The 55,918-nt window shown below is 72.3% G+C and carries 52 protein-coding genes (1 of these 52 only partly in view); 27 read left to right on the top strand and 25 right to left on the bottom strand.

Annotation, left to right across the window (positions count from 1 at the left end):
- Positions 1–341: 341 nt before the first annotated feature.
- Positions 342–1,454 (top strand): methyltransferase, encoded by a 1,113-nt coding sequence (locus tag MQE23_RS25275; RefSeq protein WP_243380372.1) that lies wholly within the window; start codon positions 342–344, stop codon positions 1,452–1,454.
- A gap of 140 nt (positions 1,455–1,594) precedes the next feature.
- Positions 1,595–2,110, top strand: a complete 516-nt coding sequence (locus tag MQE23_RS25280; protein ID WP_243382746.1) for a hypothetical protein — start codon at positions 1,595–1,597, stop codon at positions 2,108–2,110.
- A 23-nt stretch (positions 2,111–2,133) separates the two neighbouring features.
- Here the strand turns inward: MQE23_RS25280 and MQE23_RS25285 are convergent, their stop codons facing one another.
- The 3 genes from MQE23_RS25285 to MQE23_RS25295 form a co-directional block, all read right to left on the bottom strand.
- On the bottom strand, positions 2,134–2,757 hold the full coding sequence (locus tag MQE23_RS25285) for a flavin reductase family protein (protein WP_243380373.1): 624 nt from the start codon (positions 2,755–2,757) through the stop codon (positions 2,134–2,136).
- Between the two features lie 63 nt (positions 2,758–2,820).
- The gene (locus MQE23_RS25290) at positions 2,821–3,636 is read right to left on the bottom strand and encodes an enoyl-CoA hydratase-related protein (RefSeq protein ID WP_020272167.1); all 816 of its coding nucleotides are present in this window, start codon (positions 3,634–3,636) and stop codon (positions 2,821–2,823) included.
- Positions 3,633–5,861, bottom strand: coding sequence for an acetate--CoA ligase family protein (locus tag MQE23_RS25295; RefSeq protein ID WP_243380375.1), 2,229 nt, complete (start codon positions 5,859–5,861; stop codon positions 3,633–3,635). The genes MQE23_RS25290 and MQE23_RS25295 overlap by 4 nt, the downstream gene beginning before the upstream one ends.
- Before the next feature lie 284 nt (positions 5,862–6,145).
- Here MQE23_RS25295 and MQE23_RS25300 point away from each other — a divergent pair, with 284 nt between their 5' ends.
- A complete protein-coding gene (locus tag MQE23_RS25300) occupies positions 6,146–6,454 on the top strand; it encodes a hypothetical protein (protein ID WP_020272164.1) in 309 nt (102 codons plus the stop codon).
- A gap of 59 nt (positions 6,455–6,513) precedes the next feature.
- Here MQE23_RS25300 and MQE23_RS25305 read toward each other — a convergent pair whose 3' ends face one another.
- Positions 6,514–7,713, bottom strand: a complete 1,200-nt coding sequence (locus MQE23_RS25305) for an NAD(P)/FAD-dependent oxidoreductase (RefSeq protein WP_243380376.1) — start codon at positions 7,711–7,713, stop codon at positions 6,514–6,516.
- 250 nt (positions 7,714–7,963) lie between these two features.
- Here MQE23_RS25305 and MQE23_RS25310 point away from each other — a divergent pair, with 250 nt between their 5' ends.
- Complete coding sequence (locus MQE23_RS25310) at positions 7,964–8,389, top strand: pyridoxamine 5'-phosphate oxidase family protein (RefSeq protein ID WP_020272162.1); 426 nt, start codon at positions 7,964–7,966, stop codon at positions 8,387–8,389.
- A gap of 27 nt (positions 8,390–8,416) precedes the next feature.
- The gene (locus tag MQE23_RS25315) at positions 8,417–9,082 is read left to right on the top strand and encodes a pyridoxal 5'-phosphate synthase (RefSeq protein WP_243380377.1); all 666 of its coding nucleotides are present in this window, start codon (positions 8,417–8,419) and stop codon (positions 9,080–9,082) included.
- A 26-nt stretch (positions 9,083–9,108) separates the two neighbouring features.
- On the opposite strand, the gene MQE23_RS25320 is transcribed toward MQE23_RS25315, so the two are convergent.
- The 8 genes from MQE23_RS25320 to MQE23_RS25355 all read right to left on the bottom strand — a co-directional run bounded on the left by MQE23_RS25320 (position 9,109) and on the right by MQE23_RS25355 (position 16,142).
- Positions 9,109–10,113 (bottom strand): MerR family transcriptional regulator, encoded by a 1,005-nt coding sequence (locus MQE23_RS25320; protein ID WP_243380378.1) that lies wholly within the window; start codon positions 10,111–10,113, stop codon positions 9,109–9,111.
- 6 nt (positions 10,114–10,119) lie between these two features.
- On the bottom strand, positions 10,120–10,761 hold the full coding sequence (locus tag MQE23_RS25325) for a HEAT repeat domain-containing protein (RefSeq protein ID WP_243380380.1): 642 nt from the start codon (positions 10,759–10,761) through the stop codon (positions 10,120–10,122).
- Positions 10,762–10,807: 46 nt separating this feature from the next.
- Positions 10,808–11,683, bottom strand: coding sequence for a GNAT family N-acetyltransferase (locus MQE23_RS25330; RefSeq protein ID WP_243380381.1), 876 nt, complete (start codon positions 11,681–11,683; stop codon positions 10,808–10,810).
- 71 nt (positions 11,684–11,754) lie between these two features.
- Positions 11,755–12,396: a GNAT family N-acetyltransferase gene (locus MQE23_RS25335; protein WP_243380382.1), complete on the bottom strand. Its 642-nt coding sequence runs from the start codon at positions 12,394–12,396 to the stop codon at positions 11,755–11,757.
- Positions 12,397–12,427: 31 nt separating this feature from the next.
- Positions 12,428–12,859 carry an OB-fold domain-containing protein gene (locus MQE23_RS25340; RefSeq protein ID WP_243380384.1) on the bottom strand — a complete coding sequence of 144 codons (432 nt, stop codon included), beginning with the start codon at positions 12,857–12,859 and terminating at the stop codon, positions 12,428–12,430.
- The gene (locus tag MQE23_RS25345) at positions 12,859–13,308 is read right to left on the bottom strand and encodes a DoxX family membrane protein (protein ID WP_243380386.1); all 450 of its coding nucleotides are present in this window, start codon (positions 13,306–13,308) and stop codon (positions 12,859–12,861) included. The genes MQE23_RS25340 and MQE23_RS25345 overlap by 1 nt, the downstream gene beginning before the upstream one ends.
- A gap of 173 nt (positions 13,309–13,481) precedes the next feature.
- Positions 13,482–14,858, bottom strand: a complete 1,377-nt coding sequence (locus MQE23_RS25350; protein ID WP_020272155.1) for a pyridoxal-dependent decarboxylase — start codon at positions 14,856–14,858, stop codon at positions 13,482–13,484.
- Between the two features lie 114 nt (positions 14,859–14,972).
- The gene (locus tag MQE23_RS25355) at positions 14,973–16,142 is read right to left on the bottom strand and encodes an acetyl-CoA acetyltransferase (RefSeq protein ID WP_243380387.1); all 1,170 of its coding nucleotides are present in this window, start codon (positions 16,140–16,142) and stop codon (positions 14,973–14,975) included.
- A gap of 110 nt (positions 16,143–16,252) precedes the next feature.
- On the opposite strand from MQE23_RS25355, the gene MQE23_RS25360 reads away from it, so the two are divergent.
- On the top strand, positions 16,253–17,443 hold the full coding sequence (locus MQE23_RS25360) for an acyl-CoA dehydrogenase family protein (RefSeq protein ID WP_243380389.1): 1,191 nt from the start codon (positions 16,253–16,255) through the stop codon (positions 17,441–17,443).
- A complete protein-coding gene (locus tag MQE23_RS25365) occupies positions 17,440–17,910 on the top strand; it encodes a nitroreductase family deazaflavin-dependent oxidoreductase (protein ID WP_037668766.1) in 471 nt (156 codons plus the stop codon). The genes MQE23_RS25360 and MQE23_RS25365 overlap by 4 nt, the downstream gene beginning before the upstream one ends.
- A gap of 113 nt (positions 17,911–18,023) precedes the next feature.
- On the opposite strand, the gene MQE23_RS25370 is transcribed toward MQE23_RS25365, so the two are convergent.
- A complete protein-coding gene (locus MQE23_RS25370; RefSeq protein WP_020272151.1) occupies positions 18,024–18,659 on the bottom strand; it encodes a TetR family transcriptional regulator in 636 nt (211 codons plus the stop codon).
- A gap of 134 nt (positions 18,660–18,793) precedes the next feature.
- Between MQE23_RS25370 and MQE23_RS25375 the strand changes: the two genes are divergently transcribed.
- From MQE23_RS25375 to MQE23_RS25385, 3 genes are all read left to right on the top strand, one after another.
- On the top strand, positions 18,794–19,516 hold the full coding sequence (locus MQE23_RS25375; RefSeq protein WP_243380391.1) for a VOC family protein: 723 nt from the start codon (positions 18,794–18,796) through the stop codon (positions 19,514–19,516).
- A gap of 213 nt (positions 19,517–19,729) precedes the next feature.
- On the top strand, positions 19,730–22,108 hold the full coding sequence (locus MQE23_RS25380; protein WP_243380392.1) for a PQQ-binding-like beta-propeller repeat protein: 2,379 nt from the start codon (positions 19,730–19,732) through the stop codon (positions 22,106–22,108).
- A gap of 57 nt (positions 22,109–22,165) precedes the next feature.
- A complete protein-coding gene (locus MQE23_RS25385; RefSeq protein ID WP_037671508.1) occupies positions 22,166–22,765 on the top strand; it encodes a hypothetical protein in 600 nt (199 codons plus the stop codon).
- 23 nt (positions 22,766–22,788) lie between these two features.
- Here MQE23_RS25385 and MQE23_RS25390 read toward each other — a convergent pair whose 3' ends face one another.
- From MQE23_RS25390 to MQE23_RS25405, 4 genes are all read right to left on the bottom strand, one after another.
- Positions 22,789–23,739 (bottom strand): alpha/beta hydrolase, encoded by a 951-nt coding sequence (locus tag MQE23_RS25390; protein ID WP_243382748.1) that lies wholly within the window; start codon positions 23,737–23,739, stop codon positions 22,789–22,791.
- Positions 23,740–23,822: 83 nt separating this feature from the next.
- Positions 23,823–24,596 carry an enoyl-CoA hydratase/isomerase family protein gene (locus MQE23_RS25395; RefSeq protein ID WP_243380393.1) on the bottom strand — a complete coding sequence of 258 codons (774 nt, stop codon included), beginning with the start codon at positions 24,594–24,596 and terminating at the stop codon, positions 23,823–23,825.
- Positions 24,593–25,006, bottom strand: coding sequence for an OB-fold domain-containing protein (locus tag MQE23_RS25400; RefSeq protein ID WP_020275112.1), 414 nt, complete (start codon positions 25,004–25,006; stop codon positions 24,593–24,595). Before MQE23_RS25400 ends, MQE23_RS25395 begins: the two co-directional genes overlap by 4 nt.
- 1 nt (position 25,007) lies before the next feature.
- Positions 25,008–26,168, bottom strand: coding sequence for a lipid-transfer protein (locus MQE23_RS25405; protein ID WP_020275113.1), 1,161 nt, complete (start codon positions 26,166–26,168; stop codon positions 25,008–25,010).
- A gap of 105 nt (positions 26,169–26,273) precedes the next feature.
- Between MQE23_RS25405 and MQE23_RS25410 the strand changes: the two genes are divergently transcribed.
- Complete coding sequence (locus MQE23_RS25410; protein WP_243380394.1) at positions 26,274–27,884, top strand: FadD3 family acyl-CoA ligase; 1,611 nt, start codon at positions 26,274–26,276, stop codon at positions 27,882–27,884.
- Here the strand turns inward: MQE23_RS25410 and MQE23_RS25415 are convergent.
- A complete protein-coding gene (locus tag MQE23_RS25415) occupies positions 27,874–28,800 on the bottom strand; it encodes an SMP-30/gluconolactonase/LRE family protein (protein ID WP_020275115.1) in 927 nt (308 codons plus the stop codon). The two genes, MQE23_RS25410 and MQE23_RS25415, sit on opposite strands and share 11 nt — an antisense overlap.
- A 329-nt stretch (positions 28,801–29,129) precedes the next feature.
- On the opposite strand from MQE23_RS25415, the gene MQE23_RS25420 reads away from it, so the two are divergent.
- The 5 genes from MQE23_RS25420 to MQE23_RS25440 all read left to right on the top strand — a co-directional run bounded on the left by MQE23_RS25420 (position 29,130) and on the right by MQE23_RS25440 (position 35,715).
- On the top strand, positions 29,130–32,141 hold the full coding sequence (locus MQE23_RS25420) for a BTAD domain-containing putative transcriptional regulator (RefSeq protein ID WP_020275116.1): 3,012 nt from the start codon (positions 29,130–29,132) through the stop codon (positions 32,139–32,141).
- Positions 32,142–32,357: 216 nt separating this feature from the next.
- On the top strand, positions 32,358–32,543 hold the full coding sequence (locus tag MQE23_RS25425) for a hypothetical protein (RefSeq protein ID WP_037671516.1): 186 nt from the start codon (positions 32,358–32,360) through the stop codon (positions 32,541–32,543).
- A gap of 275 nt (positions 32,544–32,818) precedes the next feature.
- A complete protein-coding gene (locus tag MQE23_RS25430; RefSeq protein WP_020275118.1) occupies positions 32,819–34,054 on the top strand; it encodes an amidohydrolase family protein in 1,236 nt (411 codons plus the stop codon).
- A gap of 2 nt (positions 34,055–34,056) precedes the next feature.
- Positions 34,057–34,974, top strand: a complete 918-nt coding sequence (locus tag MQE23_RS25435; RefSeq protein ID WP_037671527.1) for a TIGR03619 family F420-dependent LLM class oxidoreductase — start codon at positions 34,057–34,059, stop codon at positions 34,972–34,974.
- A 102-nt stretch (positions 34,975–35,076) separates the two neighbouring features.
- Positions 35,077–35,715, top strand: a complete 639-nt coding sequence (locus MQE23_RS25440) for a response regulator transcription factor (protein WP_020275120.1) — start codon at positions 35,077–35,079, stop codon at positions 35,713–35,715.
- A gap of 20 nt (positions 35,716–35,735) precedes the next feature.
- Here the strand turns inward: MQE23_RS25440 and MQE23_RS25445 are convergent, their stop codons facing one another.
- Positions 35,736–36,527, bottom strand: a complete 792-nt coding sequence (locus tag MQE23_RS25445) for a hypothetical protein (RefSeq protein ID WP_020275121.1) — start codon at positions 36,525–36,527, stop codon at positions 35,736–35,738.
- Between the two features lie 47 nt (positions 36,528–36,574).
- The gene (locus MQE23_RS25450) at positions 36,575–37,318 is read right to left on the bottom strand and encodes a hypothetical protein (RefSeq protein ID WP_243380395.1); all 744 of its coding nucleotides are present in this window, start codon (positions 37,316–37,318) and stop codon (positions 36,575–36,577) included.
- Between the two features lie 167 nt (positions 37,319–37,485).
- Here MQE23_RS25450 and MQE23_RS25455 point away from each other — a divergent pair, with 167 nt between their 5' ends.
- The 4 genes from MQE23_RS25455 (at position 37,486) to MQE23_RS25470 (ending at position 42,762) form a co-directional block, all read left to right on the top strand.
- Positions 37,486–38,256 carry a glucose 1-dehydrogenase gene (locus MQE23_RS25455; RefSeq protein WP_243380396.1) on the top strand — a complete coding sequence of 257 codons (771 nt, stop codon included), beginning with the start codon at positions 37,486–37,488 and terminating at the stop codon, positions 38,254–38,256.
- Between the two features lie 119 nt (positions 38,257–38,375).
- Positions 38,376–39,494, top strand: coding sequence for an LLM class flavin-dependent oxidoreductase (locus MQE23_RS25460; protein ID WP_020275124.1), 1,119 nt, complete (start codon positions 38,376–38,378; stop codon positions 39,492–39,494).
- An 89-nt stretch (positions 39,495–39,583) separates the two neighbouring features.
- Positions 39,584–41,314, top strand: coding sequence for a D-aminoacylase (locus tag MQE23_RS25465; RefSeq protein ID WP_020275125.1), 1,731 nt, complete (start codon positions 39,584–39,586; stop codon positions 41,312–41,314).
- The gene (locus MQE23_RS25470; RefSeq protein WP_243380397.1) at positions 41,311–42,762 is read left to right on the top strand and encodes an aldehyde dehydrogenase family protein; all 1,452 of its coding nucleotides are present in this window, start codon (positions 41,311–41,313) and stop codon (positions 42,760–42,762) included. Before MQE23_RS25465 ends, MQE23_RS25470 begins: the two co-directional genes overlap by 4 nt.
- A gap of 21 nt (positions 42,763–42,783) precedes the next feature.
- On the opposite strand, the gene MQE23_RS25475 is transcribed toward MQE23_RS25470, so the two are convergent.
- A complete protein-coding gene (locus MQE23_RS25475; protein ID WP_243380398.1) occupies positions 42,784–43,176 on the bottom strand; it encodes a nitroreductase/quinone reductase family protein in 393 nt (130 codons plus the stop codon).
- A 97-nt stretch (positions 43,177–43,273) separates the two neighbouring features.
- Here MQE23_RS25475 and MQE23_RS25480 point away from each other — a divergent pair, with 97 nt between their 5' ends.
- The gene (locus tag MQE23_RS25480) at positions 43,274–44,110 is read left to right on the top strand and encodes an endonuclease/exonuclease/phosphatase family protein (protein WP_020275128.1); all 837 of its coding nucleotides are present in this window, start codon (positions 43,274–43,276) and stop codon (positions 44,108–44,110) included.
- 9 nt (positions 44,111–44,119) lie between these two features.
- Here the strand turns inward: MQE23_RS25480 and MQE23_RS25485 are convergent, their stop codons facing one another.
- Positions 44,120–45,634, bottom strand: coding sequence for a CehA/McbA family metallohydrolase (locus MQE23_RS25485; protein ID WP_037671518.1), 1,515 nt, complete (start codon positions 45,632–45,634; stop codon positions 44,120–44,122).
- A 197-nt stretch (positions 45,635–45,831) separates the two neighbouring features.
- Between MQE23_RS25485 and MQE23_RS25490 the strand changes: the two genes are divergently transcribed.
- From MQE23_RS25490 to MQE23_RS25500, 3 genes are read left to right on the top strand one after another with little or no spacing between them, the layout of a single operon-like run.
- The gene (locus tag MQE23_RS25490) at positions 45,832–46,686 is read left to right on the top strand and encodes an LLM class F420-dependent oxidoreductase (RefSeq protein ID WP_020275130.1); all 855 of its coding nucleotides are present in this window, start codon (positions 45,832–45,834) and stop codon (positions 46,684–46,686) included.
- 47 nt (positions 46,687–46,733) lie between these two features.
- Positions 46,734–46,943 carry a hypothetical protein gene (locus MQE23_RS25495; protein ID WP_020275131.1) on the top strand — a complete coding sequence of 70 codons (210 nt, stop codon included), beginning with the start codon at positions 46,734–46,736 and terminating at the stop codon, positions 46,941–46,943.
- 43 nt (positions 46,944–46,986) lie between these two features.
- Entirely contained in the window at positions 46,987–49,572 is a 2,586-nt protein-coding gene (locus MQE23_RS25500) for a bifunctional FO biosynthesis protein CofGH (RefSeq protein ID WP_020275132.1), read from the top strand.
- Between the two features lie 18 nt (positions 49,573–49,590).
- On the opposite strand, the gene MQE23_RS25505 is transcribed toward MQE23_RS25500, so the two are convergent.
- Both MQE23_RS25505 and MQE23_RS25510 read right to left on the bottom strand, forming a co-directional pair.
- The gene (locus tag MQE23_RS25505; RefSeq protein ID WP_037671521.1) at positions 49,591–51,003 is read right to left on the bottom strand and encodes a hypothetical protein; all 1,413 of its coding nucleotides are present in this window, start codon (positions 51,001–51,003) and stop codon (positions 49,591–49,593) included.
- A 36-nt stretch (positions 51,004–51,039) separates the two neighbouring features.
- Positions 51,040–51,492, bottom strand: coding sequence for a GtrA family protein (locus tag MQE23_RS25510; RefSeq protein WP_020275134.1), 453 nt, complete (start codon positions 51,490–51,492; stop codon positions 51,040–51,042).
- A gap of 141 nt (positions 51,493–51,633) precedes the next feature.
- On the opposite strand from MQE23_RS25510, the gene MQE23_RS25515 reads away from it, so the two are divergent.
- A complete protein-coding gene (locus MQE23_RS25515; protein ID WP_020275135.1) occupies positions 51,634–52,632 on the top strand; it encodes a glycosyltransferase family 2 protein in 999 nt (332 codons plus the stop codon).
- An 83-nt stretch (positions 52,633–52,715) separates the two neighbouring features.
- Positions 52,716–53,276 carry a hypothetical protein gene (locus MQE23_RS25520; protein ID WP_082320008.1) on the top strand — a complete coding sequence of 187 codons (561 nt, stop codon included), beginning with the start codon at positions 52,716–52,718 and terminating at the stop codon, positions 53,274–53,276.
- Here MQE23_RS25520 and MQE23_RS25525 read toward each other — a convergent pair.
- On the bottom strand, positions 53,269–53,781 hold the full coding sequence (locus MQE23_RS25525; protein ID WP_037671534.1) for a DUF2165 domain-containing protein: 513 nt from the start codon (positions 53,779–53,781) through the stop codon (positions 53,269–53,271). The genes MQE23_RS25520 and MQE23_RS25525 overlap by 8 nt on opposite strands.
- An 83-nt stretch (positions 53,782–53,864) precedes the next feature.
- On the opposite strand from MQE23_RS25525, the gene MQE23_RS25530 reads away from it, so the two are divergent.
- A protein-coding gene (locus MQE23_RS25530; protein ID WP_243380400.1) for a tetratricopeptide repeat protein crosses the window boundary here: on the top strand, positions 53,865–55,918 show its 5' portion. It continues 454 nt past the right edge of the window; the window shows 2,054 of its 2,508 coding nt (coding positions 1–2,054); the start codon lies at positions 53,865–53,867; its stop codon lies off the right edge, out of view.

The raw sequence follows: 55,918 nt of genomic DNA on the forward strand, positions 1-55,918 counted from the left end.
GCCACCCTTGATCCAGGCCGTTCCAGCACGTGGAAGAAGCGAGCGGGCGGCCCGGAGAGGCGGGTGGCCAGGGGCCGTCGGGCCTCGTGGGTCGGCTGAGTGGTCGCTCGACGATGGGGTGTGCGCGGTTGCGTCTCGCATGCACGCCGGGTGGGTCAGGCGGCGATCGGTGGGTGGGCCGAGCGGTGGTATCGGTGGGTGGGTTCAGGGGCTGGGCCTATCCTGGGATCACCCGACTCGCCTCTCGGAAGGTCCGTTGATGACGCTCGGCATGGTTCTCGGTGACGTGGTCGTCGTGACGTCGCAGGTTCGTTCACGCTCGACCTTCCGAGGAGTTTGCCGTGTCCACGATCCGCTGGATCGAGGCTCAAGCCCGTTCCGCCCGCTGGCACTCTGAGTCCGGGCTGCCCCTGCCCCGTCGGGGCGTCGTCGCCGACGACCGGATGAGGGCCGCCGTCGCCTACCGTCTGGCCTGCGAGGGCACCGCGTTGTTGTGGCGCGGGGATTATTACAACGCGCGGCAGTTGTTGCGCGCGATGGACCGTCGGATCGGTCGTGCCGCGCCCGGTGCGGCAGGGACGCCGGCCGAGTCCTTTCGCCTGTACCGCCGGTTCCGCGCCCACCGCGCGCGCGTGCTCGGGAAGTTGCTCGTCCTGCTGGAGGAGGACCACACACTGGCGCTGCGCCGGGCGCCCGATGTGAGCCGGGCGTGTGTCGAGGCGTACGGGCCGTCCGATGGTCCGGTGGCCGTCGCCCTGACCGAGCTGTTGGGCGTGATCAGTGCCCGGGAGTGGCGGGAGAACGGCGTGCACGTACCGGCGCTTAACGCTCGGATCCACCCGCACTACGGGGTGTTCGCGCCGACGAGGAGTGAGTACGTCGACCTGGTCGCGCGGGCGCCGTTGCCCCCTGGCGTGCGTGCGGCGTTCGACCTGGGCACGGGCACCGGTGTGCTCGCCGCCGTCCTGGCCCGGCGGGGTGTCCGGCAGGTCGTGGCCACGGACGTCAGCGCGCGGGCGCGGGCGTGTGCCTGGGACAACGTACGGCGGTTGGGGTTCGGCGGGACGGTCCGCGTCGCCGGGCCAGGCCTGTACCCGGAAGGGCGCGCGCACCTCGTCGTCTGCAACCCGCCCTGGATTCCCGCGCGTCCCGCCTCCGACCTCGACCTCGGCGTCTACGACGCGGGCGGCGGCATGCTGCACGGCTTTCTCGACGGACTCGCCGGCCGGCTGGAACCGGGCGGTGAGGGCTGGCTCGTCCTGTCCGACCTGGCGGAGCGCCTCGGGCTGCGCACCCGGGCCGAGCTGCTGACCGCCATAGAGGCGGCGGGGCTACGGATCGTCGACCGTCTGGACACGCGCCCGCGCCACGCCCGCGTGCGTGACAGGCACGATCCGCTGCACGCCGCGCGGGCCGCCGAGGTCACGTCACTGTGGCGGCTGGCCGTCCCCTGATCCGTGCCGACCGGAAGCCCTTCTGGACGACGGAGCGGCTGTTGAAGGTGAGGTCCTCCCTCAGCGGGTGCCCCCTCATCCGCAGGGCGGATACGGTTCGCCGTAGCGGACGAAGCGTGGCCGCCATGTCCAGGGCCAGCATGTGGGTCATGACGACAGCGACCGCCCCTCTCCCCGCCGCCTCCGCACCTGCGCCTGTCTGGGCTCGCCGCGCCGCCCACGCCATCGCTCTGTGCGCGGTCCCGTCCGGCCTGTGGCGCATCGCCATGGCATCCGGCGTCCATGTGGGCTACAGCGACCGAGTGCTGCGCGACGTCTTCGACATCCCGGGCTGGGGCATCGCATACGTCATCGGCCTCTCCGTGCTCACTGAGCTGGCCGCTCTGTTTCCGCTGCTGCTCGTCAGCGACCGATGGAGGCCGCTGCACCCCAGGGTCCTCGCCCCGCTGGCCTGGACCGGCTCGGGCGTCCTGGTCCTGGTGGCACTGTGGCAACTCGTGGTCGCTTTCACCGCCGAGAGCCAGACGTACATGTCGAGCGGTACGGCACAGACCGTCTGGGGGTTCGCTTTCGCCCCGCTGTTCGCCATCCCGGCCCTGATGACCGCGGTGACCTGGTCGTACGCAAAACGGCACCGGGCACGGGGACAGGCATAACCCCTACGGTGGTGCCCGCCGACTCAGTCCGACAGCCGCGCGAACCGCCCACGGTGGAAGAGCAGCGGTCCCTCCGGATCGTCCGCCGCCGTGCCGAGGGCGTCCACCCGGCCGACCACGATGAGGTGGTCCCCGCCGGTGTGGACGGCGTGGATCGCGCAGTCGATCCAGGCGACGGCACCCGACAGGCGCGGCGAGCCGGACACCGGCGCCGCGTCGTACGCCACCCCCGCGAACTTGTCCGCGCCGCTCACCGCGAAGGCGCGGCACAGTTCGGTCTGGTGGGCTCCCAGGACGTTCACGCAGAACACCCCGGCCCGGGCGATACGCGGCCAGGTCGTCGACCTGCGGCCGACCATGAAGGCGACCAGCGGCGGGTCGAGGGAGAGGGACGTGAAGGACTGGCAGGCGAAGCCGGCGGGGGAGTTGCCGGGGGTGGTGGCCGCCGGTGGTGCCGTGATCACGGCAACGCCCGTCGCGAAGTTTCCCAGGACGCGGCGGAACTCCGCCGGGTCGACAGGAGCGCGCTCGTCCTCGCCGACGCACCTCAGATCGGGGCGCGGCAGCGCTTCGACGGGCTGCGGGGCGGGTGTGCGGACCGACCTGAGGTAGCGGACGGCGGCTTCGGCCATTCCTGCTTGTCCCATCACACCTGCCATTCAAGCTGACGCATCGTCAGATGGGAAGGGTGGTCGGTGGCCCATGTGCGGTCAGTGGCCCCGGTACGCGGGGCTCCGCCGCTCCACGAAGCTCCGTACGCCCTCCTGTGCGTCCGCCGTCGTCATGTTGATCTCCTGCGCGGCGGCCTCTGCGGCGAAGGCGGTGGCTCGGTCGGCGTCGAGGGAGGCGTTGACGAGCTGCTTGGTCAGGGCGAGGGCGCGGGTCGGGCCGGTGGCGAGGCGTTCGGCCCAGGCACGGGCCGTCTTGTCCAGGTCGGCGTCCGGGACGACCCGGTTCACCAGCCCCAGCCGCTCCGCGTCGGCCGACGTGAGCGCGTCGCCGAAGAACATCAGCTCCTTGGCGCGCTGCGGGCCGATGAGACGGGGGAGGAGGTAGGCGCCGCCGGCGTCCGGTACCAGGCCGCGTCGTACGAACACCTCGATGAAGCGGGCCGATTCGGCGGCCAGGACCAGGTCGCAGGCGAACGCCAGATGCGCGCCGAGCCCGGCCGCCGTGCCATTGACCGCCGCGATCACCGGCTTCTCGCAGTCCAGGACGGCGGCGATCAGGCGCTGGGCGCCGGTGCGGAGGGTGCGTGCGACATCTCCGGCGGCGGGTGCGGCGGTCGTGGTGGCGGTGGCGCGGAGGTCCGCGCCGGCGCAGAAGCCGCGCCCCGTTCCCGTGAGCACGATCGCTCGTACGTCCGCCGACGCGGACGCCTCCGACAGCAGCCGGACGATCTCGTCCCGCTGGGCGGGCGTGAGGGCGTTGAGGGCCTCGGGCCGGTTGAGGGTGATGGACAGGACGTGGTCGCCCGTCGTGTGCCGGACGTGGTCACCCGTGTGCGGAACGGCGGGGTCCGTCATCGGCTGCACACCGCCAGCGCGTCCAGCGCCACCGCGCCCTGCCCCTGGGGCAGGACCATGAGCGGGTTGATGTCCAGCTCGGCCAGCTGGTCCCCGAGTTCCAGTGCCATGCGCTGGGCGCGCAGGACGACCTCGACGAGTGCGTCCAGATCCGCCGGTGGCCGCCCCCGGACCCCGTCGAGCAGAGCCCGCCCGCGCAGCCCGTCGAGCATGTCCCGCGCCTGTTCCTCACCGAACGGCGGCACCCCTACGGCGGTGTCGCGCAGGACCTCGACGAGGACCCCGCCGAGCCCGACGGTCACGGTCGGCCCGAACAGGTCGTCGTGCGTGACACCGACGACCATCTCGACGCCGTGCTCGACCATCTGGCAGACCAGTACGCCGTCCAGCGGGACTTCCTCGTAGCGGGCGATGTCGGTCAGCTCCCGGTAGGCGTCGCGGACCTGGCTCGCCGAGGTGAGCCCGATCTTCACGAGGCCCAGTTCGGTCTTGTGGGCGATCCGGGCGCCCGAGGCCTTCATCACCACCGGGTAGCCCACCAGCCCCGCCGCCCGGACGGCCGCCGCCGCGCTGGTCACCAACTGCTCGCGCGGCACGCGGATGCCGTACGCCCGCAGCAGTTGCTTCGCCGCGTGCTCGCTCAGCTGCTCGCCGGGCCGCATCAGCGCCTGGGCCTTGCGGTAGGAGGGGGAGGGGGTGCGCGGGGCCTCGTCGAAGGGGGAGCGGTAGCCGGTCGTGAAGCGGTGGTGGCCGAGGTAGGCGCGGACGGCGGTGAGGCAGTTGCCGACCGTGCGGAAGGTGGCCACGCGGGAGGAGCCGAGCAGGACCTCGCGGTAGGCCGGCTCGGTGCCGACCGGCGAGCCCCACACCACGCACACCAGCTTGTCCGTCTGCTCCGCCGCCTCCACCAGGTCCCGGACGAGCCGGTCGCTGAGCGGGGGGAACGGCCCGCTGATCGGGCAGACGAGCACGCCCACCTCGGGGTCGTCGAGGATCGCGTCGATGATCTTCCGGCCGCGCTGGTCGCCGACCGGGTGACCGCCGTTGTCGACGGGGTTGGCGACGCTCAGGTACTCGGGTATCCACTGGTGCAGCTCGGCCTGTTTGGCCTCGGACAGGACCGGCAGCCGCAGGCCCGCCTCCGTCGCCAGGTCGGCGACGTGCGCGCCCGTGCCGCCGGAGATCGAGTAGACGACGACCCCGTCGGCGCGCGGCGGGCGGGCCCGGGCCAGCAGGGCGGCGGTGTCCTGGAGTTCGTCGAGCCCGTCGACGCGGATCACGCCGTACTGGCGCAGGGCCGCGTCCACCACGGCGTCGGCGCCCGTCAGTTTGCCGGTGTGGGAGGCGGCCGTGCGGGCGCCGGTCTCGGTGCGGCCCACCTTGACCGCGACGACCGGCACGCCGCGCCGGGCGGCCCGGTCGGCGGCGAGCAGGAAGGAGCGGCCGTCCTTCAGCCCCTCCAGGTAGCAGGCGATGGCGCCGACCTCGGGCTGCTCGGCGAAGTAGGAGAGGAAGTCGGCGCTCTCCAGGTCGGCCTCGTTGCCGGTGGGCGCCCAGTGGGAGAGCCGGATGCCGAGTTCCTGGAGGGCGAAGACGGGGCGGCCCTGGTGACCGGACTGGGTGATCAGCGCGATCGCCGGGCCCTGAAGGTCGGCACGGAACCGCTCGAAGGCGTTGAGGTTGGTGTTGGGGCCCAGCAGCCGCATCCCGGACCGCCCGACGGCGGCGGTCAGTCGCCGTTGGGCGGCCTCGCCCTCCGGCCCGGTCTCCGCGAACCCGGAGGCGAAGACGACCGCGAACCGTGCCTTGGCCTCGGCCAGTTCCTCGACCACCGGGAGGGGGTCGCCGACCAGCACCACGGCCAGATCGACCTGCTCGGGCAGGCCGGCGACGGAAGGGCAGCAGGGCATGCCGAAGACGGCCGGGCGGCTCGGATGCACCGGATACAGCCGGGCCCCGACCCGTTCCGCCCAGTCGGCCAGTTGCCGTGTGATGCCGGTGTTCGGGCGCCCCTCGGCGTCGGACGCGCCGATCACGGCGACGGACTGCGGGCGGAAGAAACGGTCCAGGTCGGGCACGTCCGCGTGCAGCGGACGCCCGCTGACGTCGAGGTCTCCCGTCCGGGCCGGCCTGCCGTGCACGGCGGGCCCGGACCGCTCGCCACAGGCGATGGCCCGGGTCCGGCGGGAGTCGGTGGTGAGGGTGCCGTGGGTCGATCCAAGCATCGTTTCCGCCCGCTCCTGTGAGACAGCCGCTAACTGACGCTCTGTCAGATTATCTGAACTGACGTGATGTCAGGAATGGTTGTGAGCGGGAGAAGTTGCCGCCGGGCGCGCCGGACGTCCGCGCACGCCGGGAGCGGGTGGGCCGGAAGTGCCCGACGCACAGACCGAGCCCGGACGTGTGGGCTGATCGGGTGAACGGGATTGGATCGGATGGGCCGTGAAGGTGTATGCGCGATAGCACTGGAGCGAGCCCGCGATCGGAGCGGGAGCGTCAGTGGCAAAGGATGATCGTGCGAGCGAAAGCCATTCTTGTTTCCCTGGTCGCGGCCTGTTCGGTGATGGGTCTGGCAGGGGCCGCGCAGGCTGCGGCGTCGGGTGACGTCGTGGTCTTCTCCACCGAGGCGCAGCCGCTGGACGTCTACCGGGACCCGGCGGGCTGCCGGCAACTGCCCACAGCCGCCCATGTGCTGTCGAACCTCACGGACAAGCCGGTAAAGGTCTACGGCAACCCGTTCTGTCTCGGCCCCTCACTGGTGGTACAGCCCGGGTACGGGACGCATGTGCCGGGCGGCGCGGGGTCGTTCTCGGCCTAGTCCGCCCGAGACGCCCTCATCGCCTCTGGTGTCCCCGCGCCCGCCCGTGCGGTGCCGTACTAGCCCGGCAGTCGCGACGCCCTCCCCGAACCGTCCCGCGCGATGGCCTTCGCGATCTTCACTGCGTCGATCGCCATCTCGCGGAACATGCCGCTGATCGGGTTGGTGAAGCCGGTGAAGTACAGGCCGGGGGCGGTACGCGGGCTGCGGGGGCCCTGGGTGACGGGCCTCCCGCGGGCGTCGAGTACGCCTAGGTGGCCGACGAGGTCCTCCAGGGCCCGGGTGTAGCCGGTGGCCGCGACGACGGCGTCCGGGGAGAGGCGGGTGCCGTCGGTGAGGACGACCTTGCCGTCCTCGAAGCCCTCCACGGCCGCGACGACCTGCACCCTGCCCTTGCGCACGGCGTCGATCAGACCGACGTCCTGGACGGGTACGGCTCCCTCGGTGACCCGGGTGTAGAGGCCGGTGTCGGGGCGCGGCAGGCCGTGGGCGGACAGATCGGGCACGCTCAGTCTGCCCAGCTGCCGGGCCATCCGGTCGACCAGGCCGACCGGCAGGTGCCGGGCCATGACGCCCGAGTACTGCGCGGCCCATCCGGCGGTCGAGCGGCGCACGATGTGCGGGACGGTGCGGATGGACAGCCGTACCCGGGCGCCGCCGTCCGCCAGGTCCACGGCGATCTCGGCGCCCGTGTTGCCGGCGCCCACGACCAGGACCTCGCGGCCCGCGAAGGGCTCGGCGTTGCGGTAGGCGGAGGCGTGCAGCAACTCGCCGGTGTAGGTGTCGCGGCCGGGCCAGTCGGGCACGCGGGGCGTGTGGTTGTAGCCGGTTGCGACGACGACCGCCGCACCGGTCAGTTCCCGGCCCCCGGTGGCGTGCAGCAGCCAGCCGGTGCCGTCGGGCGCGCGCTCGATGCGGGACACCTCGACGCCGGTGACGATCTCGAGCCGGTGGTGCTCGGCGTACTTCTCCAGGTACCGCACCACGTTGTCCCGGGACACCCACCGCCCGAACCGGCGCGGCATCGGCAGCCCGGGCAGGGACGACAGGCGACGGGTGGTGTGCAGGTGCAGCCGGTCGTAGTGGCCACGCCAGGACGCCCCGACGCGGTCGGACTTCTCCAGGACGACGGCCCGTATGCCCCGGGCCCGCAGCGCGTACGCGGCGGACAGTCCGCCGGGGCCGCCGCCGATGACGTAGACGGGGCGGTCGGGTGCGGGGTGTGCCGGGGAGTGTGTGGGGGGTGCGGAGTCGGCCATGAGCGGGAGCGTAGCCACGGGCCCGCTTGATGGGTCTCGGTCAAGACCGGAATTGGTTTCGGATTGGTCACGGCTGTAGGGGGACGGGGTGGAGCCGGTGGCGTAGCGGGTCCGGTTGTGACGAGCCGGTGATCGTTCCTGACGAATTGGCCCTCGCGGCGGAACACCCGCCCCTGGAGCCGGTGTTGAGAGGACGTCGACGCAGAGATGACGTCGGCGGAGACCGGAATGCCCCGCGAAGGAGACCGGAATGGCCCTGACCCGTGAAGAGCGCGAACAGTTCCTGGCCGAGCCCCACATCGCCGCACTCGCCGTCGACGCGGGGCCTGGCCGTGCGCCGCTGACCGTGCCCATCTGGTACCAGTACGAGCCCGGCGGCGACATCTGGATCCTGACGGCCCTCGACTCCCGCAAGTACGGGCTGATCAGCGCGGCGGGCCGGTTCTCCCTGATGGTGGACCGGCTGGAGCCGACGATCCGGTACGTGTCGGTGGAGGGCCCGGTCGTCGACACGGCCCCCGCCACCCTCGACCAGCTCCGCGAGATGTCGGCGCGCTACCTGCCGGCCGACAAGGTCGACGGCTACGTCGACTTCTCCTGGAAGAACCACGGAGAACAGCTGGTGCTGCGGATGAGGCCGGAGCGGTGGGTGTCGTCGGACCTCGGGCAGGTGTGAGACGCCCTCCGGGGTGACAATCGGGGCATGGCAACGGATCTTCACGAGCTGCTGAGGTCACTGCGGGTCTGGGACCCGCAGGTCACTCAACTGCCCCCCTTCGACCCGACGACCGCCCCGGACACCCCGCTGCCGCTCTTCGCCGAGTGGTTCGCGGCGGTGGTGGCGGCCGGGCAGACCGAGCCGCACACCGTGTCGCTGGCGACCTCCGACGAGTCCGGCCTGCCCGACGTACGGATCGTGATGCTGCACGGCGCCGACGAGACCGGCTGGTCCTTCGCGTCCCACGCCGGGAGCCGCAAGGGCCGCCACCTCAGCGCCCGTCCGTACGCCGCGCTCTGCTTCTACTGGCCGGTCCTGGGCCGGCAGGTACGGGTCCGCGGCCCGGTGTCGGCCGCCCCGTCGAAGGAGGCCCAGGGCGACCTCCACGCCCGCTCGACGGGCGCCCTGGCCGCGGCGCTGACCGGCCGCCAGAGCGAGATCCTGGGCTCCGTGGAGGAGCTGACGCGGGCGTCCGAGGCGGCGTGGGAGCGGGCCCGGAACGAGCCGGAGGCTCCCGTGGCGTCCTGGACCCTGTACCGGCTGCGGCCGGACGAGGTGGAGTTCTTCCAGGGAGACGCGGCACGGCGGCACGTACGGCTCCGCTACCGGAGCACAGGGGAGGAGTGGACGCGGGAACTGCTGTGGCCGTGAACGGACCTGGGCCGGCGCGCGCGTCGTCATCGGGAGTCGCGTATCCCGAGGATGTACTCGGCAGTGAGCGCGACGGCACGGTCCTCGTCATGGGACAGATCTGCGAGGGCACGTGACGCCGTGCTTCCCGGGATGTCCGCGAGCGCCTGGGTCAGCCGTCGGCGTGCGGAGGAGTCGACGGTGTCGTGGGCGAGGCGGCCGACGAGTCCGGTGGCGATCCGATCCGCCAACGCGGGACGACTCGCCAGCGCGCTCAGCGCATCGGCCGCGTCGACGTCGTTCGCCTCCTCGACGATCATGTCGATGAGCGTCGGGACGGCGTCGGCCACCCCACGTGCCCCGAGTGCCGAAGCCGCATACCTGCGGACCGCGACGTCGGGGTTCGCGAGGGCGTCCCGCAGCAGTGCGGTCGCCTCACCGCCCGGAATCTCGGCGATGGACTGGACGGCGCGTTTGCGCACCTCGGCGGCCGGTGAGCCGAGGCCCTGCGCCAGCAGCGCCAGTCCGCCGTCGCCCGAGTGCGCCAAAGCCCACCGGAGGGCTCCGGCGACGTTCGGGTCCGACTCGCCCAGCACTGCCTCGACCAGTGCTTCCACCGGCACCGGAACCTCGTCGACCGAGGACAGGGCCGCGCGTTGACGCGCCCCCGCGCTCTTCGACCCCAACCCCTGCAGGAGCGCGACGACCCGGAGGACGTCCTCCCAGCCGGCGGGTTCCGCGGCACCGATCCTGTGGAGTCGCGTGAGCAGCTCCGTCTCGGCCGCGATGCGTTCCCGCGTCTGGCGCACGAGGTCGTCGACGAGCTCCGATGGCGTGAAGCCGGGATCGTCGAGCGCGCGCTTGACCTCACGCAGCGACAGCCCCAGTGACCGCAGGCTCTCGATGTGGAAGATCCGCCGGACGTCCTCGCCGGAGTACTCGCGATAGCCGGCATCGGTACGGCCCGTCGGCCGCACCAGGCCGAGCGACTCGTAATGCCTGAGCATGCGGGCGCTGACCCCGGACCGCCGTGCCACATCACCGATCAACACCTACCGTCACCCTTCCCGGCGGGTCGTGCCGAGAGCCACGACGCGCTTCGCCTCCTCGATCGCGCTCTCGAAGCCGGCATCCGGGTCGCGCAACAGCCGTTCCGTGGCGAGCGCGTGCGCACGCACGCGGGGGTCGGGGTCCGTCATCGCGTCGCGCAAGGCCGGCGTGATCACCTCACCGAGCGCGATCAGCGCCCGGCTGAGGCTCAGCCGCGTCGCACGCTCACCGCGCCCGAGCTGTGTCGCCAGCACGCCGGCCAGTTCCGGCTCTTCGCCTTCCGGCACGAGAACGACCGCTGCCCGCCAGGCGCTCCGGGCCACCTCGTCCTCGGTGTCGGTCAACAATGCCCGTGTGATCGCCGGCCACGCCTGCCGATCCCCGATCTTGGACAGCGTGTGCAACGCCTGGCTCCGTGCCTGCGCACGCTCCGAGCGGAGTTGTCCTAGAAGCTCGGGGACCGTCGTCGACGCCGGGTGGCGGGTGAGCGCCCACGTGAGCATGTCGCGGACGAAGAACTCCGGCTCGACCGCGCACCGTTCGATGAGCTTGCCGATGAACCGCGGGTCGGGGTCCGTGCCGACGGCCAGCGCCGCCCGCAGCCGCACGGACGAGTTGCTGTCCTCCAGGCACTGGAGATCCTTCAACATGGGACCACCTCCTCGGCACAGTGAAGGCCTTGTCACCGTGGCAAGGTCAAGCGGGTACGGCCGGTCCCGTGAAGTCGTACACCGCGAAGTCCGCCACCGGCCGGTAGCCGATCCGCTGGTACAGGCCGTTGCTGGTCGGGTTCGACAGGTCCGTGAAGAGGAGCACCTCCTGCGCTCCGGCGGCCAGGGCGGCACGGCTGACCTCGGCTGTGGCGGCGCCCGCGTAGCCTCGGCCGCGCAGGTGGGGCGGGGTGTAGACCGGGGCGACGCGGATCTGGCCGGCGACCTGAGGGGTCGTTCCGGCCATGGCGGCGGGGGTGCCGTCGGGCGTCTCCCAGAAGGTGATGCCGCCCTGCTCGATACGGGCGTCCGCCCACTCGGCGGCGTCCCGGAAGACGCCCGAGCCGACGGCTGCGACGAACTCGTCGTGCCAGCGGATGAGGTGCTCCCGGTCCGCCTCACCGGCGATGCGGGGGCCGCCGGGCGGCACGGGACGGGGCACGGTCAGGGTGCCGAGCCGGTAGAGCCGGTTGCGCTCCCGGAGGATGGCCGTGGCGCCCGTGTGCCGCTGCCAGGCCTCGGCGAACGCGGCGGCGGTGTCGCGGTCGGCGTGCACGCCGGGCAGGCGTTGCCCGAGGGCGGCCAGCCGTGCGGCCAGCGCATCGGCCTCCTCGGCCGTCAGGACGGTGAGGTTCAGCCGGTGCGGTGGCGTGCGGAAGAACGTCGCCCGGACCGCGCCGTCCTGTTCCAGCGTGCCGAACTCCGGCACTCCGTCGCCGTAGACGTGCGGGCCGCGCGTGCGCAGGTTGTTCGTGACGGTCAACGGGAGCGTGTGCAGTGCCGGTTGGGAGTGGAGAAAGGCGCCGGCCCGGGTCAGGAAGGTGTCGAGGTCCTGGGTGAGGTGCCAGTCGTCGGTGCGCATGTCTCATGGTGCCGCCCGCGCCCTGGTCGGCACCTCCGAATTACGCCCCCGGGCCCTCGGCTCACATCGGGTTACCGATCCGCGGCCGGGTCCTGATCAACGCCCAGTTCCCGAACCGCGTCCGGTGCGGGATCCGTCGCCAGCCGTGCGTGCAGGTGGGCGTCCCGGAACGCGTCGTGCCGGTCCCTTTCGAAGATCGCCCCGCGCAGGGTCCCCTCGTACGCGAACCCGCACCGCCCGGCGATCCGGCACGAGGCGTCGTGGCCGACGGCGTGGTCCAGTTCCAGCCGGTGCAGGCCGAGTTCGGTGAGGGCCCAGTGGGCGGCGAGCAGGAGGGCCCGGGTGGCGACGCCCTGGCCGCGGGCCTCGGGGAGCACCCAGTAGCCGACGCGGGCGACCTTCAGGTGGTACTTGATCTCGTTGACGCCGATGTGGCCCAGTGCCGTGCCGCTGCGGGCGTCCGCGACCCGGAACGACATGGACGTGCCCTCCGCCGCGCTCTGGGCCCGTGCGAGCAGCGACTCCAGGGCGCTCGTCCGGTCCGTGACCAGCCTCAGCGGGGTGTTCCAGCGCCGGAACTCCGGGTCGTTCATGCCGCGCAGCCACGTCTCGACGTCGGAGGCGGACGCGGCGTCCCAGGGGCGCAGGTGGAGGCCGTGGCCGTGGATTTCCGGGAGGGGGCCGGTCAGGGACCGGTCGCGTATGGGGGCCATGGGGCCATTCAAGCGCCTGGGGCGGCGCCGTTCACCCGCCGATCGCGCTCCGCACGATCCGGAACACCGGGATCCCCTCCCGGAACGCGACCTCCAGTTCCGCCCCGGCGGACAGTTCCCCGGTCGGCGGTTCCCCGGCCGGCGACTCTGCCGCCCCCACGACCTCCGTCATCATCCGCGGCCCCTCGGCGAGGTCGACCACGGCGGCGACGTACGGAGTGCGTTCCGCGAAGGGCGGCAGGTCGTTGCGGTGGACGACGGACCAGGTGTAGAGGGTGGCGCGGCCGCTCGCGGGCTCCCAGGCGACGTCCTCGCTCCAGCAGTGGGGACAGAACTCGCGCGGGTAGTGGTGGGCCCGTCCGCAGGCCCGGCAGCGGCGGATCAGCAGCCGGCCCTCGGCGGCCGCGTCCCAGTAGGTCCGGGTGAAGGCGTCCGGCTCGGGCAGGTCGAACCGCCCGGCCATCAGAACAGCCCCAGCGCGCTGTCCAGCGACCAGGTCTGCCAGGACATCCCGAACAGCCCGACCACCGACATCAGCGCCATCATCGAGTTCTGCCCCTGCTCGGCGACTTCGTGGATCATGAGGGTGAAGTAGAGGGCGTTGAGGAGAAAACCGCCGACCAGGGCGATCGGGGTGAGGAAGCCGGTGATCAGGCCCAGTCCGAGCGCGAGTTCCGCGTAGACGACGACGTACGCCATCACCCGCGGGTGGGGTGCGACGACCGTGTCGAAGCCCGACCGTACGGCGCTCCAGCGGTGCTCGGCGGCTATCCCGGCCGCCCAGGTGATGCCGGTGCCGCGTTCGAACCAGGCCTTGCGGTCCTTGTGCCGCCAGCTCTCCAGCCACCACAGCCCGAGCCCGACCCGCAGCACGGCCAGCCATTCCGCTCCGGTGAGCCAGATCGTGTCCATGCCCATGCTCCCGCGTTGCCGCCGCTCGAGACCGGGATCTGACGGTACGTCAGGTAAGTGGCGGCAACAAGCCCTGAGTGGCGGCAACAAGCCCTGCAGCGGTTGCGAGGAGAGGGTCACCTCGCGGCTGACACGGTGTGAGGGCCAAGCCCTCGCACAGCGGCACGCCCCGATCACGAGGCCCGTGCGAGCCGCACGATCGCCGCGACCGACCGGTCGACGTCGGCCTCGGTCGTGCTGTGCCCGGACACCGAGATGCGCATCAGCCGCCGGCCGCGCCAGGTGGTGGCGCCCATCCAGCAGGTGCCGTCGTCCTGGACCGCCCGCACGACGTGGTCGGTGCGGGCGTCGTCGCCGAAGCCGACGAGGACTTGGTTGAGTACCACGTCGTTGACCACCTCGAAGCCCGCCGCGGACAGGCCGTCGGCGAAGCGGCGGGCGAGCAGGCAGCAGCGGTCCACGAGCGCGGCGACGCCGTCACGGCCGAGTTCGCGCAGCGCCGCCCAGGTGGCGAAGCCGCGGGCGTGGCGGGAGGACTCGGTGGTGAAGTCGGCGCCGCCGGCCGGAGTGCCGCCGGCCCGGGTGAGGTAGGAGGCGGTGTACGACAGGGCGGCGGCGTGGACGGCGGGGCGTGAGCAGAAGGCGTAGCCGCAGTCGTAGGGCACGTTCAGCCACTTGTGGCCGTCGCAGGCCCAGGAGTCGGCCAGCTCGACGCCGTCGACGAGGTGGCGGGTCGCCGGGCTCGCGGCCGCCCACAGGCCGAAGGCGCCGTCGACGTGCACCCAGCCGCCGTGGGCGTGGGTGAGAGCGCAGGCGGTACGGAGGTCGTCGCAGGCGCCGGTGTTCACGTTGCCGGCCTGGGCGCACACGATCGCCGGCGTGCCCGGCTCGGACGCCAGCACGCGGCGCAGGTCGTCGGTGTCCAGGGCGCCGCGTCCATCGGTGCGGACCGTCTCCAGGCAGTCGGTGCCCAGGCCGAGCAGCCGCAGCGAGCGGTCGACGGTGGCGTGGCGCTCCTCGCTCGCGACCACCCGCAGGCGCGGGGCGCCACCCAGCCCCTTGTGTCCGACGTCCCAGCCGGCCTCGGTGAGCAGATGCTGCCGGGCTGCCGCGAGCCCTGCGGTGTTGGCCGCCTGTCCGCCGGTGACGAACCCGGTGGACGCCGTGGCGGGAATGCCGAGCAGGTCCTTCAGCCGGCCACCCGCCGCCTCCTCCGCGGCGAGCGCGGCGGGCGAGAGAGCCGCGTTGAAGGCGTTCTGGTCCCATCCGGCGGCCAGGATCTCCGCGGCGGTGGCCGCGGGCAGCGCCCCGCCGACGACGAACCCGAAGAACCGCGGCCCCGCGGTGGCGACGAGTCCGGTCTCGGCGGCGGCCACCAACTCGTCGACCACCGTGAGCGGGTCGGCGGGCGAGCGGTTCAAGGGGCGGGAGAACGCCGCGCGCAGTGCCGCATGGTCGACGGGCAGCGCCACCGGCCGCTCGGGCAGCGAGCGGCGGTACGCGGCGGCGTGCTCGGCGGCGCGCTGGAAGATCCTGGTCAGCTCGTCCATGGCCGGACGGTAACCACCCCTCCGAGCGGTTGGGAACGGCCATTGGGGGGAGATCGGACTGCTCTCTCCCCCCCCCGCGACAGCAGCGGCCCACGGGCGGAGTCGGGCCCGTGGTCACACCCCGAGCACCACCGTCCCCGAAGAGCAGAACCACCCACCCGTCCCCGACGCCACCCCCAGCCGCGGCAGCGCCCCGTCGGCACCCCGCCGCACCTGCCGCTCCCCGCCCTCTCCGCGCAACTGCCGCACCGCCTCCACCAGCAGGAACAACCCCCGCATCCCCGGATGCTGGGCCGACAGCCCGCCCCCGTCGGTGTTCACCGGAAGGCCCCCGCCCCCGACCCGCAGCCGGCCCTTCTCCACGAACGCCCCGCCCTCGCCCTTCCCGCAGAAGCCGAGGTCCTCCAGCGTCACCAGGGTCATGTAGGTGAACGCGTCGTAGATCTCCGCGAAGTCCATCTCGTCCGGCCGTACGCCCGCCCGCTCGAAGGCCAGCCGTCCGCTCACCGCCGCCGGGGACACCGTGAAGTCCGCCCACTCGGACATCGCCGCGTGCGAGACGTGCTCCCCGCTGCCCAGCACCCACACCGGCGACGTACGGCAGTCCCGCACGTACTCCGCCGCCGCCAGCAGCACCGCCGCCCCCCCGTCGGAACGCACGCAGCAGTGCAGCTTGGTGAAGGGGTCGGCGATCATCGGGCCGGCCAGGACCTCGTCCACCGTGACGGGGGTGCGGAACATCGCCTCCGGGTTCAGGGCCGCGTTGGCCCGGGCCTGGACCGCCACCTCCGCCAGCTGCTCGATCGTCGTGCCGTACTCGATCATGTGGCGGCGGGCGGCCATGGCGTACTTGGCTATCAGGGTGTGGCCGTAGGGGACTTCGAACTGCAGGGGGCCGCGCGTGCCGAAGGACAGCGTTCCGGTGCGACGGCCCGCCCGCACGTCCGCCCGGGCCGTCGAGCCGTAGGCGAGGAGCACCACGCGCGCGTGCCCGGCCGTGATCGCGTCCGCCGCGTGGGCCGCCATCACCTCCCAGGTGGAGCCGCCGACGGAGGTGGAGTCGACCCAGGTCGGACGCAGGCCCAGGTACTCGGCGACCTCGACGGGGGCCAGGGTGCCCAGGCCCGCCGAGGCGAAGCCGTCGACCAGCGACCGGTCCAGGCCCGCGTCGGCCAGGGCGCGCCGGGCCGCCTGGGCGTGCAGCGCGTACGGGGTCGCGTCGTCCACGCGGCCGCAGTCCGAGAGGGCCACGCCCACGACGGCCACTTTCCTCCGGGCAACCATGAATCTGACGGTACATCAGATGACACCGCCGGGGGAGGCGGCAGAGCTCTGGGCTTCCCCGCCCCTCGACCCTAATATGACGCCCCGTCAGATGTGGAGGTGCTACCCCCATGGACGCCCGCTTCACCCCCGAACAGGACGAGATCCGCCGCACCCTGCGCGAACTGCTCCACAAGCGGTGCGGCCCCGAGGAACTGCGGGCCGCCGTCGACACCCCGGCCGGACACGACGCGGCCCTGTGGACCGCCCTCGCCGAACAGCTCGGCCTGCCCGGACTGGCCCTGCCCGAGCCCTACGGCGGTGTCGGCTGCTCGGTCACCGAGCTGGCCCTGGCCTGCGAGGAGACGGGACGGGCCCTCGCCCCCTCGCCCCTGCTCGCCACGGCCGCCCTCACAGCCCCGCTGCTGCTCGCCCTCGGCACCGACGCCCAGCGGGCGGACCTCCTCCCGCGTATCGCCTCCGGCGGGCTCACCGCCGCCCTCGCCGTGCCGGGGCCCGCCCTCGCCACCGCCCTCGGGCTCACCGGCCTGGACCCGCGCGGGGAGTGGGCCGGCGGCGGGCGGGCCGGGGGCGTGCAGGCCCGGCGGGCCGACGGCGGCTGGCGGCTGTACGGGCAGGCCGACCAGGTCCTCGACGGACACAGTGCCCGACTGCTCGTGGTCGCCGCGCACACCGGCGGGTTCGCCCGCTCCCGTGTCCTGCTCTTCCTCGTGCGCGGTGACGCGGCCGGCCTCACCCGCGTACGGCAGACCGCACTGGACGCGACCCGTCCGCAGGGTCGCCTTCAACTGCGGGAAACACTCGCTGAGTTGCTGGGCAGCGCGGACACCGACGCCCTCCCCGCCCTCGCCCGGCTCGGCGACACCGTGGCCGCCTGTCTCGCCGCCGAGGCCGTGGGGGCCGCCGACCGGGTGCTGGAGCGGACCGTCGAGTACGTCGGGCAGCGCGAGCAGTTCGGGCGGCCGGTCGGCTCCTTCCAGGCGGTCAAGCACCGGCTGGCCGATGTGTACGTCGAGGTGCAGGCGGCCCGCTCGGCGGCGTACCACGCGGCCTGGGCCGCCGCCCGGCAGGGCCGGGGGGAGCCGGCCGGCGGGCTCGCCCTCGCCCAGGCCCTCCAGGCCCTGCGCTCGGCCGCCGCAGAGGGGATCCAGCTGCACGGCGGCATCGGTTTCACCTGGGAGCACGAGGTTCACCTGTACTTCAAGCGTGCCGCGGGCGACGAGCTGCTGTTCGGGCCGGTGCACCGGCTGCGGGCGCACGCCGCCGACGTGGCGCACGTCTTCGAGGAGGCCGGCCGATGACAGGCGTGCGGATCGTGCAGAGGGTGTCCGCCACGCGGGGGTTCGCGCGCGTGGCACCGTACGTCTTCCCGGCCCTGGACCGGGCCGTGCACCGGCTCACGCGCGGAAAGGTGCTGCTCAGCGCCCAACTCCTGCCGGGTGTGGTGCTGACCTCGACGGGGGCGAAGAGCGGCCTGCCCCGTCGTACGCCGCTGGCCTGTATGCCGGAGGACGGCGGGGACAGCTGGATCCTCGTCGGGTCCAACTTCGGGCGGCCGGGGCACCCCGCCTGGAGCCACAACCTGCTCGCGCACCCCGAGGCCCGCGTCAGCTGGAAGGGCCAGGACATCCCGGTCACGGCCCGGCTGCTGGAGGGGGCGGAGCGGGCGGCGGCCTGGCAGGCGGTGCTGGCGTTCTGGCCGCCGTACGCGGCGTATCAGGCCCGGGTGGAGCGGGAGATCCGCTTGTTCAGGATCGTACGGCGGTAGGGCGCACAGCGCGGGACGGCAGAAAGCGCAACAGGCGGCGGTCCACTCGGGTGGACCGCCGCCTGCCAGACAGGACTTGGGTGCGGGAAAAGGGCCGGTGCCGGCGGGTCGGGCTACTTCGTCGGCTTCCTGCCCGTGACGCCCAGGTGCACCAACAGCGCGAGGTTCGGCTTCAGTTCGGCCTGCTTCACGCCCCAGGAGGAGAAGCCCTTCTGGTGGGAGGCCACTGCCGCGAGCATCGCGACCAGCGAACCGGCGACGGCCGCGGGGTTCACGTCCTTGTCGACCCGGCCCTTGGCCTGGAGCTCGGCGACGGAGTCCGCGAGGGAGTTGTTCACCGAGTTGAGGATCTTCATGCGGAGCTTGTAGAAGCGCTTGTCGCCCTCGGCGGCGCCGAGATCGACGACCCGGAGGATCGCGTCGTTCTTGCGCCAGAACTCCAGGAACCCGTCGACGAGTTCCTGCGCTGTCTGCCAGCCGGCCTTGCCGGCCCAGGAGCGGCCCTTGAGGAGTTCGGTCAACGCGGCGCCCTCGGTCGCCATTTGCTCGGCGATCTCCAGGACGGCGCCCTCGACGTCCGGGAAGTACTGGTAGAAGGTCGCGGGCGAAGTGCCCGCCTTCCGGGCGACATCGATGACTTTGACGTCCCGGTACGGGGAGGAGCTGAGCATCTCGCTGAGGCAGTCGAGCAGCTTCTGCCGGGTCGCCTGCCCGCGCCTACCGGCCACGCGGCCGTCGACGGTACGCACTTGTCCTGTCATGCCGTCAGCTTACCGAGGCGTGATCGGGGCGCGATTCGGCCGACTGCAAATGGGGTGTAAGGGAGTGCGGGGGCTGGTGTGCCTGGTCTGCGGGCTGTGGCAGTCGCGGTTACGTTGTCGGCATGGCCGAAAACAGGGCATCGGTGTACGCAGAGGGCGTTCCCTGCTGGGTGGACGCGCAGCTTCCCGACGTCGAGGCGGGCAAGCGGTTCTACGGTGAACTTTTCGGGTGGACCTTCGAGGACTGGTTCGGCCCCTTCGCGCAGGCGCTGAAGGACGGTGAACCGGTGGCCGCGCTGGTCCGCAAGATGGACGGCCGGCTGCCCACCGTCTGGACGGTGTACTTCGCGACCCCGGACGCGGCTGCTCTGGTCCGGCGTATCCGGGCGGCCGGCGGGCAGGTCGTCTCGGCGCCGGTGCCGGCGGGCGAGCTGGGCGTCACCGCCCTGGTCACCGACTCGGAGGGGGCCGTCTTCGCCCTGTGGCAGCCGTACGAGCACCCCGGCTTCGGCAGGCGGCACGAGCCGGGCACCTTCGCCTGGGCCGAGCTGTACGCCCGGGACACCGAGGCGGCCAACGCCTTCTACGGCGATCTCTTCCAGGAGGCCCTGTTCGGGCCGGACGCCGACCCCGACTTCGGCCGTGCCCCGGTCTCCGACGTGTTCCCGGCCGAGATGCCGCCCCACTTCCTCGTCCACTTCGCCGTCGAGGACGTACCGGCCGCGCTGGAGGACGTCACCCGGCTCGGCGGACGGATCCAGGCCCCGCCCTTCGACACCTCGTACGGGACGGTCGCCGTCGTCACGGACAACCAGGGGGCGTCCTTCGCGCTGCTGCACCGCTGAGCAGGGCTGGATCAGGGCTGAGCAGGCATTGTTTGGTCGTTATTTGCTCTGCTGTGTCCGGAGACATCCCAATTGTCACCGGGTTCGCAACCAGGGCTCCGGCCAGGAAGAATCGGGGTGCGTGCCGCCATGGCGGTGCGGTGGTGAGACGCTGCACGGGGTCGCGTGGAACATGTGGCTTGGCGCGGCTCGTACGGGGAGGTGGCAGGCAGAGTGGTGGATCAGCTGACGCAGCACGATCCGCGGCGGATCGGGCCGTTCGAGGTGCTGGGACGGCTGGGTGCCGGCGGCATGGGGCTGGTCTATCTCGCGCGCTCGGCGTCCGGCCGGCGCGTGGCGATCAAGACCGTCCGCACGGAGCTCGCCGAGGACCAGCTGTTCCGGGTCCGCTTCACGCGTGAGGTGGAGGCGGCCCGCGCCGTCTCCGGCTTCTACACGGCCGCGGTCGTGGACGCCGACCCGCGCGCCGCCGTGCCGTGGCTCGCCACCGCGTACGTCCCCGCGCCCTCCCTCGAAGAGATAGTGAACGACTGCGGGCCGCTGCCGGCCCAGGCGGTGCGCTGGCTGGCGGCGGGTGTGGCCGAGGCGCTCCAGTCCATCCACGGTGCCGGGCTGGTGCACCGGGACCTCAAGCCGTCGAACGTCCTCGTCGTCGAGGACGGACCCCGGGTGATCGACTTCGGTATCGCGTCGGGAGTTTCGAACACGCGTTTGACGATGACGAACGTCGCCGTCGGCACGCCCGCCTACATGTCCCCCGAGCAGGCCAAGGACTCCCGCAGCGTCACGGGCGCGAGCGACGTCTTCTCCCTCGGCTCCATGCTGGTCTTCGCCGCCACCGGACACCCGCCCTTCCACGGCGCCAACCCGGTGGAGACCGTCTTCATGCTGCTGCGCGAGGGCCCGGACCTGGAGGGTCTCCCGGACGAGCTGCGGCCGCTCATCGAGTCCTGTATGCAGATGGACCCCACGGCGCGCCCCAACCCGGCCGACCTCCAGGCCCAGCTGGCCCCCCACCTCTTCGGCTCCGGCTCCGACGACAGCGGCACGGCCTCCGCGTGGCTGCCCGAGCGGGCGGTGAGCCTGATCGAGACCCGCCGCAACGGCCGCCCCGCCGTCAAGCCGGCCCCCGGCGCCGGCCGCAGCGGCGGCGGACGTCCCGCCCCGGGGCCCGCCCCCATCCCGCCCCCGCCCTCGCACGACCCCGTCGTCCCGGCGCCCGCGCCCGCCCCTGTCGGCGGTCCGGACACCGGCCCGGTCCGGCTGGCCGGCGCCCAGGTGCCGATCGGCCCGGGCCCGCGCGTCGCCGACGTCCGTGCCGCCGCCGTCAAGGCACCCCCTCCGGAGGCCGCCCTCGCCGCCTCCTGGTCCAAGCCCCGCCCCGGCGTCAACGGCACCGACCCCGCCGTGGGCCCCGCCGTCGCCGCGCCCCCGGCCCCGGCCGTGCCGCCCGAGCAGGCGAGCGGCTGGCGGCCGTGGCGCTTCCGCATGTCGAACGACGTCTGGGGCACCCCGTCCGTCGACGGCGACCTGGTCTACGTCACCTCCTTCGAGGTGCACGCGCTGGACGTGGCCACCGGCCGCCGCCGCTTCAAGACCCGGGACGTCGCCTGGTCCATGGCGGTCGCGGACGGCCGTATCCACGCCTCCGACGGGCCCACGCTGTTCGCCCTCGACGCCCGCGAGGGCACCGACCTCTGGCGCCTCCAGACCGACGCCTGGGTCTACTCGCTCAAGGCCGAACGCGGCACGGTCGTCACCGGCACCCGGGGCGGCGGCGTCCAGGGCTGGGAGGCCTCCAGCGGCCAGAAGCTCTGGGAGGTCACCGGCTGCCAGAGCGACTTCGAGTCGCCCGAGGCCGGACCCGCCCTGCACGACGTCACGGTCTACGTGTGGCAGGACGCCCGGCTGCGCGCCCTGGACGCCCGCACCGGCGACGAGCGCTGGTCGTACCCCATCGGCGACGCGGCCTCCTGCGGCGGCGTCCCGGTCCGGATCACCCCGGCGTCCGACGGCTACGTCTACGTCTGCGCCGGCACCCGCGTCCTCGCCCTCGACGTGGCCGCCGGGCACGTGAAGTGGCACTTCGAGGCCCCGGCCGTCTTCCTCTCCCCGCCCGCCTTCGTCCCCGGCCCGGCCGTCACCGGCGGCGGCATCTACCTGGCCGACTACCTCGGCACGGTCTACGCCCTCGACGCCACCGACGGCCGGGACCGCTGGCGCATCGCCACCGAGTCCCGGGCGTCCGTCGACCCCGTCCTGGTCGCCGCCGGCCATGTCCACGTAGGCAGCGGCAAGGGCCTCTACACCCTCGACGCGGTCACCGGCACACCCAAGTGGCGCTTCCAGGCGGGCGGCGACATCGTGGGTGCCCCCTCGGTGGCCGAGGGGCGGATCCACTTCGGCTCCACCGACCACCTGCTGTACACCCTGAAGGCCGACGACGGCCGGCTCCGCTGGAAGCTCGCCACCGGCGGCGAGATCACCGGTTCCCCGGTCGTCCAGGACGGGGTGGTGTACGCGTGCAGCAAGGACCGCTGTGTGTACGCGCTGGACGCGGAGAAGGGCACGGGCACGGCGCGCAGCGTGTGACGCGTCGGCGGCGCCGCGGTGACATGACCGTGACAGGTGATCATTAGGCTGTGCGCCATGCAGCTACGGGGGCGCGGGTACAAGTTCACAGCGGTGTTGGTCCTGGTGGTACTGGCACTGACCGGCTTCTCGACGGGCCGGGGCCGCGGCGGCAGCCACGGCGGCAGTGGCGGCGGGGGCGGGGGTGGGTGCAGCAGTTCCAGCCAGGACCATGACAGTTCGAGGTCGTCGTCGACGTCGGGCGGCGGCTCGTACGGCTCGGGCGGCTCCTACGGTTCCGACGACGATGATGACGACTACGGGACCAGCGGCGGCGGCTCCTACAACCGCAGGCCGGACTACGGCTCCACGCCGACGACTTCGTCCGGCTCCCGCAAAGCCCTGCGGGACGGCACTGCGAAGCTGGTGACCTGCGCGACCCCCGCCTCTCCCCACGCGACCGTCGAGGTCAGCAACCCCAACGGCCGCACGGCGACGTTCTCCGTCTCGGTGACCTTCGAGGACGCCCAGGGCATCACCGTCGTCGACCGGTACGCGGACGTCACGGTCCCCGCCCAGGGCAAGGCGACCGTCGAGGTGGAGGTGGGCGGCGGCTCGGGCCTGGTGGATTCGGTCGACCACTGCGAGGTCGACCGCCAGGCCCTCGTCGACGACTGAACGGGACCGGGGCTGCTGGGACTTCAGTCCCGCAGCTCCGTCAAGAAGTCCAGCAGCGCCTCGTTCACCTCGGCGGGCCGCTCCTGCTGCGTCCAGTGGCCGCAGCCCGGCAGCACGAGCGGCTTCCGGCGCAGGTTCGGCATCAACTCGGGCAGCTCCTCGATCAGTTCGGGCGTGCCCGGGAAGGCCGGCACCAGGTCCCGGTCGCCGTACACGTACAGCGCCGGCGGGGACACGACCGCTCCCTGCCAGGGGGCGGTCAGTTCCCAGTTGCGGTCCAGGTTGCGGTACCAGTTGAGCGCGCCGGTGAAGCCCCGCGCGTAGCTGTCGGTGAGGGCGTCGAGGTCCTCCTCGGTCAGCCACCCGGGCAGCACCTCGGGGTCGGGCGCGTCCGCCAGCCAGCCGCGCTCCGGGTCGACCAGGGCCTGCTCGGGGCGTCCGGCGCCCGGGGCGTCACCCGAGGCGGAGTACAGCAGCTTGCGCAGGGTGGCGCGGGTGTCGGCGGTGAACTCGGCCTCGGCGACCCCGGGCTCCTCGAAGTAGTTCCAGTAGAAGCGCCCGCCGAACCGCTCCCGCATGGTCCTGAGCGGCGGCTGCGCGCCCCGGAACGGCGGCGGCACGCTCAGCCCCGCCACCCCGCGCACCACGTCCGGCCGCAGCAGCGCGGTGTGCCAGGCCACCGGCGCTCCCCAGTCGTGCCCGACGACGAACGCCCGCTCCTCGCCCAGCGCGTGAACCAGCCCGACCACGTCGCCCACCAGGTGCAGGATGCTGTACGCCGCCACGTCCTCGGGGTGATCGCTGCGCCCGTATCCGCGCTGGTCGGGCGCGACCACCCGGAAACCGGCCTCGGCCAGCGGGCCGAACTGGTGCCGCCAGGAGTGCCAGGACTCCGGGAACCCGTGCAGCAGCACCACGAGCGGGCCCTCGCCCTGCTCCGCGATGTGCAGCCGTATGCCGTTCACGTCGATCATCCGATGCTCAACCACCCGTCGAGCATACGCGTGTACGGGTAAACGATTCCCTGGCGCAACCGGTCCTCGCCGTGACCGGTGGCTCAACGCAACCGGTACTCACGCCGCCGCCCCGCGAAAAGCCGGGCCTGCTCCTCGCCCGTCGCGTTCCCGAGCGCGATCAGGTGCGGCGCCTGCGCGAATCCCCGCGCCCGCCCCGCCTCACTCGCGGCCCACAGCGCACGCACCGTCCCCTGCACGGCCTCGGTCGGATACCCGGCGATGACCGCGGCGCACGCCCGCGCCGCCCCCAACGCCTCGCCCGCCGCCACGAGTTCCGACACCATCCCGATCTCGTACGCCCGCCGCGCGGAGATCCGCTCCGCCGTCCCCAGCAACGCCATCCGCGCGACCTCCCCGTACGGCATGCGCTGCGCCATCAGGACGGACTCGTAGGCGCTGACCATGCCGTAGGTGGTGTGCGGGTCGAAGAAGGCGGCGGTGGTGTCGGCGACCACGAACTCCGCCTCCCCGAGGAGGTAGAAGGCGCCCCCGCAGGCCATCCCGCGCACGGCGGCGACGACCGGCTTCCACAGGTCGTTCGCCTTCGGCCCGATGCCGAGCAGCGGATCGTCCTGCGCATAGGGCGAGTTCGGCTGCGGCACGACGGCGCCCCGGTCGATGCCCGTACAGAAGGCCCGCTCACCGGCACCGGTGAGGACGACGGCCCGCACGGTGTCGTCGAACCGCAACTCCCGCCAGACCCGGGCGAGATCACCGGCCATCTCCAGATCGACGGCGTTGAGCCGGTCGGGCCGGTTCAGGGTGACGACGGCGACTCCGCTGTCCTTGTCGGCACTGACCAGCACCCTGCTCATGACCGCTCCGGAACCCACCGGGGAAGCCCGTCGTCGAAGACGGCCCGCACCCGGGTGCCGATCCGCAGCCGGTCCGTGGCAAGGGAGTTGACCGGCTCACCGGGCCCGGCGACGAGGTTGCCGACGAGCCGGATGCGCGGCGCCTCGTCGAGTTCGACGACGACCACGTTGTACGGCGCCAGTTCGGCGTAGCCGGGCAGCAGCGGCGGATGCGGAACGACGTACGACCAGACGCGGCCACGGCCGGACATCCGGCGCCACTCGGTCTGGAAGGACTGGCAGTGCGGGCAGCAGGGCCGGGGCGGGAAGCGAAGCTCGCCGCATCCGGCGCAGGCCTGGACCCGCAGCTCGCCCCGCGCGGCGTACTCCCAGAAGGGTGCGCCGTCGGTGTCGGTGACGGGACGCAGCATGTCAACTCCTCAGCAGCAGAGCGGAGGTCGGGACGCCCTCACCCGCGGTGACCAGACAGGCCGACGCGCCCGGCACCTGCGCGGTACTGGTCCCGCGCAGCTGCTTCACCCCTTCGTTGACCAGGTTGAAGCCGTGCACGTATGCCTCGGACAGTCCGCCCCCGCCGGTGTTCACGGGCAGCAGCCCGCCGGTCTCCAGCGCCCCGCCCTCGGTGAACGCCCCGCCCTCGCCCCGCCCGCAGAAGCCGTAACCCTCCAGGGACAGCAGGACCAGGGGCGTGAAGGCGTCGTAGATCTGCGCGACGTCCACGTCCTGCGGCGTCAGGTCGGAGTGCTTCCACAGGTGCCGGGCGGCGGCCCAGGCCGGGCCCGTGAGGGGGTCGTCGTTCCAGTAGTTGACCATGCCGTGGTGCTGGGCGGGGAGCGACTGGGCGGCGGAGTGGACGTAGACGGGCTTGCGGCGGCAGTCCCGGGCGCGCTCGGCGGAGACGACGACACAGGCCAGCGCCCCGTCCGTCTCCAGGCAGTTGTCGAAGAGGCAGAGCGGCTCGCTGATCCAGCGGGACGTCATGTACATCTCGCGGGTCAGGGGCCGGTCGTACATGATCGCGGCGGGGTTCTGGTTGGCCCGGTTGCGGCAGGCCAGGGCGACGTTGAACAGGTGGTCCCGGGTCGCGCCGTACTCGTGCATGTAGCGACGGGCGAGCATCGCGATCTCGTCGACCGGCCTGAGCAGTCCGAACGGGCGGGTCCACTGGGCCGGGGTCGGCAGCTGGACGGCGGTGTTCGTCCAGGGCCGGGGCCCGCTGCCCCGCTTGCGTGACCGCCAGGCGACGCCGACGCTCGCCTGCCCGGTGGCGACGGCGGCGGCGAGATGGGCGACGGTGGCACACGAACCGCCGCCTCCGTAGCCGACCTTGCTGAAGAAGGTGAGGTCACCGAAGCCGCAGGCCTTCGCCAGCTCCACCTCGTCCGTCTCCTCCATGGTGTAGGAGGCCAGGGCGTCGACCTCGCCGGGCGCGATCCCGGCGTCGTCGAGGGCGGCCAGGACGGCACGGCAGGCGAGGGTGCGCTCGTCCTCGGGGAGCCGCTTGGCGAACGGCGTCTGGCCTATGCCGACGATGGCGGTGGCGTCCTTGATGCCGCCCGATCCTGCTGCCATGCTGCGCGCACCTCCGGGCCGAACGGTTCGCTGACAGGGCGTCAGATTACAGCTAATCTGACGGGTAGTCAGCTCCTGTGCCGGCTACAGCTGGGGAGGCTTGCGGTGCGAGCGGATACGGAGTGGGGAAGCATCCCGGGCCTGGTGCGGACGGCGGCCGAGCGGTACGCGGACGTCGAGGCGGTCGTCGAGGGCCGTACCCGGATCACCTACGCGGAGCTGGGCGCCCGTGTGGAGCGCGCGGCGGCGGCCTGCCTGGCGTACGGCATCGGACCGGGCGACCGGGTCGGCATCTGGGCGCCGAACACCCTCGACTGGATCGTCGGCGCCCTGGGCGCGGTCTCGGCGGGCGCGGTGCTCGTGCCGCTGAACACCCGGTTCAAGGGCACGGAGGCGGCGGACGTGCTGCGCCGCAGCGGGGCGCGGCTGCTGTTCGTGACGGGCACGTTCCTCGGCACGTCGTACGTGGCGTCGCTGCGCAGGGCGGCGGGGCGCGGCCCGGGCGCCGGCCCGCTGCCCGGACTGCCGGACCTGGAGCACGTGGTGGTCCTCTCGGAGGACGCCCCGGCCGACTTCCGCACCTGGAAGGACTTCCTGGCGGGCGGAGAGGCGGTCGGGGCGGCACAGGTGCGGGCGAGGGCCGACGCGGTCGACGGCAACCGCCCCTCGGACCTCATCTTCACCTCGGGCACGACGGGCCGCCCGAAGGGCGCGGTCATCACCCACGCCCAGACGCTGCGGGCCTACGAGATCTGGAGCGACCTGGCCGGCCTGACCCGGGGCGACCGCTACCTCATCGTCAATCCGTTCTTCCACACCTTCGGCTACAAGGCCGGGGTGATCGCCTGTCTGATGCGGGGCGCGACGATGATCCCCCAGCCGGTGTTCAACGTGAACACGGTCCTCGCCAACATCGCGGCCGAACGGGTCTCCGTGCTCCCCGGCCCGCCGACCCTCCTCCAGTCCCTCCTCGACCACCCGGCACGGGACGCGCACGACCTGTCGGCACTGCGTCTCGTGGTGACGGGAGCGGCGGTGGTGCCGCTCAGACTCGTCGAGCGGCTGCGCGGGGAACTCGGCGTCGGCACGGTCCTGACGGCCTACGGCCTCTCCGAGGCCGGCGGCGTCGTCACGATGTGCCGGCGCGGCGACGACCCGACCGTGATCGCGTCGACGTCGGGCCGCGCGATCCCCGGCACCGAGGTCCGGGTCGTGGACGGGCGGGGCGAGCCCCTGGGACCCGGCACGCCGGGCGAGGTCCTGGTCCGCGGTTTCAACGTCATGACCGGCTACTACGAGGACGAGGCCGCCACCGCCGAGGTGCTGTCGGAGGACGGCTGGCTGCGCACGGGCGACGTGGGCGTCCTGGACGCCGCGGGCAACCTGCGCATCACCGACCGCCTCAAGGACATGTTCATCGTCGGCGGCTTCAACGCCTACCCCGCCGAGATAGAGCAACTCCTCGGCCTCCACCCGGACGTGGCGGACGTGGCCGTGATCGGCGTCCCCGACGCCCGGCTGGGCGAGGTCGGCAGGGCCTACGTCGTACGGCGGCCGGGCGCACTGCTGACCGCCGACGACCTGATCGCCTGGTCCCGCAGGGAGATGGCGAACTACAAGGTCCCGAGGACGGTGGAGTTCGTGGCGGAGCTGCCCCGCAACGCGAGCGGAAAGGTCGTGAAGGGGGCGCTGCGGGACGGCCTGCTCAGCTGCTGACCGACGGCAGCGCCGGGGTCCCCGTGACGGACATGACGAGGGAGTAGAGGGTCGTGTCGGCGGCGATGAACAGCCGGTTGCGCCGGGCACCGCCGAACCGGATGTTGGCGACGGTGCCGGGCACCAGGACGCGGCCGAGGAGCGTGCCGTCGGGGTCGTAGCAGTGCACACCGCCGTGCAGGGCGGCGGCCCACAGGCGCCCCTCGTCGTCGAACCGGATGTTGTCGAAATTGCCGTCGCGGCACTCGGCGAAGACGTCGCCGCCGGTCAGGGTGCCGTCCGGCCGGACGTCGAAGACGCGGATGTGGTTGGCCAGGCTGTCCGACACGTACAGCTTGCTCTCGTCGGGGGAGAACACCAGCCCGTTGGGGCCCTGGAAGCCCTCGGCGGCCACGCGCACCTCGCCGCTCCCGGGGTCCACGCGGTAGACGTTCCGGGCCCCGATCTCGCTCTCCCCGCGGTGCCCCTCGTAGTCGGTCGCGATCCCGAACTCGGGGTCGGAGAACCACACCGACCCGTCCGACCGCACCACGGCGTCGTTCGGGCTGTTGAGCCGCTTCCCCCGGAACCGCTCGGCGATCACCGTGACCGAGCCGTCGTGCTCGGTCCGGGTCACCCGCCGGTTGCCCTGCTCGCAGGTGATGAGCCGCCCCCGGCCGTCCAGGGTGTTGCCGTTGGGATACCCGGCGGGCGAGCGGAAGACGCCGACGGACCCGGTGGTCTCGTCCCAGCGCAGCAGCCGGTCGTTCGGGATGTCGCTCCACAGCAGATACCGCCCGGCCGGCACGTACACCGGCCCCTCGGCCCACCGGCACCCCTCGAAAAGTGTCTCCAGCCGCGAGTCCCCGGCCTGGCACCGGCCGGTCCGGAACCGCTCGTCGAGCGTCTCGTACGTCTGCGGCTGCTCACCGGGCATACCCCGCCACCTCCACCCTCTGTCCGACTCCTGATCTGCCCGACCACTATGCCGCCCGGCGCCACCACTCACCCCCGCAAACACGGGAAGCTGGAGCGTTTGGGCGCCTTGCGGTCCCCGTCACCCGGGAAGCTCACCCGCCTCGTGGCCCGATCGCTCCACCCCTTCTCCGGATCCCGGCGCGGAGCGAAGTCCCCTGGAAGCGGAGAGAGTGTGCGGACCTTGTGGACTCCCGTGCGTCGCCCTGTGATCGGTGTCTCCCACGGCTGACGTATCCGCCGCACACAAGGCAAACTGGCGTGGTTGCTCAGGATGTCTAGGGGGACTGCATGGACGGTGTACCGGACGGTGTACCGCGCGTACCGGAGCAGCGGCGTTCCGACTCCTCGGCGGATCCGCCGAAGTCGGGGGAGTCGGTGGAGTCAGGGGGATCGACGGCGCGGGCGGCGCTGCGCTTCGGCGTGCTCGGGCCGGTGCGCGCCTGGCGGGGCGACGAGCCGCTCACCACCGGTTCCCCCCAGCAGCGCGCCCTGCTGGCCGCCCTGCTGCTGCGCGAGGGCCGTACGGCCACGGCCGCCGAGCTGATCGACGCCCTGTGGGGCGAGGAACCGCCCTCGCAGGCCCTGGCGGCGCTGCGGACGTACGCCTCCCGGCTGCGCAAGGTGCTGGACCCCGGCGTCCTGGTCAGCGAATCCGGCGGATACGCGGTACGGGACCTCGGCGACGGCGCCCTGGACGTGACCGTCGCTCAGGACCTGGCGACCGAGGCAGAGAAGGCCCGGTCGGCCGGCGACCTCTGCCACGCCCGCGAGGTGCTGCGGCAGGCCCTCGCCCTGTGGGACGGGGAGACACTGGCCGGCGTGCCGGGCCCCTACGCGGAGGCACAGCGCGTCCGCCTGGAGGAGTGGCGGCTCCAGCTCGTCGAATCCCGGCTGGACATGGACCTGGAGCAGGGCTGCCACGCGGAGGCCGTCTCGGAGCTCACCGCCCTCACCGCGGCCCATCCGCTGCGCGAACGACTGCGCGAGCTGCTGATGCTGGCGCTCTACCGCAGCGGCCGCCAGGCCGAGGCCCTCGCGGTCTACGCCGACACCCGGCGCCTGCTCGCCGACGAACTGGGCGTGGACCCGCGCCCCGGCCTGAGCGAACTGCAACAGCGGATCCTCCAGGCGGACCCGGGTCTCGCGGAACCCTCCTCCCCGGCCCCCGAGCCGGCCGCCGTCCCGGTCCGCCCGGCCCAGCTGCCCGCGACCGTGCCGGACTTCACCGGCCGCTCCGGCTTCGTGCGCGAGCTCGGCGACATCCTGGCCTCGGCCGAGAACCGGGTCATGGCGGTCTCGGCCCTGGCCGGCATCGGCGGCGTGGGCAAGACGACCCTCGCCGTGCACGTGGCCCACCAGGCGCGCGGGGCGTTCCCGGACGGGCAGCTGTACGTCGACCTCCAGGGCGCGGGCGCCCGGGCGGCGGATCCGGAGACGGTCCTGGGCTCCTTCCTGCGCGCCCTCGGCACGGCCGACACGGCGATCCCCGACTCCCTGGAGGAGCGCGCGGCGCTGTACCGCTCGGTGCTGGCCGGCCGCCGCGTCCTGGTCCTGCTGGACAACGCCCGCGACGCCGCCCAGGTACGTCCGCTGCTGCCCGGCACGGACGGCTGCGCCGCGCTGGTCACCTCCCGGGTGCGGATGGTGGATCTCGCGGGCGCCCATCTGATCGACCTGGACGTGATGTCGCCGGACGAGGCCCTGGCCCTGTTCACGAGGATCGTGGGCGAGGAGCGGGTGGCGTCCGAACGGAAGGCCGCCCTGGACGTGGTCGCGGCCTGCGGCTTCCTGCCGCTGGCGATCCGCATCGCGGCCTCCCGGCTGGCGGCCCGCCGGACCTGGACGGTGTCGGTCCTCGCGGCGAAGCTCGCCGACGAACGCCGCCGCCTGGACGAACTCCAGGCCGGCGACCTGGCGGTGAAGGCCACCTTCGAACTGGGCTACGGCCAGCTGGAGCCCGCCCAGGCCCGCGCCTTCCGCCTGCTGGGCCTCGCCGACGGCCCGGACATCTCCCTCCCGGCCGCGGCGGCCGTCCTGGACCTGCCCGTGGAGGACACCGAGGACCTCCTGGAGTCCCTGGTGGACACGTCCCTGCTCGAGTCGGCCGCTCCCGGCCGCTACCGCTTCCACGACCTCGTCCGGCTCTACGCGCGTGCCTGTGCGGAGAGGGACGAGCTGCCGCCGAGCGAGCGGGGGGCGGCGCTGTCGCGGCTGCTGGACTTCTACCTGGCGTCCGCGGCCGGGGTGTACGCGATCGAGCGGCCCGGCGACGGGCTGGTGGACCACCTGGAGCCGGCCTCGTATCCGGGGCTGCGGTTCGACAGCCGGCACGCGGCGCAGGACTGGCTGTACGCGGAGGCCATCTGCCTCCTCGCGTGCGTACGGCAGTCCGCGGGGCTGCCGGACACCCTCCCCCGGGCGATCGACCTGCTGTGGGCCGCGCACGACCTGTCCGAGTCGGGAGCCAACTCCCGGGAGTACGAGGCGACGGCCGAGGCGCTCCTGGACGCGGCACGGCAGTTCGGCCTCACGCGGGCGGAGGCCCGGGCGCTCATGACGCTCGTCAACGTCCACCACGTCGGCGGCCGCTTCGAGCGGGCGGACCAGGAGGCGGAACGGGCCATCGTCCTCGCGCAGCAGGCCGGCGACCTGCTGCCCGTCTGCTGGGCCAGTAACGCCCGCGGCATCATCGCGCTCTACCAGAACCGGCACGAGGACGGCGAGGAACACCTCTCCCGGGCCATCGAGCACTTCCGGGCCCTGGGCGACCGCCCCGGCGAGGCCGCCGCGCTGTGCAACCTGTCCCGGATCCACCTCGCGACCGGGCGGACCCAGAGCGCGGTCGCGCTCGCCCAGGAGGGCATCGACATCTACGACGCCATGGGCAACTCCATGCGCGGGGCGAACGCCCGCTACGCCCTCGGCCTCGCCCTCACGCAGAGCGGTGAGCTGGGCGACGCGGCCGGCCGGCTCCAGGAGGCGCTGGAGGTGTTCCGGGACAGCAGGCAGCGCCTGTGGGAGGGCATGAGCCTGTTCCGGCTGGCCGAGGTGGATCTCGCCGCCCGGCGCCCCGCACAGGCCGCCGCCAACGCCGAGATGGCACTCACCGTGCTGCGCGGCATCGGCGGGGAGTGGCGGCGGGGCAACGTCCTCACCGTCCTCGGCCGCGCGCTCAGTGGCATAGGGCAGACCGGCCGGGCCCAGGTGTGCTGGCAGGAGGCGGCGGCGATCTACGAGGAGCTGGGCTCGCCCGAGGCCACCGAGGTGCGGGCGCTGCTGTCGCCGGTGCGGGCGGCCTGAGGCGCGGGGCGCGCGTTCATCATTCGTTTATCGCTCCCCGCCATGCTTGATGCAGTCGATCCGTCGCGTCGGGGGGCAGACGGGTCACTGCGCAGGGCCTGCCACCGCCGAACTAGGGTGAGCGGCCCAGGCGGGCCCGCCCGGTCACCCTCGGGGAGTGACCGGGCGGGCCCGCCGACCTCACTGCTTGATCCATGCCAAGGGGAGTTGACGATCATGGGCGACGAGCTCAAGCCGCAGGACCTGCACGCCACGGGCGGCACGGACGGCGAGGCCTCGACGGAGGACCTGCACGCCACGGAAGAGGGTGCCGTGCGGACGCAGGACCTGCACGCCACCGACGAGCCGCTGGAGACCAAGGACCTGCACGCCACGTCGGAGCCCTTCAAGCCGACGAAGTAAGCCATCTCCACACGGGGTTCGGCCGCGGCGGCGCGGAGGGGGAGCCGTCGCGGCCGAGGTGTGTCCGCGATGACCCGGGTGCCTCGAGGCGGCCCGAAAGTTATCCACAGGCCGCCAAGCCGCTCGCTGCGGGGTGACGGGCCGGGGGATTGGAGCAGGTGGGCCAATGGCTACGGACCCGCCCAGGTGCGCTGCGGCTGACGGCGCCCACACGCTCCAGTACCCATCCAGCACTCATAGCTGACGCTCCGTCAGATCAGCGCTACCGTGACCCCATGGACACCCACGAGAGCACGTTTCCGCTGATCATCTCCGTGGACGACCACACCGTCGAGCCCGCGACCGTCTGGCAGGACCGGCTCCCGGAGAAGTACCGGGGCACCGGTCCCCGGATCGTCCGTGCGCCCGTGAAGGAGATGACGTTCCTCGGCGGGCGCTTCAAGCCCGTCATGGGCGCGCCGGGCGACGAGGGCCCCGTCGGTGACTGGTGGGTCTACGAGGACCTCCGCCGGCCCCTGACCCGCCTGGACACCGCCGTCGGGTACGACAGGGACGAGATACGCCTGGAGGTCATCACCTACGAGCAGATGAGGCCCGGTTCCTACGACGTCCCGGCCCGGCTCGCCGACATGGACGTCAACCACGTCCAGTCCGCCCTGTGCTTCCCGACGTTCCCGCGCTTTTGCGGCCAGACCTTCACCGAGGCCAAGGATCATGAGCTGGGGCTGCTCTGCGTCCGTGCCTACAACGACTGGATGGTGGAGGAGTGGTGCGGCCCCGAGGCGCACGGGCGGCTCATCCCGCTCACCCTGATCCCCCTCTGGGACCCCGAGCTGGCCGCCGCGGAGGTCCGGCGGAACGCCGCCCGCGGGGTGCGTGCCGTCGCCTTCTCCGAGATACCGCCGTACCTCGGGCTGCCCTCCGTCCACACCGACGACTGGGACCCCTTCCTCGCCGCGTGCGACGAGACCGGCACGGTCGTCGCCATGCACATCGGCAGCAGCAGCCGGATGCCCTCCACCTCCGCCGACGCCCCGCCCGCCGTCGGCTCCACCATCACCTTCGCCAACTGCTGCTTCTCGATGGTCGACTGGCTGATGAGCGGCAAGTTCGAGCAGTTCCCGAACCTCAAGGTCATGTACGCCGAGGGGCAGATCGGCTGGATCCCCTACATCCTGGAGCGCGCCGACGTCGTGTGGGAGGAGAACCGCGGCTGGGGCGGCGTCGCCGACAAGGTGCACCGGCCGCCGTCCGAGCTGTTCGCCGAGCACGTCTACGGCTGCTTCTTCGACGACGCCTTCGGGCTGCGCAACCTGGACGCGATCGGCCTGGGCAACGTCCTCTACGAGACCGACTACCCCCACTCCGACAGCACCTGGCCCAAGTCCCGCGAGGTCGGCGAGGCGCAGATGGGGCACCTGGAGCCGGAGGTGGTGGAGCGGATCGTGCGGCGGAACGCGATCGAGCTGCTGGGCCTGACCGACGACGGACTCTGGGACGGGGCGCGGTGAGCCTGGCCTACGGGATCCAGCTCCCGGTCCAGTCCCAGAGCACGATCTACGCCGAGCCCTGGGAAGCCGCCGCCGGGCCCGAGGACCTGCTCGCCGTGGCCCGCGCCGCCGACCGTGCCGGGTTCGCCTACCTGGCGAGCTGCGACCACGTCGCCATCCCGCGCCGCCTCGCGTCCGCGATGAGCACGGTCTGGTACGACCCGGTCGCCACCCTCGCCTTCCTCGCGGCGGCCACGGAGCGGACCCGGTTGCTCAGCCACGTCGCCGTGGTGGGGTTGCGGCATCCGCTGCTCACCGCCAAGCAGTACGCCACCCTCGACCATCTCTCGGGCGGCCGGCTGATCCTCGGGGTCGGGGCCGGGCATGTGCGGGAGGAGTTCGAGGCGCTGGGGGCCGACTTCGAGCGGCGCGGGGCCGTGCTGGACGAGTCGATCGACGCCCTGCGCGCCGCCCTGGGCGAGGAGGAGTTCCCCGAACACCACGGCAAGCTGTACGACTTCGAGGGGCTCGGGCAACGGCCGCGCCCGGCGCAGGACCGGGTCCCCGTCTGGGTCGGCGGGTCCTCGCCGGCCGCTCTGCGACGGGCCGCGCTCAAGGGCGACGGCTGGCTGCCGCAGGGAGACCCGAGGGACGTGCTGCCGGACCGGATCGCGCGGATACGGCGGCTCAGGGAAGAGGCCGGCATCGAGGGGCCGTTCACCGTCGGGGCCATCGCCGAGCCCCTGTACGTCGGGACGCCGGGCTGGGACGTCGGGCGGCGGACGGTCAGCGGCCCGGCCGAGACGATCGCCGAGTCCTTGCGGGCCTACCGCGCGATGGGGGTGGACCAGGTCCAGGTGCGCTTCCGTAGCCGGAGCCGGGACGAACTCGTCGCGCAGATCGGGCAGTTCGGGAAGGAGGTCGCGCCGCTGCTGCCGTAAGCGCGTTCCTTGAAAGCTTGAACATGTCCACGCCGATCTCCGTATGTACGGACGTACGGACACGTACGGACTCGTACGGCTTCGGCGGAAGGACACAATGACGTGCGCACTTCCCGGAAACTCTCCGTCGCCCTCGCCTGCCCGGAGGGCCCCTGGCCGCATCCCGACTGGCCGGCCACGGACGACCCGTACGTCGAGCGGGCGGTGAGCCTGCGCCCGCCCCCGCCCTTCCGCGTCCCGGACGGCGTCGACGTCGTCGTCCTGCGCTGCGCCGAACCGGTCGACGGGCTGCGGGAGTTGCGGGCCGACGGCGTTCCGGTGATCGTGATCGGTCCGGCCCGGAACGCCGAGACCATCGTGGAGGTGTTCCGGGCCGGCGCCGGATACCTGGTCGAGGGCGACTACTGCACCTGCATGCTCTCCTCGGCCGTCGTCGGGGCCACCATCGGGCACACCTACCTCTCCCCGGCGGCCTGCGCGGCCCTGCGCGAGGGGGCCCGGCAGGTGACCACCGAGGACACGGCGCTGGAGCGGCTGCGCGGGCAGCTCTCCCCGCGCGAGCGGCAGATCATGGAGCTGCTGTCGACCGGCCTGGGCGCGCAGGAGATCGGGCTGCGGTTACGGCTGAGCGAGAAGACCGTCCGCAACAACCTCAGCAACATCTACGCCAAGCTGGACGCGCGCGGCAGCACGGACGCGGTCCTGAGATGGCTGGGAGCCGCGCCCGTGCTTCGCATCTGAGAACCTCCAGAGCGGTTCTTCTACTCCGCGGGAATCTGCGACAGCGGGATCTCGACGTCGGTGACGTTCTCGCCGGCCTCACCGAATCCCGGTTCGGACCTCAGGGCGCGCGTGGAATTCTTCAGGCCCGACGCCTCAGGCGTTCCGCACTTCACGTTGCGCAGCCACAGCCGCCCGTCCGGGGTGCCGTTCTTCAGGATCTGCGGGTAGAAGACGTGCACGCTCGTGGCGCCCTCGCTCGGCGAGAAGAAGACCTTGCCGCCGTCCTGCGCCTCCTTGTATGTGGCCTTGAGGTAGCCGCTCACGTCGGTGCGCTTCGCGGACCACATGAAGAACCCGACGCTGTCCGGCTGCACGGTGTCCGTCCTGCTGAACTGCAAGGTGGTCGTCTTGTCGTCGCGCGTGATGTTGATCTCGGACGTGCTGAACTTCGCGCCGATCTCGAAGAAGGAATTGCCGAGTTTCGTGTCGGCGCCCGCGGTGAATCCGTCCTCCAGCTGAGTGGTCCTGGTGACGGACGTGCTCACGTTGAAGGTCTTCGAGGCGGTGCTCGTCGATCCGCAGTTGTCGGTCACCGCGGAGACGCGCTGATTGGGGCCGAGGCTGTTCCGCTTGAACTGGACGTCGACGAACTCGCAGTTCTCCAGCTTGTCGGAGTCCGCCGCGCAGTCGGCGGTCACTTCGGAGGGGGTGGCGGCACCCGCGGGATTCATCAGCGGCACGGCCACCGCGACGGCCGCGATCGGGGCCAGGGCGAGGGTGATGCGCTTCTTCTTGCTCCGGTGGCTTCTCGAGCGGCCGGTGCGTGTCATGGGGTTCTCCTGTGGGGGAAGGAAGGCTGCGGTCGGTCAGCGGTCGGTCAGCAGTCGGTCAGTACGGCCTTGGAGGTGCCGTCCACGACACCCGGCGCACCGGCCGCGCCCGGCAGCACGACCGGGCCCTCGACGACCTCCGGCGCCACGAAGTTCTGTTCCGGGGTGGCGTTGGTGACGGTCGTCGCCTCACGGGCGTCGATCCGCACCCGCCATTCGCCCGTCATGCGCTGCATCTTCGGCGTGAACTCCATGTGGAGGACCTTGCCGACGGGGACTTCCCGCTGTTCCGTGTCACCGGCGGTCGCCGACCTGACGGTCATGTCGAGCGTGCCCTTGTGCTTGACCCAGGATCCGCTCAGCGCCCCGAAGAGCCCCCCGGCCCCGCCCTGCTGGGTGGAGGTGTACTTGCCCTGGCCCTGTGCGGTCGTCGCCTGCCAGGTGACCGACACCTTCGCCGGCTCGGTGGCGTCGGGTTCGCAGTTCGGGAAGTCGATGGAGGCCTTTTCGGCCGGCCCGTCGAAGGTCTCGAACTTCGTCTCGACGAAATCACAGTTGTCGGAGGCGAAACTCGGTCCGGCGATGGGGTGACCGCCGAAATCGAAGATGGACTGCTGCTTTCCGTTGAGCACCTTGGCCCGCTCGCACATCGTCATGATCTGCTCGGGCGTCTTCTCGTCGGCGGCGTTCGCCGACGGCAGCAGCACCGTGGCCACGGTACCACCGGTCACGAGAGCCGATCCGATCGCGACGATCCTGATCTTCCTGTTCTTCAGTCTTCTCTTGGCCATGGGCCCGATCCTGGAAGGTCCCGACCGGCCCCGACAGGGTCAAACATCCCTACTTGCGGGTTACGTGAGATTCGCCTCAGCAACGGTCAGGTCTTGCATCTGACGCACCGTCAGGTATGCCGGTACGATGCCCAGTCCACCGTGTCCACCGCGCGAAGGGGGCTGCCATGGGCAAGCTCGACGGACGGGTCGTCATCATCACCGGAGCGGCGCGCGGCCAGGGCGAGCAGGAGGCCCGGCTGTTCGCGGCCGAGGGCGCCCGGGTGGTCGTCGCGGACGTCCTCGACGACCAGGGCGAGGCCCTCGCGAAGGAGATCGGCGCCCGGTACGTCCACCTCGACGTCGGCCGGGAGGACGACTGGCGGGCGGCCGTCACCGCCGCCCAGGACGCGTACGGCCGGATCGACGGGCTCGTCAACAACGCCGGCATCCTCCGCTTCAACTCCCTCCTCGACACACCCCTCGACGAGTTCATGCAGGTCGTCCAGGTCAACCAGGTGGGCTGCTTCCTCGGCATCAGGGCCGTCGCCCCCGGGATGGCCGACGGGGGCACGATCGTCAACACCGCCTCGTACACCGGCCTGACCGGGATGGCGGCGGTGGGTGCGTACGCGGCGAGCAAGCACGCCGTGGTCGGGCTGACCCGGGTCGCCGCGCTGGAGCTGGCCGGGCGGGGGATACGCGTCAACGCCGTCTGCCCGGGCGCCATCGACACCGCGATGTCCAACCCGGCCCGGCTGGACCCGAGCGCCGACACGGAGAAGGCGGCGAGGGGGCTCGACCGGCTGTACCGCAAGCTCGTGCCGCTGGGGCGGGTCGGGCGGCCGGATGAGGTGGCGCGGCTCGCCCTGTTCCTGTCGTGCGACGACTCCTCCTACATCACCGGGCAGCCGTTCGTGATCGACGGCGGGTGGCTGGCGGGTGTGAGCGTCATCTGACCGGCAGCCGATGGCTGCCTGACGGTTCGTCATCTATTGACGCTCCCGAGGAGCGGTGGAACAGTCGGAGCCACGTATCTGACGAACCGTCAGAACTGACCGTGGGGCGGTGAATCTCCTTGGAATTCGGGGTCTTCGTACAGGGATACGTGGGCAAACGGGCCGAGACCGACCCGCTCGCCGAACACAAGGCGCTGATGGAGGAGACCGAGTACGTCATCCAGGCCGACAAGTCGGGCTTCAAGTACGCCTGGGCCTCCGAACACCACTTCCTGGACGAGTACTCGCACCTGTCCGCCAACGACGTCTTCCTGGGGTACCTGGCACACGCCACCGAGCGGATCCACCTGGGCTCGGGCATCTTCAACCCCCTCGCTCCGGTCAACCACCCGGTGAAGGTCGCCGAGAAGGTCGCCATGCTCGACCATCTCAGCGAGGGGCGGTTCGAGTTCGGCAGCGGGCGGGGCGCCGGCTCGCACGAGATCCTGGGGTTCATGCCGGGGGTGACCGACATGAACCACACCAAGGAGATCTGGGAAGAGACCATCGCCGAGTTCCCCAAGATGTGGCTCCAGGACGAGTACGCCGGCTTCCAGGGCACACACTGGTCGCTGCCGCCGAGGAAGGTCCTGCCGAAGCCGTACGGCGGCTCCCACCCGGCGATGTGGTACGCGGCCGGATCGCCGCCGTCGTACGCCATGGCCGCGAAGAAGGGGCTCGGCGTGCTCGGCTTCAGCGTGCAGAAGGTCTCCGACATGGAGTGGGTGCTGGAGCAGTACAAGACGGCGATCGTGGACGCCGAGCCGGTCGGTGACTTCGTCAACGACAACGTGATGGTGACGACGACGGCGATCTGCGCGCCGACGCACGCGGAGGCGGTGCGGATCGCGGCGAACGGGCAGCTGCACTATCTGCCGTCGCTGGTGTTCCGGTACCACGACACGTTCCCGCGGCCCGAGGGGTTTCCGGTGTGGCCGGAGACGCTGCCGGAGTACACCGAGGAGTTGGTGGAGGTCCTCATCGAGGAGGAGCTGCTGATCTGCGGGGATCCGGACGAAGTGCTCACGCAGTGCAAGCGGTGGGAGCAGGCGGGGGCGGACCAGTTGAGTTTCGGGTTGCCGGTGGGGGTGCCGAAGGAGGAGACCCTGCAGACGATTCGGCTGGTCGGGGAGCACGTGATTCCCAAGATCGATACGGATCCTGTGCATCGGACTTCGCGGTTCCGCAGGGGTGTTTGATCGCCGTTGGCGGGTGCGGGTGTGTGGGGGCTGGTCGCGCAGTTCCCCGCGCCCCTGGAGGGACATACCGCTCAAGGAGTTGAGGGCTCATGCTCGATCACGTCATCAAAGGTGTGACCGTCGTGGACGGGACAGGCGCCCCGGCCTATGCCGCCGACATCGGCATCCAGGACGGGCGGATCGCCGTCATCGGTGAGGTCACTCAAGAAGGGCGCACAAGCGAGGACGCCACCGGCCTCGTCCTCGCCCCCGGCTTCGTCGACCCCCACACCCACTACGACGCCCAGCTCTTCTGGGACCCGTACGCGACGCCCTCCCTCAACCACGGGGTCACCACCGTCGCGGGCGGCAACTGTGGGTTCACCCTCGCGCCGCTGAACCCTGCCCGCCCAGAGGACGCCGACTACACGCGGCGGATGATGTCCAAGGTCGAGGGCATGTCGCTGGTGGCGTTGGAGGAGGGGGCGCCCTGGAGCTGGCATTCCTTCGGGGAGTACTTGGACGCCCTGGAGGGGCGGATCGCCGTCAACGCCGGGTTCATGGTGGGGCACTGTGCGCTGCGGCGGTACGCGATGGGGCCGGAGGCCATCGGCGGGCAGCCGTCCGGCGAGCAACTGGCAGCGATGGTGGGGCTGTTGCGGGAGGCCATGGACGCCGGGGCCTGGGGGCTGTCCACCACCCAGTCGACCAGCCACTCCGACGGCGACGGAAAGCCGGTCGCCTCCCGGCACGCCGGGCCGGCCGAGCTGCTGGCGCTGTCGCGGGCCGTCGGGGAGCACGAGGGCACGCAGATCGAGGCGATCGTCGCGGGCTGTCTGGATCAGTTCAGCGACGCGGAGATCGACCTGTTCGTCGAGATGAGCGCGGCGGCGGGGCGGCCGCTGAACTGGAACGTGCTGACGATCGACGCGGCCGTGCCCGAGCGCGTGCCCCGGCAGCTCCTGGCGAGCGAGCAGGCGCGGAAGGCGGGCGGCCGGGTCGTGGCGCTGACCATGCCGATCCTCACGCCGATGAACATGTCGCTGGGGACGTTCTGCGCGCTGAACCTCATCCCCGGGTGGGGGCCGATCCTGGGGCTGCCCGTGCCCGAGCGGATCGAGAAGCTGCGTGACCCGGACGTACGGGACGGGATGCTGCGGCGCGCCCGGTCCAAGGAGGCGGGCGTCTTCCGGCGGCTGGCGAACTTCGGGCGGTACGTCATCGGCGACACCTACAGCGAGGCGAACGCCGGGCTGACCGGGCGGGTGGTCGAGGACATCGCCGAGGAGCGCGGCCAGGAGCCCTTCGCGTGCCTGGTGGAGATCTGCGCCAACGACGGGCTGCGCACGGTGCTGTGGCCGATGCCGCCCGACAACGACCCGGCCTCCTGGGCGCTGCGGGCTCAGACCTGGCGGCACGAGGACGTGCTGCTCGGCGGGTCCGACGCGGGCGCGCACCTGGACCGGATGTGCGGGGCGCCGTACACGACCCGGTTCCTCGGGGACTGTCTGCGCGGCCGGAAGCTGGTCGGCCTGGAGCAGGCCGTGAAGATGCTGACCGACGACCCGGCCCGGCTCTTCGGCCTGCGCGAGCGGGGGCAGGTGCGGGAGGGCTGGCACGCGGACCTCGTCCTGTTCGACCCGGAGCGGATCGACGCGGGCCCGGCCACCCTGGTGCACGACCTGCCGGGCGACAGCCCGCGGCTGGACTCCCGGGCGCTGGGCGTGCGGGCCGTGTGGGTCAACGGGGTCGAGGCGATCCGGGACGACGTGGTGACGGGTGCCGTGCCGGGGCGGGTGCTGCGCTCCGGCCGGGACACGGAAACGGTGAGCACGAAGTGACGGCACGGCAGGCGCTGTTCGTCGGCGGCTCCTGGGTGGAGCCGGACGGCGGGCACTACGAGGTGATCGACCCGGCGACCGAGCAGACCGTCGGGTGGGCGCCGGAGGCCTCGCGGGATCAGGTGCACGCGGCCTGCGCCGCGGCCCGCGAGGCCTTCGGGCCGTGGTCGGCCACGCCTGTCGAGGAGCGGGCGGCGGTCCTCGCCCGGGCCGCGGACGTCATCCGGGACCGTCTCGTGCCGTACGCCGAGCTGGCCCGGGCGGAGACCGGCGCGACCACCGGTACCGCACGCGCCATGCAGGTCGGGGTCGCCGCCGCCCGCTTCAGGCGCTACGCGCGCGTGGAGCCCGCCGAGTGGGCGATCCCGCCGCAGATCAACGAGGGCGGGCCGATGGGGCGGGCGGGCGTCATGGGAGCACTCGCCGTCCGCCAGCCCGTCGGGGTCGTCACCTGCATCACCTCGTACAACAACCCCTGGGCCAACCCGGCCGGCAAGATCGCCCCGGCCCTGGCGATGGGCAACACGGTCGTGGTGAAGCCGGCGCCCCAGGACCCCCTGTCCGTCTACCGCATGGCGGAGGCGCTGGAGGCCGCCGGTGCACCGCCCGGCGTGGTGAACGTGGTCAGCGGTGCACGGACCGAGGTCGGCGAGGCGGCCGTCGACTCACCGGACGTCGACATGGTCAGCTTCACCGGCTCCACGGCGGTCGGGCAGCGCATCGCCGAGGTGTGCGGTTGCGGCATGAAGCGGCAGTTGATGGAGCTGGGCGGGAAGGGCGCGGCGGTCGTCCTGGACGACGCCGACATCGGCTCGGCGGTCGCCGGGATCGGCACGACCTTCTCCTTCTACAGCGGCCAGATCTGCACGGCACCGACCCGGGTGCTGGCGCAGCGGGGCATCTACGACCGCCTCGTCGGTGAACTGGCCGCGTACGCCCGCCGGTTGAAGGTGGGCGACCCCCGGGAGCCGGACACGGTGGTCGGGCCGGTGATCTCGGCGGCGCACCGGGACCGGGTGGAGTCGTACGTAGAACTCGGCCGGAAGGAAGGCGCGGTGGTCGTCACGGGCGGCGACCGCCCCGGCCTGCCGACCGGCTTCTACGTCGCCCCGACCCTCCTCGCCGACTGCACCAACGACATGCGTGTGGCGCGCGAGGAGATCTTCGGCCCGGTGGTCGTCGTCATCCCCTTCGAGGACGAGGAGGAGGGCGTGGCACTGGCCAACGACACCGACTACGGCCTCATCGACTACGTCTGGTCGGCCGACGTGGCCAGGGCCTTCCGGCTGGCCCGGCGCCTGCGGGCCGGCGGCGTCGGCGTCAACACCGTGGGCCGCAACATGGAGGCTCCCTTCGGCGGCTTCAAGCAGAGCGGCGTCGGCAGGGACGTCGGCTCGTACGCCCTGCACGCGTACAGCGAGGTGCAGGCGATCGTGTGGCCGGGGTGAGGGCCGCGCGCCAGGTGGCGGTCAGTCCGTCAGATCCACCCGCACCGTCAGCAGATCCGTCCCGAACGCCCGCACACCCAGCCCGTTGAACCTCGGCAGTCGCCGCAGTCGCGCCACCGGGTCGTCGTCCGGCAGCAGGTGTGCGACCCCCGTGTGCCACCGCCCCCGGATCCGCACCCGCACCCGCGGATCGGCCTTGATGTTGCGCACGTACTGCGACCGTTCGCCGAACTCCGACACCAGCCAGAAGGAGTCGCCGGCGCGGCGGCCGCCCACCGGGGTGCGGCGGGGCAGGCCCGAGACGCGGCCCTTCGTCTCCAGGATGGTCTGGAGGGGAAGGCGCCGCATGAGCGGGTTGACGCGGCGCTGGAAGGACGTGGCGGCGCGGAACCTTACGTCGGCGAGGCGGGACATCGTCGCGGGTCTCCTTCGCACGAAGCTCTCACGGTTTCTGCAACCGTTCCTGCTTCAATGATCCCTGACGCGGCGGGACGAGAGCGGGTGGCTGCGGATGCGGATCGTGACGTGGAACCTGTGGTGGCGCTTCGGGCCCTGGCAGGCACGGCAGAAGGCGATTCTGACGGCCCTGAGGGAGCTGCGCCCCGACGTCGTCGGCCTCCAGGAGGTGTGGGCCGCCGACGGCGAGAACCTCGCCGAGTGGCTGGCCGGTGAGCTGGGCCTGCACTGCGCCTGGGCCCCCTCGCCCGCCCCGGAGCGGTGGCGGCGGCGGATCGGGGATCCCACGGTGGACATAGGCAACGCCGTGCTCAGCCGATGGCCGGTCGTGGACCGGGACGTGCTGCCGCTGCCCGCCCCGGCCGACACGAACGACGGCCGGCTGGCCCTCTACGCCCGCCTGGCCGGCCCTCACCACGAAGTGCCCTTCTTCACCACCCACTTCACCTCTGCCGTGCACGCCTCGGCGGTCCGCTGCCGCCAGGTCGCCGCGCTCGCCGAGTTCGTCGCCCGGCACCGCGGCGACACCCCGTTCCCGCCCGTCGTCACCGGCGACCTCAACGCCTGGCCCGACTCCGACGAGGTCCGTCTCCTCGGCGGCTACAAGACCGCCCCGGCCGTGCCCCGCCAGGTCCTCCTCGACGCCTGGGAGTACGCCGACCCGGCCGCCCCCGCCGCCACCTGGGACGCCGCCAACCCGTACGTGGCGCCGACCCACGAGCCCAGCGTGCGCATCGACTACATCCACGTGGGCCCGCCCGGCCCCGGCGGACTCGGCCACGTACGGGACGTCCGGCGGGTGTGCGACGGCCCGGTGGACGGGGTGTGGCCCTCCGACCACGCGGCGGTGGTGGCCGACCTTGCGGACCGGGCGGACCAGGACAGGGCCTGACCTCCCGCGTCAGCCGGCCGCGCGCCCCAGGAAGATCGGGTTCGTGAAGGCGGCCAGCGCCCCCGGCACCGGCCCCGCCGCCGCCTCGTGCCGCAGTTCCGCCCGTACGTACGCCGCGTACGACGGCGTCGTACGCCACTCGACGACACCCGAGCCGGACACCGGCAGCGGGGCGCTGGTGTGCAGCACGCCCTGGTCGGTGACCAAGCGGACCGTGCAGCGCGGGGCGCCCGTGACCTCCAGGCGGACGGTGACCGGGGTGTCGCGGTCCACCCGCAACCGCTCGCCGATGCCCGCGTGTTCCCCGCGCCCGCCGGACGCCCGGAACGACAGCTCGACCTTGGCGGACTCGGCGACGTACGACCGCCCCGCCCGGATGCCCTCCTGGATCGCCTGCCGGGTCAGGTCGTCGGCCAGGACGACCGTCTGGGGCCGCCCGACGGCGTCCGGGTCGCGGTGGGCGTCGCTGCTGCCCATCGCGGGGATCCAGTCGCGCCCGTCCCGTACGGACGCCACCAGCATGCTGTCCCAGTCGGCGAGGGTCACCTCGTCGTCGGGCGTGTAGGGGCCGTTCCACACCTCGACCGCGTCCGCCTCGCCGAAGCCGAACTTCCAGTTGCAGCCGACGCACGTGGCGTGCGGGTGGGCCGGGACGACCAGGCCCCCGGCGCGGCGGATCTGGCGGGCGAAACGGCCGAAGCGGTTGTCCCGGGCCCGGTAGCGCCAGTCGACGAAGGTGCCCGGGTCGGTGCCGAGCGCGACGACGTGGCCGTTCCTCGTCGTGACCTCCTCGCCCAGCATGACCAGCAGGTCGTCCCCGGCCACGTCCGCCCAGTGGGCGTGCGCCGCGTGGGTGTTGTGCTCGGAGGAGTTGATGAAGTCCAGGCCCGCCGCCCGCGCCAGCGCCCCGATCTCGGCGGGGGTGCGGCGGCCGTCGGAGTACCAGGAGTGCAGATGGCAGTCGCCCCGGTACCAGGCACGGCCCCGGCCCCCGGCCCGGTCCGGCGGGTACACCGGCCGGGCGGCCTCGCCCGGCTCGCCGTACGTCAGCGTGATCGTGATCTCGTACGACAGGCCCTGCGGGGCGACCGTGTACGGGCCGAGCGCGATGTGCCAGGTGCCCTCGCGCACCGGGCCCGGGAGGTAGCCGGGCGTCGCCTCGTCCGCGCGGATGAAGAACTCCGTGCGCGCCCCGCCCGACCAGCCCCTGAAGCCCCGGCCGCCGAGCTCGGTGCCGCGGTCGTCGAAGATGCCGATGTCGAGGGCGTTGCCGGTCGTGCCGGCCGGGACGGACGGGCGGTCGTAGGTGTAGGCGACCTTGAGCTCCCGGACACCGGCCGGGACCTCGACGGGCACGTACACGAAGTCCGGGGAACCGGGCGGCAGGGTGCCGCGCACCGTTCTGCTCTCCTGCTCCCCGTCGGCCGCTGCGGCGAAGCTCACGCTTCCCAAGGTAAGCGCGGCGGCCGCTCCCGTCACGAACAGCGCGCGCCGGCCGAGCCCACCGTGATTGTCCTCGCACATGCTGCTGCTCCCCAGGTGTCGTCCGCTGACATGGCATGGGTGGTGCGGGGGTGGTGCGGTGGAACCCTTGTACTGAGGCGTGAACCGGCGTGCAAGGGAAGGGAATCCGGGGGCGGGAAACAGCCGAACAAAGTCGCATCCTGGCACGCCGACCGGTCGGTATGGACAGTCGACTCCCTCCCGGGTACAGATAACTCATGCGCATCGCCGTGACGATCTTCCTCACCGACGAGACGATCACCCCGACCCGGCTCGCACGCGAGCTGGAGGACCGCGGGTTCGCCGGGTTGTTCCTGCCCGAGCACACGCACATCCCCGTCGAGCGGACCACCCCGTACCCCGCGGGCGGCGAGCTGCCGCGCGAGTACGGCCGTACGCTCGACCCGTTCGTCGCGCTCGGCCAGGCCGCCGCCGTCACCGAGCGGCTCGGGCTCGGCACGGGCATCACGCTCGTCGCCCAGCACGACCCGATCGACCTGGCCAAGCAGGTCGCGACCGTCGATCACCTGTCCGGCGGCCGGTTCACGCTCGGGCTCGGCTTCGGCTGGAACGTCGAGGAGGCCGCCGACCACGGCGTGCGGTGGCGCACCCGGCGCGAGCTGGTGCGGGACCGGATGGCGCTGATGCGGGCGCTGTGGTCGCAGGAGCCGGTGGCGTACGAGGGGGAGTTCGGCAGCGTCCGGGCCAGTCACGCGCACCCCAAGCCCGTCCAGAAGCCGCGCGGCCCCGTCATCGGCCCGCGCACGCTCCTCGGCGGGGCCGCCGGGCCCAAGCTGTTCGCCCACATCTGCGAGTACGCCGACGGCTGGCTGCCCATCGGCGGGCGCGGCCTCTCCGAGTCCATGCCGCTGCTGCGCACCGCGTGGACCGACGCGGGCCGCGACCCCCAGGCCCTCCACGTCGTCCCGTACGCCGTCCACCCCACCCCGGGCAAGCTCGCCCACTACGCGGACCTGGGCATCGAGGAGATCGTGGCGCAACTGCCGCCGGCGGGGGAGGCGGAGGTGCTGAAGGCCCTGGACGGGCTCACGCGGTATCTTCCAGGTACCTGACAACTCGCTGACAACTCGGTCCGGACACAGGGGGAGAGCACGGCGTCATGAGGCTTGCCTGGTTATCGTGGCTCGCGCGGCATTTCACCGAATACGGCTACAGCCAGGGGCTGTTGCGCGCCTCGATCGGCACATCGGCGGTGCTCGTGACCGCCGCGCTGGTCTGGTTCGGCCTGCAGCACCGCAACAGGCCCTTCGCCGTGGCCCTCAGCGGCCTCGTGTCCGCCCTGGGCATCGGGTGGCTGGCCTTCCACTGACGGGCCCCGGCCGAGTTGATCAGGGCGATCGTATGCTCGAAGGATGACGACTTCCGCGACCTCCGGAACCGGCCCCACCGAGAACTCCATGCGTCGCGCCCTGAAACGGGCCAGGGACGGCGTCTCCCTCGACGTCGCCGAGGCGGCCGTCCTGCTCCAGGCCCGGGGTGCGCACCTGGAGGACCTGGCGGCCTCGGCCGCCCGGGTGCGGGACGCGGGCCTGGAGGCAGCCGGCCGGCCCGGCGTCATCACGTACTCCAAGAGCGTCTTCATCCCGCTGACCCGGCTGTGCCGGGACAAGTGCCACTACTGCACGTTCGTCACCGTCCCCGGCAAGCTGCGGCGGGAGGGCCACGGGATGTTCATGTCCCCCGACGAGGTCCTGGACATCGCCCGCAAGGGTGCCGCGCTCGGCTGCAAGGAAGCCCTCATCACCCTCGGCGACAAGCCCGAGGACCGCTGGCCGGAGGCGCGCGAGTGGCTCGACGCGCACGGCTACGACGACACCATCGCCTACGTCCGCGCCATCTCCATCCGCATCCTGGAGGAGACGGGGCTCCTTCCCCATCTGAACCCGGGCGTCATGTCCTGGACCGACTTCCAGCGGCTGAAGCCCGTCGCTCCCAGCATGGGCATGATGCTGGAGACGACCGCGACCCGCCTCTGGTCCGAGCCGGGCGGCCCTCACCACGGCTCTCCCGACAAGGAACCGGCCGTCCGCCTGCGCGTCCTGGAGGACGCCGGCCGCTCCTCCGTGCCCTTCACCTCGGGCATCCTCATAGGCATCGGTGAGAACTACGAGGAGCGCGCCGAGTCCCTGTTCGCGCTGCGCAAGGTGTCCCGGGCCTACCACGGCGTCCAGGAGCTGATCATCCAGAACTTCCGCGCCAAGCCGGACACCGCGATGCGCGGCATGCCCGACGCGGAACTGGACGAACTGGTCGCCACGGTGGCCGTCGCCCGACTCCTCATGGGCCCGAGCGGCTGTATCCAGGCCCCGCCCAACCTCGTCGACGACGAGTACGAGCGGCTGATCGGCGCCGGCATCGACGACTGGGGCGGGGTGTCCCCGCTGACCATCGACCACGTCAACCCCGAGCGGCCCTGGCCGCAGATCGAGCAGCTCGCCGAGAAGTCCCGGGCCGCCGGGTTCGAGTTGCGCGAACGGCTGTGCGTGTACCCGGAGTTCGTCCGGCGCGGCGAGCCCTGGCTGGACCCGCGGCTGCGCCCGCACGTGGCCGCGCTGGCCGACCCGGAGACCGGCCTCGCCCGCCCGCAGGCCCTCCCGGAGGGCCTGCCGTGGCAGGAGCCGGAGGAGGTCTTCGTCGCGTCCGGCCGTACGGACCTGCACTCCTCGATCGACAGCGAGGGCCGCACCTCCGACCGCCGGGACGACTTCGACGAGGTGTACGGCGACTGGGGCGCCCTGCGCGAGGCCGCCGCCCCGGGCATGGCACCGGAGCGCATCGACACCGACGTACGGCAGGCCCTGCGCACCGCGGCCGACGACCCCACGAAGCTCACCGACGACGAGGCGCTGGCCCTGCTGCACGCGGACGGCCCGGCCCTGGACGCCCTCGCGCGGGTCGCCGACGAGGTACGGAAGTCGGCCGTCGGTGACGACGTCACCTACATCGTGACCCGCAACATCAACTTCACCAACGTCTGTTACACGGGCTGCCGGTTCTGCGCCTTCGCCCAGCGCCGCACCGACGCCGACGCCTACACCCTCTCCCTCGACCAGGTCGCCGACCGGGCCCAGCAGGCCTGGGACGTCGGCGCGGTGGAGGTCTGCATGCAGGGCGGCATCCACCCGGACCTGCCCGGCACGGCGTACTTCGACATCGCGCGGGCGGTGAAGGAACGCGTCCCCGGCATGCACGTGCACGCCTTCTCGCCGATGGAGGTCGTCAACGGCGCGACCCGCACCGGCATGTCCGTCCGCGAGTGGCTCTCGGCGGCCAAGGAGGCCGGCCTGGACACCATCCCGGGCACGGCCGCCGAGATCCTCGACGACGAGGTCCGCTGGATCCTGACCAAGGGCAAGCTGCCCGCGGCGGACTGGATCGACGTCGTGACGACGGCCCACGAACTGGGCATCCGGTCGAGCTCGACGATGATGTACGGGCATGTCGACCAGCCCCGCCACTGGCTGGGCCATCTGCGCACCCTGGCCGGCATCCAGCAGCGCACCGGCGGCTTCACCGAGTTCGTGACGCTGCCGTTCGTGCACACCAACGCGCCGGTCTACCTGGCGGGCATCGCCCGCCCCGGCCCGACCATGCGGGACAACCGCGCGGTCACGGCCATGGCCCGGCTGCTGCTGCACCCGTACATCCCCAACATCCAGACCAGCTGGGTGAAGCTGGGCACCGAGGGCGCGGCCGAGATGCTCCGCTCGGGCGCCAACGACCTCGGCGGGACGCTCATGGAGGAGACCATCTCCCGGATGGCGGGCTCGTCGTACGGCTCGTACAAGTCGGTCAAGGACCTCATCGCGGTGGCCGACGCCGCGGGCCGCCCGGCGAAGCCCCGGAACACCCTGTACGGGGAGGTCCCGCAGGAGCGGCAGCGGGCGGCGCAGGCGTCGGACGGACACCTGCCGGAGCTGCTGCCGGTGCTGGACTGAGCGGCTGACCGAGGCCGTTTACTTGCCCCCGGCGTCCGCCTGCTGCTGTGCCGTCACGGCACGGTCGGGCGTGGCGCCGGGGTCCTTCTGCGGTGGGAGAGCCGGGCCGCGGCCCAGCCAGAGCAGGAGCAGGCCGAGCGTGCAGGCGATGGCCGGCCAGTAGACGTAGCGGAAGTCCGTCGCGGGCATGATCGGCAGATAGCCGAGGATGTAGGCCGCCGAGCTGATGCCCAGCGCCCGGACCGGCATCGAGAACCGGCCCTTGCCCCGGCGGATGGCCAGCACCAGCGCGACGGCGAGCCAGAACCACCCGCGGAACAGCCACGGCACGTCCGTCACCATGCCTTTGACGTAGGTGCCGAGCATGTCCTCCAGCCGGGGATGCGCCACCTCGAGACCCATGTCGTTGCGGCTGATCCCCGCCTTGTAAGGATCGTCGGTCTCGAACAGCAGAGTCGTGAAGAGCCGCAGCCGGTACTGGAGGTAGTCCGGCACATGCCCGCTCATCTCGCGCAGCCACAGGGACGTGATCTCCCCCGAGTCCCCGCGCAGCCCGTCCGGCGGGCGTTCGTAGCAGGCCCAGTAGGCGTCCGACAGGGCACCGACGCGCTCGCACTCCTGCGCGGAGGCCACGAGCCGGCCCCTGAGACCGGGTGGCACGTCCGCCGTCCGGAGCTCGTCCACCTTCAGTACGTGGACCAGGTCGTCGAGCATGATCTGTGCTTCCTGTTTCGTCCCGAGGGGCCGCGCGAACAGGGAGATGGCGACGCTCGGCACGACCAGGGCGGCCACGAGCGCCGCCGTGCACACCACCCACGTACGGCGTCCGGGAGCGCGCCACAGCGAGAGGACCAGCATGACGAAGACGGGGAGCGCGGCGAAGAAGGCGTTCTTGCGCACCAGCATGGCGTACGCGAGGAACAGCACGCCCAGCGCGAGCAGCCCCCACCGCACGGCGGGACGGGGAGGCCGGTGGTCCCGCAGCCGCAGCCCGGTGAGTGCGACCGCGCACGCGGCGAGCAGTGCGACCGCCGCGTGGACGTCCTTCCACACCACCCCGACGAACGTCAGCACGAAGGGAGCCAGACCGAGGCCGAGTACGGCGAGTGAACCGCCGCGGCTCGCGGTCAGCTCCCAGACGCACCAGGCCAGCACCCAGAGCGCTCCCCAGAAGAGAACGGACTGGAGGACGAGCATGGACGTGATCGAGCCGGTCACCGCGATGAGCGCGCGCCACACCAGGCTCAGCACGGGCGGGTGCCAGTCGGTCAGGGGCGTCTTCCCCTCGGCCTGCCGGAGCTGGTCGAGGCTGTCGGGACTCAGATAGCCGGGGTCGAACACGAGGATCGTGCCCAGGCAGCAGACCGCGGCGATGGCGGCCAGCGCCCAGACCCAGCGCTGCGCACCCGACACCCATGGCATTTGTCCCATATGCCGGATGCTAGCCGGTTGCCCGTTGCCGACGGCTCAGGGTGCGACGAAGACGTAGCGCCGGTAGGCGTAGAAGCGGAACAGGGTCGCGAGCACCCAGCCGAGGACGCGGGCGGTGTTGTCGCTGAGCGCCGAGTCGAGCCCGAGCAGCTCCCGGGACGCGAAGACCGTGCCCGCGGTGATGGCGAGACCGACGCCGTTCGCGACGAGGAACAGGCCCAGTTCGCGGGAGACCTTCTCGCGGTGCTGGTCGCGGTAGGTCCAGTAGCGGTTCCCGGCCCAGCTGAAGAGCGCGGCGGCGCCCGTCGCGACGACGGACGCCTGGACGGGAGAGCTCCCCATCGGCCCGCCCTGAGCGCCGCCGGGCAGGCCGAAGACCAGCAGGTTGTAGCCGCCGTTGTCCACGACGAAGGCGAGAGCCCCGACGAGTCCGAACTTGGCGGCCTCGCGCCAGATGCCCCGTACGGCATCACGGACGGAACGTGTCACAGAGGCGAGAACCGGCACAAAGCGAGAGTAGCCACCCGGCGCGCCCCCACCTCATGGACGCGCTCATATCGCATGATTTACCCCATATGTGAAGTATGAATATTCGACACCGGCTCGGATGACTCGGATGAGGAGTGGGGAGTGGTCGTGGAACCGACGATCGCGTGTGTCGTGCCGTGCCACAACGAGGAGGCGGCCGTCGGCAAGGTGGTCCGCGACCTGCGCGCGGCCCTCCCCGAGGCCGTGGTCTACGTCTACGACAACGCCTCCACCGACCGCACCGTGCAGGTCGCCCGCGCTGCGGGCGCGATCGTCCGGCAGGAGACCCGCAAGGGCAAGGGCAACGTCATCCGCCGCGCCTTCGCCGACGTCGACGCCGACGCCCTGCTCATCATCGACGGCGACGACACCTACGACGCCACCCGCGCCCGGGACATGGTGGACCTGCTCTTCGAAGGGCCGTACGACCAGGTCGTCGGCGCCCGCCGGGTGACGGACGACGGCGCCTACCGGACCGGACACGCGGTCGGCAACAAGCTGCTCACCGGGGCCGTAAGGTCCCTGTTCGGCAACGACGTGACCGACATGCTCAGCGGTTACCGGGTCTTCTCGCGCCGCTTCGTGAAGTCCTTCCCGGCGCTGGCCCGGGAGTTCGAGACCGAGACCGAGATGACGATCCACGCCCTCCACCTCCGGCTCCCCACGGCGGAGGTGGTCGTGGACTACCGGGTCCGGCCCGCCGGCGGCGAGAGCAAACTGCGCACCTACCGGGACGGCTGGCGCATCCTGCGGGTCATCCTCGACCTGGCACGCCGGGAGCGCCCCTCCCTCGTCCACACCGTGATCGCCGGCGTGCTGGCCCTGATCTCGGTCGTCCTCGGCATCCCCGTCATCGCCGAATTCGTCCGCACCGGCACGGTGCCCCGCGTCCCCACGGCGATCCTCGCCGCCGCGATCATGACCATCGCCGCGCTCGTCCTGCTCGTGGGCTACATCCTGGAGTCGCTCACGCACATGCGGCAGGAACAGACCCGCCTCGTGCACCTCGCCTACCCGGCTCCCGTCCGCACCCCGCGCTACACCGCCCACGGAGCCGGCACCGGCCCGGTCCCGGTCCGGAAAACCGTGGACGGCCCCTGAGCCGCCTGGGGAGCAACGGGCTCGCAGTACGATGATCGGAACCCCGGTTGTGCGGGGTCCCGTGACTGAGGAGATGCGTGCCGGTGCCTGCCCGACTTCCTTCGTGGGCCTGGGTGACCGGGCTGACCGTGGGAGCGATAGCCGCGGTGACGGTCCTGGCCGTGCAGGCGGACCAGGGCCCGCACCCCACCGCCACCTCGGCCAAGCCGAGCACCTCGGCGTCGGCGGGCGCGCAGCCCACCCCCACCGCGTCCGCCCCGGCCCGGGTGCCCGACGGCTCCGGCACCGGCCGGCGCATCGTCTACTCCCTCGGCGAGAAGCGGGTGTGGCTGGTCGACGCGAGCGAGGCGACCCGCCGTACGTTCACCGTGTGGCCCGGCACGGTCAGCCCCGACCCCGGCAGCTACACGGTGTCGTCCCGCAACGAGGCCACGACCGGCTCGGACGGCGTCCGGATCGAGCACATCATGTACTTCGCCGCGAAGTCCGGCGTCTCCGTCGCCTTCTCCAACGCGGTCGACGGCGCCTCGCCGCCGCCCGCCGACTCCGGAGCCAAGACGGGCGGGGTCAGGATGCGGAAGGCGGACGGCACGGCACTGTGGGCGTTCGGCACGGTCGGTACGACGGTGACCGTGGTCAGGTAGTCGAGTCCGGCTGCTTGGACGGCAGGTGGTTGACGATCAGCACCAGCCCGCTGAACAGGAACACGCGGGTGGCGGCGTCCAGCCCGTTCCAGCTCTTCGACTGCCACATCGAGAACCACTCACCGCCGATCGCGATGAACCCGGCCCCGAACAGCAGCAGCACCATCAGCAGCCCGTAGGTGGACATCCGCCGCGCCTGCTGCTGGTCACGTCTGGCCCACAGCCAGGTCCCGTATATGAGGACGAGCGCGGCGACGGTCTCCCAGACGATGATCAGGACGTAGGCGGCGTCCTGAAGTCCCGTACTGGTGACGGCCCGCCACATCAGGTCCTCGTCCTTGAACGTGGTGTCCATGGCGAGAACATGGCGGACGAACTGCTGGTTGGTGCCGAAGTCGGTGATGTTCCCGAACGCGACCAGCGCCATGTAGAGCGCGACGGATGCGGTGAGGAGCGCGGCGGCGAGAGGCAGCGCGCCGCGGCGTGAGGTGGAGGAGGTGGCCATGCCGATCATTCTTCCCGAGCGGCGGTGGCCGACGCGACAGAATGTCGGCGGAAGCCGGACGGGCGAGGCGAGGGGACGTACGGATGGCACAGGCCAGGCCTTCGATGCAGGACCTGATACGGCAGCGGACCCGGGCCGGTTTCGTCGGCCGGGCCGCCGAACGGGCCCTGTTCCGCGCGAACTTCGACACTCCTCCACAGGACGAACGCCACCGCTTCCGATTCCACGTCCACGGCAACGCGGGCGTCGGAAAGACCTTCCTCCTGCGGGAGTTGGAGCAGATCGCCCGCGAACAGGGCGCGCTGACCGCGCACGTGGACGACAGCGCCGGCAGCGTGCCGGAGGTGATGGCGGAGATCAGCCGCCAGTTCGCCGCGCAGGGCCACCGGCTCAAGGAACTGAACCGCCTGCTCGCCGCCCACGACGAGCGCCGGCACGAGGCGGAACTGGCCGCGCTCGCCGCACTGGACGCGCAGGCGGAGGACGCGGGCCCGTCGGTAGGCGGGCGGGCGGTGGCCCGGGCCGGGGTGGTCGCGATGGGGATGGTCCCGGTCGTGGGCCCCTTCGCGGGCATGCTCGACTCCGAGGAACTCGCGGGCGGAGTGGACCGGTTCCGGGAAAGGGTGCTGGCCCGCTTCCGCGACCACGAGGACGTGCGGCTGGTCCTCGCCCCGGAGCAGGTCCTCACACCGGTGCTCCTGCGCGAACTCTCGGAGGCCGCCGCCTCGGCTCCCTGGATCGCCCTCTTCCTCGACACGTACGAGCGGACGGGCCTGTACCTCGACCACTGGCTGCACGAGACGATGACCACCGACCGCCACGGCGCCATGCCCGCCACGACCGTCGTGGTCACGGCGGGCCAACGCCCCCTGGACACGGCTCTGTGGGGCGGCCTGAGCGATTTCGTGACGGACGTCCCGCTGTCCCCCTTCACCGAGGCGGAGGCGCGCGGCCTGCTGGCCGGAAAGGGCGTGACCGCCGAACCGGTCGTCGAGGAGGTCCTGCGCCTCACCGGCGGCCTCCCCGTCCTGGTCTCCACCCTCGCCGAATCCCGCCCCGCCGACCCTGACGACGTGGGCGACCCGAGCGCCACGGCGGTGGAACGCTTCCTGAAGTGGGAGCGGGACCCGGCACGACGAGCGGCCGCACTGGCCTGCGCGCTGCCGAGATGGCTGGACGCGGACGTGTTCCGGGCGGTCACCGACTGCCCTCAGGAACAACTGGAGCCGCTCTACGCGTGGTTGCGGGGCATGCCGTTCGTCGGCGAGCGCGGCGGGGGACGCCTGCGCTACCACGACGTCGTACGGACACCGATGCTGCGCGCGGAACGCAGCCGGTCGCCCCGCGGGTGGGCCGAGCGGCAGCGGCGCCTGGCGTGGACGTTCGGCGGCTGGCGGGAGGAGACCGAAGCCGCCGGGGACGAGCCGTGGGCCGACGAGACGTGGCGCAGCCTGCGCCTGGCCGAGGTGTACCACCTCCTCTGCGCGGGGGAGCGGGACGCGCTGCCGCAGGCCCTGCGGGACTTCGTCCCCGCCTGTGACGCCGGTGCGGGCGTGGCCGCGCAGTGGGCGCGCCTGCTGGTGGACGCGGGACAGGACGCGGACACGGCGGCGGTGGCCGAGTGGGGCACCGAACTGACGGCAGCCCTCGACACGGAGGGAGTCGTCGCCGCACTCGGCCTGCTCCTGCGCCGCGCGGTGCTCGACGCGCCGACCCAGGCCCGGGCCCGGGTCGTACGGGGTGACGAACTGCGCGGCCGGGCCGCCTACGCGCAGGCCCTAGCCGAGTACGACCGGGCCGTCGCCCTGGATCCGGAGCTGGCCGTCGCCTACCGTCACCGGGCCGGGATCCGCAGGGAACTGGGCGACGACGACGCCGCGCTCGCCGACCTGGACCGGGCCGTCGCGCTGGAGCCGGACAACTCCTGGTACGTCGCCCTGCGCGGCGAACACCACCGGCTCGCCCGGCACGACGCCGAGGCCGTCCGGGACCTGAGCGAGGCGATCCGCCTCGATGCGGCCAACGAGTTCGCCTGGGCCTCCCGGGGAGCCACGCGTGAACGCAGCGGAGACCTGGACGCCGCCCTTGCCGACCTGGGCCGGGCACTGGACCTCAAGCCGGACTACGCCTGGGCGCT

The sequence above is a fragment of the Streptomyces sp. HP-A2021 genome (assembly GCF_022807935.1).
Taxonomy (GTDB): Bacteria; Actinomycetota; Actinomycetes; order Streptomycetales; family Streptomycetaceae; genus Streptomyces; species Streptomyces afghaniensis.

Excerpts from the sequence above, each read along its gene's own strand:
- MQE23_RS25325 (WP_243380380.1), bottom strand. The coding sequence starts at position 10,761 with ATGTTGAAGGATCTCCAGTGCCTGGAGGACAGCAACTCGTCCGTGCGG.
- MQE23_RS25385 (WP_037671508.1), top strand. The coding sequence starts at position 22,166 with ATGCAGCTACGGGGGCGCGGGTACAAGTTCACAGCGGTGTTGGTCCTG.
- MQE23_RS25415 (WP_020275115.1), bottom strand. The coding sequence starts at position 28,800 with ATGCCCGGTGAGCAGCCGCAGACGTACGAGACGCTCGACGAGCGGTTC.
- MQE23_RS25295 (WP_243380375.1), bottom strand. The coding sequence starts at position 5,861 with ATGCTTGGATCGACCCACGGCACCCTCACCACCGACTCCCGCCGGACC.
- MQE23_RS25455 (WP_243380396.1), top strand. The coding sequence starts at position 37,486 with ATGGGCAAGCTCGACGGACGGGTCGTCATCATCACCGGAGCGGCGCGC.
- MQE23_RS25290 (WP_020272167.1), bottom strand. The coding sequence starts at position 3,636 with ATGACGGACCCCGCCGTTCCGCACACGGGTGACCACGTCCGGCACACG.
- MQE23_RS25485 (WP_037671518.1), bottom strand. The coding sequence starts at position 45,634 with ATGTGCGAGGACAATCACGGTGGGCTCGGCCGGCGCGCGCTGTTCGTG.
- MQE23_RS25280 (WP_243382746.1), top strand. The coding sequence starts at position 1,595 with ATGTGGGTCATGACGACAGCGACCGCCCCTCTCCCCGCCGCCTCCGCA.
- MQE23_RS25375 (WP_243380391.1), top strand. The coding sequence starts at position 18,794 with ATGGCCGAAAACAGGGCATCGGTGTACGCAGAGGGCGTTCCCTGCTGG.
- MQE23_RS25445 (WP_020275121.1), bottom strand. The coding sequence starts at position 36,527 with ATGACACGCACCGGCCGCTCGAGAAGCCACCGGAGCAAGAAGAAGCGC.
- MQE23_RS25490 (WP_020275130.1), top strand. The coding sequence starts at position 45,832 with ATGCGCATCGCCGTGACGATCTTCCTCACCGACGAGACGATCACCCCG.
- MQE23_RS25500 (WP_020275132.1), top strand. The coding sequence starts at position 46,987 with ATGACGACTTCCGCGACCTCCGGAACCGGCCCCACCGAGAACTCCATG.
- MQE23_RS25405 (WP_020275113.1), bottom strand. The coding sequence starts at position 26,168 with ATGGCAGCAGGATCGGGCGGCATCAAGGACGCCACCGCCATCGTCGGC.
- MQE23_RS25450 (WP_243380395.1), bottom strand. The coding sequence starts at position 37,318 with ATGGCCAAGAGAAGACTGAAGAACAGGAAGATCAGGATCGTCGCGATC.
- MQE23_RS25340 (WP_243380384.1), bottom strand. The coding sequence starts at position 12,859 with ATGGCCGGGCGGTTCGACCTGCCCGAGCCGGACGCCTTCACCCGGACC.
- MQE23_RS25355 (WP_243380387.1), bottom strand. The coding sequence starts at position 16,142 with ATGGTTGCCCGGAGGAAAGTGGCCGTCGTGGGCGTGGCCCTCTCGGAC.
- MQE23_RS25425 (WP_037671516.1), top strand. The coding sequence starts at position 32,358 with ATGGGCGACGAGCTCAAGCCGCAGGACCTGCACGCCACGGGCGGCACG.
- MQE23_RS25465 (WP_020275125.1), top strand. The coding sequence starts at position 39,584 with ATGCTCGATCACGTCATCAAAGGTGTGACCGTCGTGGACGGGACAGGC.
- MQE23_RS25390 (WP_243382748.1), bottom strand. The coding sequence starts at position 23,739 with ATGATCGACGTGAACGGCATACGGCTGCACATCGCGGAGCAGGGCGAG.
- MQE23_RS25475 (WP_243380398.1), bottom strand. The coding sequence starts at position 43,176 with ATGTCCCGCCTCGCCGACGTAAGGTTCCGCGCCGCCACGTCCTTCCAG.
- MQE23_RS25505 (WP_037671521.1), bottom strand. The coding sequence starts at position 51,003 with ATGGGACAAATGCCATGGGTGTCGGGTGCGCAGCGCTGGGTCTGGGCG.
- MQE23_RS25285 (WP_243380373.1), bottom strand. The coding sequence starts at position 2,757 with ATGGGACAAGCAGGAATGGCCGAAGCCGCCGTCCGCTACCTCAGGTCG.
- MQE23_RS25345 (WP_243380386.1), bottom strand. The coding sequence starts at position 13,308 with ATGGACACGATCTGGCTCACCGGAGCGGAATGGCTGGCCGTGCTGCGG.
- MQE23_RS25395 (WP_243380393.1), bottom strand. The coding sequence starts at position 24,596 with ATGAGCAGGGTGCTGGTCAGTGCCGACAAGGACAGCGGAGTCGCCGTC.
- MQE23_RS25365 (WP_037668766.1), top strand. The coding sequence starts at position 17,440 with ATGACAGGCGTGCGGATCGTGCAGAGGGTGTCCGCCACGCGGGGGTTC.
- MQE23_RS25400 (WP_020275112.1), bottom strand. The coding sequence starts at position 25,006 with ATGCTGCGTCCCGTCACCGACACCGACGGCGCACCCTTCTGGGAGTAC.
- MQE23_RS25335 (WP_243380382.1), bottom strand. The coding sequence starts at position 12,396 with ATGGCCCCCATACGCGACCGGTCCCTGACCGGCCCCCTCCCGGAAATC.
- MQE23_RS25430 (WP_020275118.1), top strand. The coding sequence starts at position 32,819 with ATGGACACCCACGAGAGCACGTTTCCGCTGATCATCTCCGTGGACGAC.
- MQE23_RS25420 (WP_020275116.1), top strand. The coding sequence starts at position 29,130 with ATGGACGGTGTACCGGACGGTGTACCGCGCGTACCGGAGCAGCGGCGT.
- MQE23_RS25300 (WP_020272164.1), top strand. The coding sequence starts at position 6,146 with ATGATCGTGCGAGCGAAAGCCATTCTTGTTTCCCTGGTCGCGGCCTGT.
- MQE23_RS25315 (WP_243380377.1), top strand. The coding sequence starts at position 8,417 with ATGGCAACGGATCTTCACGAGCTGCTGAGGTCACTGCGGGTCTGGGAC.
- MQE23_RS25350 (WP_020272155.1), bottom strand. The coding sequence starts at position 14,858 with ATGGACGAGCTGACCAGGATCTTCCAGCGCGCCGCCGAGCACGCCGCC.
- MQE23_RS25480 (WP_020275128.1), top strand. The coding sequence starts at position 43,274 with ATGCGGATCGTGACGTGGAACCTGTGGTGGCGCTTCGGGCCCTGGCAG.
- MQE23_RS25525 (WP_037671534.1), bottom strand. The coding sequence starts at position 53,781 with ATGGCCACCTCCTCCACCTCACGCCGCGGCGCGCTGCCTCTCGCCGCC.
- MQE23_RS25495 (WP_020275131.1), top strand. The coding sequence starts at position 46,734 with ATGAGGCTTGCCTGGTTATCGTGGCTCGCGCGGCATTTCACCGAATAC.
- MQE23_RS25305 (WP_243380376.1), bottom strand. The coding sequence starts at position 7,713 with ATGGCCGACTCCGCACCCCCCACACACTCCCCGGCACACCCCGCACCC.
- MQE23_RS25360 (WP_243380389.1), top strand. The coding sequence starts at position 16,253 with ATGGACGCCCGCTTCACCCCCGAACAGGACGAGATCCGCCGCACCCTG.
- MQE23_RS25310 (WP_020272162.1), top strand. The coding sequence starts at position 7,964 with ATGGCCCTGACCCGTGAAGAGCGCGAACAGTTCCTGGCCGAGCCCCAC.
- MQE23_RS25330 (WP_243380381.1), bottom strand. The coding sequence starts at position 11,683 with ATGCGCACCGACGACTGGCACCTCACCCAGGACCTCGACACCTTCCTG.